Annotated in this window: 44 protein-coding genes (2 of these 44 cut by a window edge); 17 read left to right on the top strand and 27 right to left on the bottom strand. The window is 49.0% G+C overall.

Annotated features, from left to right (window positions below; genetic code table 11):
• Positions 1 to 91 carry the 5' portion of a ribosome biogenesis GTP-binding protein YihA/YsxC gene (yihA, locus tag B5D23_RS07160; protein WP_078684737.1) on the bottom strand. The gene continues 509 nt to the left of window position 1, outside the view, so only the first 91 of its 600 coding nucleotides appear in the window; it begins with the start codon at positions 89 to 91; its stop codon lies beyond the left edge, outside the window.
• 180 nt (positions 92 to 271) lie between these two features.
• On the opposite strand from yihA, the gene B5D23_RS07155 reads away from it, so the two are divergent.
• The 3 genes from B5D23_RS07155 (at position 272) to B5D23_RS07145 (ending at position 4,409) form a co-directional block, all read left to right on the top strand.
• On the top strand, positions 272 to 733 hold the full coding sequence (locus tag B5D23_RS07155; protein WP_078684736.1) for a type II 3-dehydroquinate dehydratase: 462 nt from the start codon (positions 272 to 274) through the stop codon (positions 731 to 733).
• Positions 734 to 764: 31 nt separating this feature from the next.
• On the top strand, positions 765 to 1,325 hold the full coding sequence (gene efp / locus B5D23_RS07150) for an elongation factor P (RefSeq protein ID WP_078684735.1): 561 nt from the start codon (positions 765 to 767) through the stop codon (positions 1,323 to 1,325).
• Between the two features lie 66 nt (positions 1,326 to 1,391).
• Entirely contained in the window at positions 1,392 to 4,409 is a 3,018-nt protein-coding gene (locus tag B5D23_RS07145; RefSeq protein WP_159445947.1) for a DNA translocase FtsK, read from the top strand.
• Between the two features lie 71 nt (positions 4,410 to 4,480).
• On the opposite strand, the gene B5D23_RS07140 is transcribed toward B5D23_RS07145, so the two are convergent.
• The gene (locus B5D23_RS07140; protein WP_159445946.1) at positions 4,481 to 4,975 is read right to left on the bottom strand and encodes an L-2-amino-thiazoline-4-carboxylic acid hydrolase; all 495 of its coding nucleotides are present in this window, start codon (positions 4,973 to 4,975) and stop codon (positions 4,481 to 4,483) included.
• 165 nt (positions 4,976 to 5,140) lie between these two features.
• Between B5D23_RS07140 and B5D23_RS07135 the strand changes: the two genes are divergently transcribed.
• A complete protein-coding gene (locus B5D23_RS07135; RefSeq protein WP_078684732.1) occupies positions 5,141 to 5,827 on the top strand; it encodes an outer membrane lipoprotein periplasmic chaperone LolA in 687 nt (228 codons plus the stop codon).
• A gap of 55 nt (positions 5,828 to 5,882) precedes the next feature.
• On the opposite strand, the gene B5D23_RS07130 is transcribed toward B5D23_RS07135, so the two are convergent.
• Together B5D23_RS07130 and yedF are read right to left on the bottom strand one after the other, a co-directional pair.
• On the bottom strand, positions 5,883 to 7,022 hold the full coding sequence (locus B5D23_RS07130) for a pseudouridine synthase (protein ID WP_078684731.1): 1,140 nt from the start codon (positions 7,020 to 7,022) through the stop codon (positions 5,883 to 5,885).
• Between the two features lie 9 nt (positions 7,023 to 7,031).
• The gene (yedF, locus tag B5D23_RS07125; protein ID WP_078684730.1) at positions 7,032 to 7,658 is read right to left on the bottom strand and encodes a sulfurtransferase-like selenium metabolism protein YedF; all 627 of its coding nucleotides are present in this window, start codon (positions 7,656 to 7,658) and stop codon (positions 7,032 to 7,034) included.
• Positions 7,659 to 7,950: 292 nt separating this feature from the next.
• Between yedF and B5D23_RS07120 the strand changes: the two genes are divergently transcribed.
• From B5D23_RS07120 to B5D23_RS07105, 4 genes are read left to right on the top strand one after another with little or no spacing between them, the layout of a single operon-like run.
• Positions 7,951 to 9,729, top strand: a complete 1,779-nt coding sequence (locus B5D23_RS07120; protein WP_078684934.1) for an ABC transporter ATP-binding protein — start codon at positions 7,951 to 7,953, stop codon at positions 9,727 to 9,729.
• Positions 9,726 to 10,358 (top strand): lysophospholipid acyltransferase family protein, encoded by a 633-nt coding sequence (locus tag B5D23_RS07115; protein WP_078684729.1) that lies wholly within the window; start codon positions 9,726 to 9,728, stop codon positions 10,356 to 10,358. Before B5D23_RS07120 ends, B5D23_RS07115 begins: the two co-directional genes overlap by 4 nt.
• Positions 10,345 to 11,268, top strand: coding sequence for a polysaccharide deacetylase family protein (locus B5D23_RS07110; protein WP_078684728.1), 924 nt, complete (start codon positions 10,345 to 10,347; stop codon positions 11,266 to 11,268). The genes B5D23_RS07115 and B5D23_RS07110 overlap by 14 nt, the downstream gene beginning before the upstream one ends.
• A gap of 4 nt (positions 11,269 to 11,272) precedes the next feature.
• Positions 11,273 to 12,196 carry a lysophospholipid acyltransferase family protein gene (locus B5D23_RS07105; protein ID WP_078684727.1) on the top strand — a complete coding sequence of 308 codons (924 nt, stop codon included), beginning with the start codon at positions 11,273 to 11,275 and terminating at the stop codon, positions 12,194 to 12,196.
• Between the two features lie 4,513 nt (positions 12,197 to 16,709).
• Here the strand turns inward: B5D23_RS07105 and fsa are convergent.
• From fsa to B5D23_RS07070, 3 genes are all read right to left on the bottom strand, one after another.
• A complete protein-coding gene (gene fsa / locus B5D23_RS07085; protein WP_078684723.1) occupies positions 16,710 to 17,357 on the bottom strand; it encodes a fructose-6-phosphate aldolase in 648 nt (215 codons plus the stop codon).
• Between the two features lie 489 nt (positions 17,358 to 17,846).
• A complete protein-coding gene (gene folK, locus B5D23_RS07075) occupies positions 17,847 to 18,356 on the bottom strand; it encodes a 2-amino-4-hydroxy-6-hydroxymethyldihydropteridine diphosphokinase (protein ID WP_078684721.1) in 510 nt (169 codons plus the stop codon).
• A 7-nt stretch (positions 18,357 to 18,363) separates the two neighbouring features.
• Positions 18,364 to 19,530: an LL-diaminopimelate aminotransferase gene (locus tag B5D23_RS07070; protein ID WP_078684720.1), complete on the bottom strand. Its 1,167-nt coding sequence runs from the start codon at positions 19,528 to 19,530 to the stop codon at positions 18,364 to 18,366.
• 210 nt (positions 19,531 to 19,740) lie between these two features.
• Between B5D23_RS07070 and xerD the strand changes: the two genes are divergently transcribed.
• The 8 genes from xerD to lysA all read left to right on the top strand — a co-directional run bounded on the left by xerD (position 19,741) and on the right by lysA (position 30,309).
• Entirely contained in the window at positions 19,741 to 20,715 is a 975-nt protein-coding gene (gene xerD / locus B5D23_RS07065; protein WP_078684719.1) for a site-specific tyrosine recombinase XerD, read from the top strand.
• Between the two features lie 9 nt (positions 20,716 to 20,724).
• Positions 20,725 to 23,412, top strand: coding sequence for a CBS domain-containing protein (locus B5D23_RS07060; RefSeq protein ID WP_078684718.1), 2,688 nt, complete (start codon positions 20,725 to 20,727; stop codon positions 23,410 to 23,412).
• A gap of 399 nt (positions 23,413 to 23,811) precedes the next feature.
• Positions 23,812 to 24,330, top strand: coding sequence for an HIT family protein (locus B5D23_RS07055; RefSeq protein WP_078684717.1), 519 nt, complete (start codon positions 23,812 to 23,814; stop codon positions 24,328 to 24,330).
• Complete coding sequence (locus B5D23_RS07050; protein ID WP_078684716.1) at positions 24,330 to 24,701, top strand: lipopolysaccharide assembly protein LapA domain-containing protein; 372 nt, start codon at positions 24,330 to 24,332, stop codon at positions 24,699 to 24,701. The genes B5D23_RS07055 and B5D23_RS07050 overlap by 1 nt, the downstream gene beginning before the upstream one ends.
• A gap of 30 nt (positions 24,702 to 24,731) precedes the next feature.
• Entirely contained in the window at positions 24,732 to 25,874 is a 1,143-nt protein-coding gene (locus tag B5D23_RS07045; RefSeq protein WP_078684715.1) for a tetratricopeptide repeat protein, read from the top strand.
• 68 nt (positions 25,875 to 25,942) lie between these two features.
• Positions 25,943 to 28,603: a DNA mismatch repair protein MutS gene (gene mutS, locus B5D23_RS07040; protein WP_078684933.1), complete on the top strand. Its 2,661-nt coding sequence runs from the start codon at positions 25,943 to 25,945 to the stop codon at positions 28,601 to 28,603.
• Positions 28,600 to 29,031 (top strand): hypothetical protein, encoded by a 432-nt coding sequence (locus tag B5D23_RS07035; RefSeq protein WP_078684714.1) that lies wholly within the window; start codon positions 28,600 to 28,602, stop codon positions 29,029 to 29,031. The genes mutS and B5D23_RS07035 overlap by 4 nt, the downstream gene beginning before the upstream one ends.
• A gap of 33 nt (positions 29,032 to 29,064) precedes the next feature.
• On the top strand, positions 29,065 to 30,309 hold the full coding sequence (gene lysA, locus B5D23_RS07030) for a diaminopimelate decarboxylase (RefSeq protein WP_078684713.1): 1,245 nt from the start codon (positions 29,065 to 29,067) through the stop codon (positions 30,307 to 30,309).
• A gap of 468 nt (positions 30,310 to 30,777) precedes the next feature.
• Here the strand turns inward: lysA and B5D23_RS07020 are convergent, their stop codons facing one another.
• The 3 genes from B5D23_RS07020 to B5D23_RS07005 form a co-directional block, all read right to left on the bottom strand.
• Positions 30,778 to 32,154, bottom strand: a complete 1,377-nt coding sequence (locus tag B5D23_RS07020; protein WP_078684711.1) for an aminopeptidase P family protein — start codon at positions 32,152 to 32,154, stop codon at positions 30,778 to 30,780.
• A gap of 553 nt (positions 32,155 to 32,707) precedes the next feature.
• Positions 32,708 to 33,175, bottom strand: a complete 468-nt coding sequence (ybaK, locus tag B5D23_RS07010) for a Cys-tRNA(Pro) deacylase (protein ID WP_078684709.1) — start codon at positions 33,173 to 33,175, stop codon at positions 32,708 to 32,710.
• A 172-nt stretch (positions 33,176 to 33,347) separates the two neighbouring features.
• Entirely contained in the window at positions 33,348 to 33,968 is a 621-nt protein-coding gene (locus tag B5D23_RS07005; protein ID WP_078684708.1) for a LysE/ArgO family amino acid transporter, read from the bottom strand.
• A 114-nt stretch (positions 33,969 to 34,082) separates the two neighbouring features.
• On the opposite strand from B5D23_RS07005, the gene B5D23_RS07000 reads away from it, so the two are divergent.
• Positions 34,083 to 34,976, top strand: a complete 894-nt coding sequence (locus B5D23_RS07000; protein WP_078684707.1) for a LysR family transcriptional regulator ArgP — start codon at positions 34,083 to 34,085, stop codon at positions 34,974 to 34,976.
• A gap of 1,330 nt (positions 34,977 to 36,306) precedes the next feature.
• Here B5D23_RS07000 and B5D23_RS06995 read toward each other — a convergent pair.
• The 17 genes from B5D23_RS06995 to B5D23_RS06915 all read right to left on the bottom strand — a co-directional run.
• Positions 36,307 to 36,579, bottom strand: a complete 273-nt coding sequence (locus B5D23_RS06995) for an RNA-binding regulator (protein WP_078684706.1) — start codon at positions 36,577 to 36,579, stop codon at positions 36,307 to 36,309.
• 361 nt (positions 36,580 to 36,940) lie between these two features.
• Positions 36,941 to 41,509 carry a glutamate synthase-related protein gene (locus B5D23_RS06990; protein WP_078684705.1) on the bottom strand — a complete coding sequence of 1,523 codons (4,569 nt, stop codon included), beginning with the start codon at positions 41,507 to 41,509 and terminating at the stop codon, positions 36,941 to 36,943.
• Between the two features lie 270 nt (positions 41,510 to 41,779).
• Positions 41,780 to 42,526, bottom strand: a complete 747-nt coding sequence (locus B5D23_RS06985) for a thermonuclease family protein (RefSeq protein ID WP_078684704.1) — start codon at positions 42,524 to 42,526, stop codon at positions 41,780 to 41,782.
• A 125-nt stretch (positions 42,527 to 42,651) separates the two neighbouring features.
• The gene (gene rpoD, locus B5D23_RS06980; protein ID WP_078684703.1) at positions 42,652 to 44,421 is read right to left on the bottom strand and encodes an RNA polymerase sigma factor RpoD; all 1,770 of its coding nucleotides are present in this window, start codon (positions 44,419 to 44,421) and stop codon (positions 42,652 to 42,654) included.
• The gene (gene dnaG / locus B5D23_RS06975; RefSeq protein WP_078684702.1) at positions 44,408 to 46,153 is read right to left on the bottom strand and encodes a DNA primase; all 1,746 of its coding nucleotides are present in this window, start codon (positions 46,151 to 46,153) and stop codon (positions 44,408 to 44,410) included. The genes rpoD and dnaG overlap by 14 nt, the downstream gene beginning before the upstream one ends.
• Before the next feature lie 16 nt (positions 46,154 to 46,169).
• Positions 46,170 to 48,485, bottom strand: a complete 2,316-nt coding sequence (locus B5D23_RS06970) for an endonuclease MutS2 (protein ID WP_078684701.1) — start codon at positions 48,483 to 48,485, stop codon at positions 46,170 to 46,172.
• A 25-nt stretch (positions 48,486 to 48,510) separates the two neighbouring features.
• Positions 48,511 to 48,957, bottom strand: coding sequence for a GatB/YqeY domain-containing protein (locus B5D23_RS06965; RefSeq protein WP_078684700.1), 447 nt, complete (start codon positions 48,955 to 48,957; stop codon positions 48,511 to 48,513).
• 162 nt (positions 48,958 to 49,119) lie between these two features.
• Positions 49,120 to 49,320 (bottom strand): 30S ribosomal protein S21, encoded by a 201-nt coding sequence (rpsU, locus tag B5D23_RS06960; RefSeq protein ID WP_078684699.1) that lies wholly within the window; start codon positions 49,318 to 49,320, stop codon positions 49,120 to 49,122.
• Positions 49,321 to 49,509: 189 nt separating this feature from the next.
• Entirely contained in the window at positions 49,510 to 49,692 is a 183-nt protein-coding gene (locus tag B5D23_RS06955) for a hypothetical protein (protein ID WP_078684698.1), read from the bottom strand.
• A gap of 28 nt (positions 49,693 to 49,720) precedes the next feature.
• Positions 49,721 to 49,993 (bottom strand): HU family DNA-binding protein, encoded by a 273-nt coding sequence (locus B5D23_RS06950; protein ID WP_078684697.1) that lies wholly within the window; start codon positions 49,991 to 49,993, stop codon positions 49,721 to 49,723.
• Between the two features lie 300 nt (positions 49,994 to 50,293).
• On the bottom strand, positions 50,294 to 51,106 hold the full coding sequence (gene rsmA / locus B5D23_RS06945) for a 16S rRNA (adenine(1518)-N(6)/adenine(1519)-N(6))-dimethyltransferase RsmA (RefSeq protein ID WP_234985072.1): 813 nt from the start codon (positions 51,104 to 51,106) through the stop codon (positions 50,294 to 50,296).
• Between the two features lie 104 nt (positions 51,107 to 51,210).
• Positions 51,211 to 52,680, bottom strand: coding sequence for an alpha,alpha-trehalose-phosphate synthase (UDP-forming) (locus tag B5D23_RS06940; RefSeq protein WP_078684695.1), 1,470 nt, complete (start codon positions 52,678 to 52,680; stop codon positions 51,211 to 51,213).
• A 9-nt stretch (positions 52,681 to 52,689) separates the two neighbouring features.
• Positions 52,690 to 53,469 (bottom strand): trehalose-phosphatase, encoded by a 780-nt coding sequence (gene otsB / locus B5D23_RS06935; RefSeq protein ID WP_159445945.1) that lies wholly within the window; start codon positions 53,467 to 53,469, stop codon positions 52,690 to 52,692.
• Positions 53,470 to 53,646: 177 nt separating this feature from the next.
• The gene (locus B5D23_RS06930) at positions 53,647 to 54,153 is read right to left on the bottom strand and encodes a DUF2062 domain-containing protein (RefSeq protein WP_078684693.1); all 507 of its coding nucleotides are present in this window, start codon (positions 54,151 to 54,153) and stop codon (positions 53,647 to 53,649) included.
• Between the two features lie 33 nt (positions 54,154 to 54,186).
• Complete coding sequence (gene fusA / locus B5D23_RS06925) at positions 54,187 to 56,232, bottom strand: elongation factor G (RefSeq protein ID WP_078684692.1); 2,046 nt, start codon at positions 56,230 to 56,232, stop codon at positions 54,187 to 54,189.
• 68 nt (positions 56,233 to 56,300) lie between these two features.
• Entirely contained in the window at positions 56,301 to 57,131 is an 831-nt protein-coding gene (locus B5D23_RS06920) for a hypothetical protein (protein ID WP_078684691.1), read from the bottom strand.
• A 105-nt stretch (positions 57,132 to 57,236) separates the two neighbouring features.
• Positions 57,237 to 57,671: the 3' portion of an outer membrane protein assembly factor BamD gene (locus B5D23_RS06915; protein WP_078684932.1), read on the bottom strand. The gene runs 294 nt beyond the window's last position; the window shows 435 of its 729 coding nt (coding positions 295-729); its start codon lies off the right edge, out of view; the stop codon is at positions 57,237 to 57,239.

The following is a 57,671-nucleotide window of genomic DNA, read 5'->3' as shown; positions in this document are numbered from 1 at the left end:
AGCGCCCGGCCATAGCAACCTGTGGCAGAGGCATGTCCTCCAGCTGGTTCATGAGATAAATCGTTTTTTCGAGTTCAAGAATTGGATTCATATTTTTGTCCTGCCCGAGTACGGGGTGGAAGTTTTTTCTTGTGTGCCAGCGCCGGGAGTATGCCCGGATTCTCTGGGTTTGCCAACTAACGGGGAAAAATATAATAGATGTGTCCGCGAATCTGGTATGCCTGCGTGTTTTGCGTGTGGTATCCCACTTTTCACTTAAAAGGATAAGCGTATGGCGAAACTGACAATTCTTGTGCTCAACGGGCCTAATCTTGGGCATCTTGGCGAGCGGCAGCCAGAAATTTATGGATCGCAGGGCATGAACTGTGTTCCAGATCAGGTTAACGCACTTCTTGGCGAAGACGCAAAAGACGTTGAACTGGTTTTTGATCAAAAGAATGGTGAAGGCGAGCTGATTGATCGTCTGGAGCAGGCACGGGAAGAGGGTGTTGACGGCGTTGTGTTCAACGCTGGAGCGTACACCCATACCAGTCTTGCTCTTGGTGACTGCCTTGCCTGGGTCAAGATTCCCTATGTGGAAATTCACATTTCCAATGTTTGGGCACGACCAGAAAAAATTCGACATACAAGCTTTATTGCCCTGCATGCAGAGGGCGTTATTGCTGGTTTTGGTATTGAATCCTATGCCCTTGGCGTTGCGGCCCTCGTTCGCAAGCTTATGGCAGGGGCTTAATTTTATTACATTAGTTTTATTCGGAGGATGAATGATCTCTACAGCTGATTTTAAGAATGGAATGAAGATTGAACTTGATGGCACTCCTTTTGAAATTCTGGAGCACCAGCACCATAAGCCCGGCAAGGGCGCCGCTGTTATGCGTACTCGTCTGCGTAACCTGCTGACAGGCCGTGTCATCGACAAGACCTTCCGTTCCGGTGAAAAGGTCGAAAAGCCTGATCTGGAAACCCGTGGTATGCAGTTCCTGTATCATCAGGGCGAAACTACTCTGGTCTTCATGGACATGAGCTCTTATGAGCAGATGGAAGTTGAGATCGACCAGTTTGGTCCTAATGCCAAGTTCCTCGTGGACGGACAGGAAGTAAAGATCATGGTCTACAAAGGCCGCGCAATTGATCTTGATATGCCTGCATCTGTTGTTATGGAGATTGCAGAGACTGAGCCGGGCGTCCGTGGTGACACTGTGAGTGGCGCAACCAAGCCTGCTACTCTGAGCTCTGGCGTTGTTGTGAACGTGCCGCTTTTTGTGAACACAGGCGACATGATTAAGGTCGACACCCGCACCGGTGCATACATCGGTCGCGAATAAGAAAGACCATATCGCAGATTTATGCGCAAAAGGGGGGTGCATTCCACCCCCCGGCCGCGTATACTCATGCCTATGGAGGAACAAAAAACAAACGGCGCTAAACTGTTGAAAGAGATTATGGCCCTCGCCCTTGGGTTTTGGGCTGTTTTGCTTTTGATCTCGCTAATCAGCTATAGCCCGCTTGATCCGAGCTTTAATCAGGCCGTCAGCCCCGGCCTTCCGGTGCATAATGCGGCTGGCCTTATTGGGGCCTATCAGTCGGATCTGCTGGTGATGCTTTTTGGTATTTCAAGCTTTATCTTTCCCGTTGCGCTCGCAGCATTGGCCAGTGGTAATTTCGTTCGAAAACTCTTTCCAGCCTGGTGGCGCTGGCTGGGATTCTATCTTTTCTTTATCTGCCTCACGACCTTTGGTGCAGCAGAGTTTGCGCGTGAACATGTGCATCTCTGGGGTATCTCTGGTGGTGGTATCCTTGGCTCCATTCTTTACGTCCAGACGCAGTACTATCTGCGTCCCGTGGGAGCCTCTCTTGTCTGGCTCTTTACACTGATTGTCTCGATTCAGTTAATGTTTGCCGTCACCTGGGCAGGCTGCTGCAAGCGGCTCCGCGCACGGTGTATTGATCTGTCGGCAAAGTTTACTGAACGCATTGCTCGTTCGCGCCGGGTCCGTGCTGGCAAAAAGAGCAGTGAAGAAGCTGCGCAGGGGCAAAGTCCTGTTCCTGCTGATTCTGAGGCAGCGCCCTCCCAGTCTGTCGAGGCTGGTTCTGACGCCCCATTGAAAAAGAAAATGATGCTTTCTGAGCGTCTCCGTCTTCCTGCGTTTTTGCAGCGGAAAAAACAGGCTTCTGAGGCTCCGGCCCTGGAGGATGATCTTCCTGTTTCGCTTCAGCCTGTGGCTGAGGCACAAGCTGAAGCGCGTGCCGGTTTTGTATCCGAAGACGCATCTCCTGATCTTGCAGATGCTGTTGAGGCCCCTCATCATGAGCAGACGGCAGTCGATGACGAATATACGTTTTCGACTGATGCTGTTGATGTGAGTGGGGAAGATGTCCCTCTGGACATGCCGCTTGAGCAGCTTATGCAGACAGAGCAGGGCGACGCAGGTGGCGATGATGTCTTTGATTCTCTTGAGCGCATGGAGCAGTCTGAGCAAAATGCTTTGGACCAGTCTTTTGCGCAGCTTGAGGATGAGGAATCGTCGACATTAGAAGCGGAAAATCAGGCGTATTTTGCTGAACAAGAGCATGAAGAAGCTCCTGAGATTACAGCAGGTCAAGAAACAATCGAGTCCGGTTTTGACTCGTATAGCGAGCCAGAAATTGAAGAGGCTCATTCTGCCTATGCTGATGAATCTGAGCATCATTCTGATTTTGTGCCTGCATCAGAGCCTGAACCTCAGCATCATGAAGAGACGGAGCGTCTCGAAGCTCCTGCGGATGATCCGTATGTTATGGATGTGCTTGCGTCGCATCCTCAGGATATTCCCGCGGGTGGGGCAGAGCAGCCTGATGCTGACGCTATTGCAGCTCAGGAGCATTTGGAAAAGGTTGCGGCCCATGTCCAGACAACTCCTCCAGCAGAAACACAGACGCAGGTTGCCGCAGAACCTCAGCGGATTGTTCCTAAAGTTCAGGATTTTTCTGGACCTCCCTCTATTGATTTCCTGAATTTGCCTCCAGAAGGTGCTTTGGGCATTCCGCAGGAAGAGCTTCTGCAAAAATCCGCAGACCTTGAGCAGTGCCTGCTTGATTTCGGCATTCATGGCGAAGTGAAGAGTGCTGTTCCTGGACCTGTTGTCACGATGTTTGAATACAAGCCTGCCCCGGGCGTAAAGGTAAGCCGCATTTCGAATTTGACGGATGATCTTGCCCTTGCGCTTAAAGCGGGTGCGGTTCGCATTGAGGCTCCTCTTGTGGGACGAGATACCGTTGGTATTGAAATCCCGAATCCAAACAGGCAGGTTGTGTACATTCGAGACATTATTGATTCGGATGTCTTCGCAGACTCCAAGTCAATGCTGACGCTTGCCCTTGGTGAGGATATTTATGGCCGACCGCATGTTGCGGACCTCGCCAAGATGCCTCACCTGCTTGTTGCTGGTGCAACGGGTCAGGGTAAAAGTGTGTGTCTTAACTGCCTGTTGATGAGTTTCCTGTACAAGGCGTCACCAGATGATCTGAAACTTCTTCTGGTTGACCCTAAGCGTATTGAGCTGTCTGTGTATGCAGACCTGCCTCATCTCGTGCACCCGGTTGTGACGGATATGTCTCTGGCCAAGAATGCTCTTGAATGGGCTGTGTATGAGATGGAAAAGCGCTATGACGCGATGGCAAAGCTTGGTGTCAGGAATATTGAAGGCTTTAACCGCAAACTGAAAAAGCTTGGCGATGAGCTGCCCGAAGGCTGTGAAGAGATGGAGCGTATGCCCTATCTTGTCATCGTTATTGATGAGCTTGCGGACCTGATGCTGACAGCACGAAAAGAGGTCGAAACGTCTATTGTTCGGCTTGCTCAGCTTGCACGTGCTGCTGGTATTCATATGATTCTGGCAACGCAGCGTCCTTCTGTTGACGTTGTGACTGGCCTGATTAAGGCAAATTTCCCGAGCCGTATCGCGTTTACCGTGACCTCGCCTCAGGACTCCCGCACTATTCTTGATGCGGTTGGTGCAAACCATTTGCTGGGTAAGGGCGACATGCTCTTTAAGCCTGGTGGTGGCAAGCACATCCGTGTTCATGGTGCGTTGGTAACTGATGAGGAAATCGAAGACGTGACGGATTTCTGGAAGGCCAAGGGCAAGCCAGATTATCAGCTTGATTTTGGCGAATGGGGCAAAAGCTCTGATGAAGGTGGCGCAGCTGGTGGCTCCGCAGAGGACAGGGACGACCCTGTGTATACGGAAGCCGTGCAGTTTGTCATGGAGCAGGGCAAGGCCTCTATCTCCCTGATTCAGCGTCGATTCAGAATTGGCTTTAACCGAGCTGCCCGCTATGTGGAACAGATGGAGCAGGACGGCATTGTCGGTCCTGCAGAAGGCAGCAAGCCACGTCGAGTTCTCGTGGGTGGTGATTTGCCGGTATAGCTGGAAAAGACTACAAAAAGGCGGTGCGTTTCTCATGAGGAGCGCACCGCCTTTTTTTTATGATGTGATTTTTAGGCTGGATGTCTGCTTTCGGTCCAGACATAGCGGAACGGGCAGACCTGAGCGGCATTTTCGACAAGAGTCGATGAGCGAGCGAGTTGAAGGTGAGGCGAATACCCTTTTGCAAAGGCCAAATCCCGGTGGCATCCCAGAGTCTGGGCAAGGCTCGGAGAGAGCCCAAGCTCATCCAGATACATTCTGGCATACGCACAGGAACTGACATCAAGAATAAAGGTTGAACCGGAGAGCTCCCGTCGGCTAAATTTCAGCGCGCCATTTTCTCCCCATGTGTCCGCAATCTGGCTAAAGTGCTCAAGAGAGGGCTTCCCGTCCGGGGCTGTGAGCGCAAAGGCCTGTCCCTCCTCTAAAGCAGCTTTTTCGACAATGATACGAACGAGGTCCAGTGCTCGTGTTTCGTCAGATCGGCTTTTGAGAACCTCATAGACGTTTCGGAGCATTTTGGCCTCAACCCTGCGTTGCTCAATGTAGGGGATATGGTGCAGCATGTCCTGACCTCCATTAGCGTGGCACTGGCTGAAAAGTGATTTTGTCAGCGTGTGATGTTTGTGAAAGGTCTTTATGACCATTCTCTTTTCTTATAACCTAAGCTGATCTTTACAGCTTTTATATATGAGTGCAACCAGAATCCCGGAGTGGGGTGAGGAGAACCTATGTCTCTGACTTTTTTGAAAAGATGTGCATGTATTGCCATCATTGCAAGCCTGTTTGTCTGTCTGCTGGGTGTTCCGCAGGCAGCGCTTGCGGCTTCGAAAACTCAGGACGTGCTTGTCGCGGTCCAAAAAAAATATGAGAGCGTGAAGGGGCTGAGTGCAGACATTACGCAGGTCCTGACAAATGCTTCAAGTGGAAAGGTCGAGAATCGAACTGGAACCCTGAAGTTTCAGCAGCCTGCGCTCATTCGCTGGAAGACGCTGACGCCAGAACCAGAGCTGCTGGTTGTTGGCAAGGAGAAGGTCTGGGAGTACTTCCCGGAAGAAGAAACCGCATATGTCTATGAAAGAAAGCAGGTGATAGGTTCCAAGACGATGCTCCGCTTTCTCTCTGGACAGGCCCGGCTGGATGAAGATTTTGCGGTGAGTCTTGTTGATGAGAAAGGCGCAAGCGTGAAGCTGGAGCTGGTTCCCAATGAGCCAGAGCCGAATCTGGTTCAGGCCTTTGTGTGGGTTGATACCCAGAACTGGCTTCTTGAGCGGGTTCAGCTGATAGATTTTTTTGGAAATGTGAACGATGTGACCATGAGCAAGGTTCAGGAGAATCCCAGCTTTGTGCAGGATGACTTTCGCTTTACGCCCCCCAAGGGGACTGAGCTGGTGACAAATCCTGCTCAGCCTCAGTAAAAGAGATGAAAAAAGGCGAGATACGAATATCTCGCCTTCGTTTTTGAAAACGTGTTTATTTGTTCCAGCCCTTGTTGCGGCCCGAACGGGAGCGCTGTGGCCTTGAATCGTTATCGCGGCGTCCCCAGCTGTTTCGGTTGGAATTCCTGTCGCGCTGCGGGCGCTGTTCCTGATCCCGGCTTCGTGGAGCTGAGTCTCCAGAACGTCTTGGGCGCTGGTCTCTGTCTTCTCTTTTTCCTGAACGGTGTTCGGAACGAGAGTCGGTAGGGCGACCACGCCGTTTGTCCTGCCTGTGCGGGGTATCATACTGTGCCCTGTTGTCCCGTGCTGGACGTTCCCTTTTTTGTGGAGTTGCAGCTTTTTGGGGCTTTTCGGGCGGCGCAGGTTTCGCCTCCATGCCAACGGCCTGCTTGAGGCGGGAGACTTCTTCAGCTGTAAGCTCACGAGCTTTGCCACGTTCCAGCGTATCAAGACCGATTGGTCCCTGCTGGATGCGGCGCAGACCCAGAACTGTCAGATTCAGGTCTCGGCACATGCGGCGAATCTGTCGGTTAATGCCCTGAATCAGGGTCATAAGGATAACCGTGCCGCGGCCCGGATCATCAGGAAGGATGCGGACTTCAATAGGAGCCAGTTCTTCGCCTTCACGCAGACGCATGCCGTTACGCATGATTTCAAGCTTGCTTCGGGTGACGTCACCGCGCACACGAACAAGGTAGAGCTTAGGCAGATGCCAGCGGGGATGAGTCAGCCTGTTTGCCAGCTCTCCGTCCGTGGTCATCAGCAAAAGCCCTTCGGAAAAATAGTCAAGGCGACCAATAGGGAAAACTCGGCGCTGGCGCTGTTCTGGCGTCAGGATGTCGAGGATTGTTCGCCGGCCCTGTGGATCGCTCAGGGTTGTCATGACCTCGATGGGCTTGTTCATCATGAGGTAGACATGTTCTTCTGAACCTTGGTGGGGGATGGTGACGGGCTTTCCATCAAAAGCAATTTCGTCTTTGGCAGGGTCGATTTTGGTCCCTGCTTCGGCAATGAGTGAGCCATTTACCGTGATGCGGCCAGCCGCGACCAATTCGTCAGCGGCTCGTCGGGAGCAGACGCCAGCGAGGGCAAGCGCCTTGTTTATGCGTAAAAGAGCAGGGGCTTTCGTTTCCGAAGCCCCTGCTTGTGTTGTTTTATTTGTATGATTGGGCATAGCCCTGTTTTAGACGCTTATGACCTTGGAAGCAAGCTGAAGACTGGTCACAACGTCGAGCATATTTGTGGTTTCACCGACGGCTTTCTGTTTCAGGAGACCAAAATGGTCAAGACAGGTGCCACAAACTAGAATGCCTGCACCCATTTTTTCAAGCTCTTTGAGCTTTTCGCAGCAGGGATTCTCTTCGGTTGTGAGCTTGACGCCGCCGTTGACAAGAACAACACGCCAGAGTTCGTCACCGAATTCGGGCAGAGTGGAAAGAAAATTCAGCATAAGCTTGGAACCCAGCTCATCGTCACCAGAACCCAGTGTGTCCCGCTGAATAAAGACAGTGACTTTCTGGTCGATGGCTTCCAGAGCCTGTGAGGTCATGACTTCGCACTCAGCGCAGCCCTCGGTGTCTGAGGAGCTGTCGTTACGGTGGGCTGTCAGGGTCCAAATTTTTTCGCCGGTTTCTTTAGCGTCAACCGTATATCCTTTGGAGGAAACGAATCGGCTGACATTCTGGACGGCAGCTTCGTTGTCGACCAAAATGCGCAGTGTTTCCGGGTGCTCAGTTTCAATAGCTTTTTTTGCATTCAGAACGGGCTGAGGACAGGCAAGTCCTTTGCAGTCCATGATTTTCTCTGCCATAATATTATCTCCTTCAAGAAAAACATGGAATCCTTTCTGCCTGTTTGGGTCAAATAGATATTTTGAATCATTTCTCGTGCTGTGGATAGAAAAACACGGTACAAGATAAAAAAGCAGGGCTAGCCGTTTGGTTTTTCTGCAAAAATTTTCACTGGATTTACGGCCTGGTTTTTTTTATCAGAATCGCTTGTCATAAGACATATTGGACCTGTCCTGACTGAGGGCAGGCCATTCCATATATCCCAAGGGGAGTAATTACGTGGGAAAAGAAAAGACGCAGTCCCCCAAGAGTATGGCGCTTCTGAAGCGCTGTCTTGGGTATTTTCTGCCGTATAAGTTTCGAATTTTGCTTGCCATTGTTTCTATGGCAATTGTGGCCGCCTGTTCTGGCGCAGCTGCGTATCTGGTTAAGCCAGCGTTTGATGATATTTTTGGTAACAGAAATGCTCAAGCGCTTGTTGTCATTCCCCTTGCGTATGTCGTTGTTTTTTTGTTGAAAGGTATTTTTAGATACCTTCAGAATTATGAAATGCGAATGTGCGGTCTCAAGGTTCTCGAAACTTTGCGGAATGAGCTGCATGGAAAGATGATGCACCTGCCTGTTGGGTTCTTTGAGGAACAGCAGGTCGGTAATTTGATGTCTCGAATCACTATGGACGTTGCCATGATTCGAAACAGCTTGCCTTCTATTGTCATGCTCATTCGGCAGGGACTTGAAATGCTTGGCCTGATCGCGGTTGCCTTTTATCAGCAGCCATTTTTGGCGAGTATTGCGCTGATTGGGTTTCCTGTTGCTGTCTATCCCATCATTTATTTTGGTAAAAAGTTGAGGAAAATTGGCCGGAAGAATCAGAGCAAGCTTGCAGACATCAATATTATCCTTCAGGAAATCTTTAGTGGCATTCGGGTCGTCAAAGCCTTTGCCAATGAAGACAGGGAAACACAGCATTTTGCAGAAGAGAATAACCGGCTTGTGCGCATTGCACAGAAAGAGGTTATTTTTAGTGAGCTGTCGTCGCCCGTGATGGATCTGGTTGGAGCTGTCGGAACCGCGTTTGTTATGTGGTACGGCGGAACGCAGGTTATTTCTGGTGGAACGACACCTGGCGCGTTTTTTTCTTTTCTTGTTGCGGTTGGTCTGATGTATGCGCCTGTGAAAAAGCTGAATAGTGCAAACATGGACATCCAGCGCGCTCTTGCTGGTGCTGAACGAGTTTTTGATATTTTGGATTCACCGAATTATACGGTTGAGAAAGAGGGTGACAAGGAACTGACCGAAGATTTTCGAGCCTTGGATATGCAGGGAGTCACTCTGTATTATCCTGGAAGTGATGTTCCTGCGCTGAAAGATATTACGCTGAGAGTCAATGCCGGAGAAAAGGTCGCGCTTGTTGGTCCCAGTGGCGCAGGTAAGACGACTTTGGTCAATTTGATTCCCCGTTTCTATACCCCGGCCAAAGGCCAGATCTTTTTTAATGGAGATGCTGTCGAAGAGTATACGCTTTCGTCACTGCGAAAAAGTATCGGCATTGTCAGTCAGGATACCTTCCTGTTTAATGCTGATGTGCGGATGAATATTGCGTATGGGCAGGATGAAATTGATGACGCGCGCATCGCAACCTGTGTTGAAATGGCCTACGCAAGTGACTTTATCCAAAGTCTGCCGGAAGGCTATGATACGGTTTTGGGTGAGCGTGGGGCAAAGATTTCTGGCGGCCAGAAGCAGCGTCTGACAATTGCGAGAGCATTGTACAAAAATCCATCACTTTTGATTCTGGATGAAGCCACCAGTGCGCTGGACACTCAGGCAGAGCGAAAGGTACAGGCTGCACTTGAAAATCTGATGGAAAACAGAACGAGCATTGTGATTGCTCATAGGCTGTCGACCATTTTGAATGCAGATAAGATTGTGGTTATGGATAAAGGCCAGATTATAGCGCAGGGACCACATGCGGAACTTTTGGAAAGCTGCGAACTCTACGCCCGTCTGTACAGGATTCAGTTTGAAGATGCCTTGAATCATTCTGCAACCCCTACTAGTCATGCTCATTCTGAGGAGGAACGCGCGTGAAGCTCAAAGTCAATCCTGTTCTCCTGTCTTATCCTATGTCATGGGTTTATCGCCTGTGGTGTTTGACTATTCGCTTTACGTTAGAAAACGTTGCGCCTTTGGAGAGAGAATGGGCACAAGGGAATCTTTTGACGGTTGGCTGCTGGCATAACGAGCTTTTTGCTTTTCCTGCGAACCAGATGGGCAAGAAGTGGGCTGGCATAGCGAGCTTGAGCGAAGATGGAGCAATAGCTGCGGGCCTTGTAAATCGGGTTGGAATTGCAACTGCCAGAGGTTCGAGTTCCCGTGGTGGCGTTCGTGCTCTTATGGGAGCCTGCCGTCTGATGAAAAAAGAGCATCGCAATGGTTTTGTGACTGTCGATGGCCCGCGAGGGCCTCGTCACAAAGTCAAGGAAGGTGTTATCTTTTTGGCGCAAAAGTCGCGGACCAAGCTTGTTCCAGTGCGTATTTTCCCGTCGCGGTCCTATGTTTTTGAAAAAGCGTGGGACAAGTTTATTTTGCCGCACCCGTTTTCGAGTTGTCGTATTGTTTTTGGTGAACCATACGAGGTGACAACGGAAAAGTTGCGCGGTGAAGTTCTGGCTGCAGAAATTCAGAAATTTGAGGATAAGATGAATGCTCTGGGCTAAGCTACTTGGTAAAAGTTCTGTCCCTGTACTGTGTTATCATAACATAGACGGGAATGGGATGCCGTGGAAGAAGTTTACGGCACAAATGGAGTGGCTCAAAAGTGCAGGGGTTCAAACGCTGACGCTTGGCGAGCTAAAAGCCTTTTTGGAGGGGAAGCCTCTGGAGGCTCCCTCTGTGTGCATTACCTTTGATGATGGCTTCCGTGATATCTATACCCGTGTGAGTCCCTACTTTGAGTCTTTGGGATTCCACGGGGTTTCTTTTGTCATTAACAATCGCATTCGCCCAGAGGATGAACCGGGGCAAGACACTGAGATAATCGCTCACGAGGCTCATAGAGGCTTTTTGCAATCAGGGGATAGGTCAGCGTGGATGTCTCTCTCTGAAATTCGTTCTATCGTCGAAAATGGGACGTTTGAGATCGGTTCACATTCCATGACACATATGATGATCCCCGGAGATCCTCAAGTAGAGGCTCGGCATCCAGATCATTGGGCGCATGAAGGACGCAGCAGTGAAAAAACGCTTAGTGAAATTTACCCTGAGTTTTCAATACAGGCGTATTTACCAGATAAGCATGAATTTGAATCGAAAAGTAGCTTCAAAAAACGAGTAAGAGAAAATATAAGTCAGAGCGTTACCGGTTTAAGCAAAAAAATAGATATAAGCGTTAAATCGTTAGGCTGGCCGTGGGGAGCTGTAGCTCCGGAAGCGTTGGAAGCAGTCAAGCAAACCTCGGTTGAAGTTGCTTTTTCGCTTAAAAATGGCCCCGTGACCCCTGCTTCAAACAAATATTTGATTAATCGCTTGGAAGTTCGACGGAAGAAAGAGCTTTTGTGGTTCCAAAGCCGTATTTTTTTATACAGTCACGCAATCTTAGGCGCATGTTACGCGGGAATGAGGATATAAGGCCATGAAAGAAGTTGCGCTTGAAGCGATAGCCCGGATGGGGCAACGTTTGAGTTTTGAATCTGTTGAGCGGCTTGGCGCTGGGCTAGGCAAGCTCTTGTGGGCTGTGCTGAAGAGTCGCCGAGAGCTTGCGACTGAGGCCGTTGAGCATCAGCTTCAGGTGTCTCGTGGTGAGGCTGAGAGAATTGCTCGAGAGAGCTTTATGCACAGTGGGCGTTCTTTTGTTGAAATATTTAAATCTCGGGATGTTGATTGGGGTTTTGCCCATCAAAAGATTAAAATTGCGGATCCGGAGGCTTTTGAACGGGTGCGCACCGCAGATGCACCTGTTGTTGTGGCGACAGCGCATATGGGAGCCTGGGAACTGCTGACCGGGATGCTTGAGCTGTATGCGTCCAATGATGTTCCAAAGGCCGTTGTTGTTCGTCGTCCCCGGGGCGATGCCTTGGCAAATGTGATGAAGAGCCTGAGGACGCAGCCAAATGTTGAGATTTTCCATCATCGTAACGTCGCGCTCAAAGTTTTGCGTGTTTTGCGTAAGAAGGGCATGGTTGGTTTTTTAGTTGACCACAATTGCAGCACTTCTGAAGCTGTTTTTCTTCCCTTTTTGCGCGACTTTGCGGCTGTAAATATGGGGCCAGCTTTGCTTGCCTTGCGATCTAAGGCGTATGTTTGTCCCGTATTTCTTTTGCGAGATGGCAATGGCGCTTTTGAGGTGCATTGCGAAGAGATGCTCGACACCAGAGAACTGACGGGAAGCCGGGAAGAGCGGATTCAGAAGGTCTGTGAATTCTATACGGGAGCGGTTCAGCGCATTGTTCAGCGGTATCCTGAACAGTGGTTCTGGATGCATAAGCGCTGGAAGACGCAGCCGGCCAAAGATTGGGAATTTCCTGGGTTATTTTTGGAAGAGCGGGGCCTAAAGTAAAAACGTCGCCAGAATTGCTTTGATGTGATTCTGGCTTTTTTATCAGAGGGTTCTGTATTTGAGGTTAAGCCAAGCCATCCAAGCGCTATTTGGGTGGCTTTTTTGTGGGGATGTGCTTGGAGGGGTACAGGCTCCAAAGTCTGTCAATTATTTGAAAATAAGAATCATTTAAATGTTTTTGGACTATAACAGCAGCAACGAAAGCATTTGAGATGCAAAGAGAAGCTTCTCAAATTTCTACGTAAATCACTTGTCGTTCTCGTATATTGCCGTGCAGTTTTCTCTAATAAAGAGTGGGGGAGGAATGAGAAAAATATAGCCATGTTACACATGGCTTGCCTGTGAAATTGTGGGGTGGGCAATTGATGTCACTTTATGTCTGTTCGTGTTTGAGCGTTCTTTTTGAAGAGATATTTTTTGATCTTTATGCGGCAATCTAAAAGGGAAAACGTGGCAGGCATATGAAGAGATATGTTTGGTTTTGTATTTTTGGATTTAGGGCGGTCTTTGGTGTGGGGGCGTTGTGTTCGCAATACGGATTTATCAATAAATAAGAAGAATAGAGCACTCGTGATGCGTAAGCGTCTAGCACGATATTTATTTAAAAGAGGAACCCAAAAGCAGAGATGGAAGGACTTGGAGGCTCCTTCGATACGGATCGGTGAGGCTGGCTTGGCTAAGTACGTTCTTTGGATGTATATTTGACGACCCCAAAAGGGGGCCGAGGTATTATTTTGAATTCGCTGGGTATTTCAAGAGAGCTGCCCATTGAAGATGTCTCAAGGAGTCGTGTTTAAAGTTGGAGGAAAGAGGGGAATGTCATGGGATCAAAAGGGGTGTCTGTTTGTACGTTTAGCCGTGGATAATTCGATGTGCAGATTTTATGAAGTTTTTGAAAGTGATGTGGTTGTTGTCCGGAGAGCATGTTTTAGCTCTGGTTAGAGAAGTATGTTTGAATTTTGGGATTAACTGTGTGAACAAGCAGCAATACTAGTTAATATATTTGGTAAAAATGAAAGAACAAAAGATGCAAAGGTGACATAATTCAGGAGGGAGAGGGGGAGAGACAAAGAAAGAGAGGAAAGATATTTTTAAAAAGTTTACATAATCAAAATAAGAGGAAGATTGCATAAAGTTTTGAAGGGGAGGAGGGGACACTTTTATTGAAATAAAAAATAATGAAATTTGTCTGTTCTCTTTGTTCTTGAATATGCGTTTTTAGTCCATCAATTGGCGCAATTGAGATGAAAGAAAGAAGCTGTAGGCTGGTAATCACCGTTGTATAGCGTATATTGAGCCATAATAAAAAATTATACGTCTGAAAATGTAATATCTTATTATGTGGAAAAGTAAGGGGAGAGAAGCTTTTTCTGGGGAAGTGTAGAAAAGAATGATATGAGAAAAAATGTGGAATTTGAAGTTTACATAATTAAAATAAGAAAGATAAAATTAGAGAAAAGGGTAGAGGATTTTTAAAAAAAGTTTTGAAAAAACAGAGTGCTAATTTTATTTCGCGATTAATAACTATTATAATATTAGAGATTCATTGAGGTTTCGATCCGAATCGTAGTGGCGCGACTAGAATATACTTTGCCAGTGTATTCAGCGAGTACACACGCAGCATTCTGCGAGGCCAATTCATGCTACGTTAGTAGGCTCAGATATAAATATGGGGGAAAAAGAATTCATAAAAAGTAATATTATCAGGATATTGCCTAATATTTAATTTTTTAGAATAATTTAATGTTAACATAATTATGTAAGGATAAAATAACAGCATCCACATAAAAGCTTACGCCAAACATAAAAACCAACAAGTCAAAAAAAAAGCCATCCAATAGTACAGAAGGGCGCTTCATCGTTTTTTTTTGTAAAAGCACAAAATGAATTTAATTCATTTTTGACAAACGATTAGAAAATGGAAGCCCTGACAAAACTAAAGTTAATAAACTAAAAAATTCAAAAGTAGGGTGGGAGCTCATTCAATCCTTTACGCCGCGCACTTAAAAAGTGCCCATTGCGTTTATTAGGCAGCTATGACTTCTTACTCTTACACTCAACACATAAGTCAAAATAAACAGAGCTGCCTTTTACAATTCCTTTCCAAGGAGCAAGCAGAGGATCCCCAGATTTTATGAATGACGACACGCATACGAGATCCTATCAACGTACAGAATATACGACGGACGGGCGCCCCGGGGCAGATATTAGAAGTTTTAATTACTGAATTTCTCCCTGCCACGACGAGGCGAGGGGAATACTTGTGACTTAAATCAAATTGCCGCTTAGCGTGTTGTGGCAGGCTGCGTCGAGAAAATTACAAAAGTGGTCCCGGATGGGCTAAAAAGCATGGTGTCGAGCTAAAATTCAACCAAACAAGCCAATGCAGAGTCATATATTCTTTTCGCTAACAAAGTTAAAAAGAAAATGAAAAATGCTTCCATAGAAAAATATAACACTCTAAGCACCTTAGTTTTCCAAAAAAACGGCTATCATCTTTGTTGTTAAAAATAACCGCATCAGGAATAGCCACGAGGGTATAGCGCGCATGACTCCTAAAAAATCCGGATGACCGCCCTGAATAGACGCCTCATGAGTCCCAATACAAGCCCATATCTTCACCGCGTTTGAGCTGCTCTTGGTCTTGTCCATAACTAAATCCAAACAGAACTCGCTGTGTGGCGCTAGTGGCTGCGCCTCCAAGCCCCCATGTTGCGAGGTCTTCTAGATTTATTGTCTCTTCCTCAAGGAGAATCTGACCTGCTCATAATGGCAGAATGCCTTAGAGCCAATTCTGTTTTTCATCCCTCAGAAGATACCTTTTTCCAATATGCGACACAAAGCGCAGCATAAGCCCCTAAGAAAGCTTTTAAGACAAAAAAGGGTGGGGCACTGATGATTCTTTAAATATCTATACGAATTTGCTGCAGAAGATTGCCAAGTAAACTCAAGGGGGAAAAGAGTTACTTTTTTACCTATTGAAACCCCGCACATTTGATTAAAGGTCAGAGATTGGTGGGTAGTTCCCAGGAGCTTGGGCGTTATCTTTTTGGCGCAGGAGCACTCACAGCATCAACAACATGGTTTCTTTCGTTAAGTTAGGAATAATAATCCTCAAGCTGCCTTTCTTACGAAAAGAGATCCGAAACAAAAAATCAAATCTTAATTCATGGATTGGCTTAAAAGCTCTAAGGAATAAAATATAAGCCGGCTGGAGGCACAGATAAAAACATCCGAGCAAATGACAAAACACAAGATGCAATTTCTTGCCAAATACAAGAAAAATATTTAGGACGGCCATCAGGTTGATGGGGGAGCTTTGCAAAAGCTAAAGAACTCTCTCAGAGACTTGTTTCACAAAAATTAATTTGGACTTAACGCCTTGAAATAAAAGGGAGTCCATATTATTTTTCTATATAAAAGTTAACATAATTTACATTATGAGACTTATATAAATATAAAAAAAACCACCAAAAACAACAAATCCCGCCCAATTCACTCGCAAGCCCTAACAATATCAACTCTGTGCTCGTGGTGCCCCAGACAGGATAAGATTAAAGCTCAAAATGTGCTTTCCCCACATATTCTCTGAACCTCTTATTTGTTCCCGTAAATATTCTTCAATCATATCCTGGCTAAAACCTCTTAATTCCATTTTCTTCCCATCGCCGTACACACAATTTTTAGAAAGCGTCACGCCAAGGATCCACCTTTGCCTTGTCCTAATTTCCTCAGCATTCTTAACTAACGCACTGAGAAAATACGCAGCTAGAGAGACAAGCGCCCCCTTCATCATCCTGCTTTTTTGCTCAAATCCACACGGCGTTATTACTCTATTTCTTAGCTTTGCTTGTGCCCCCTCAACAAGACGGCAACAACCACAATAAACGGAGTTTTCTTTTCGTAGCCCCTTCCTGTGGAATTTATCCTTTTTGAATATTACGCCTTTAAACAAAAAAATATTCGCTTAACCAGAACTAGCAACTCTATTTATTAAAAAACTTGCGCCCCAAAAGGCTATTACTCGCCGATACCGTCTACTCAGAAATACGCTTATAAAAGTTTCTGCTTGAGGCGCCTCAAAAAAAAAGCTCAAGCCTTAGATATTTTTTTAGGCACCCTAGCCAACCCCAAAATGTACTCGCTTAAGTGGCTTTCTCATATATTAAAATCTGCACACTTTTTTCTAATTAGGGCATTAATCTATAGCAACCGCATAACTGATCACAACAAATCGAGAGTTTTCTACTATCAAAAAACTCATATCTAGCAGTTTTACGAAAGACTTCGAGCAAAAACGTCGGCCGGTACTCTGCTTGGCGCTTTGCTTAAGTCGTTGGTATACTTACGCTTTTAGTTCTATTCTTTAACAACTACTTTAAGAACAACTCGAAAAAACAAGCCTTCTTCATTACTCTTTTCGCTAGAAGCACGTTTCTGCAGATCAATAAAAAAGCCCCCTTAAGAATAAGGAGGCCTCTATGCGTACTTTTATTGGATAGCAAACTGCTCGTTATTTTTTAGGAGCATTTTCCCAGTCAGCAAGAAATTTTTCTAGTCCTATATCCGTTAACGGGTGTTTAGCGAGTTTTCCGAATACGCCAAAGGGGACTGTCGCGACATCTGCACCAAGCAAAGCCGCTTGCAAAATGTGTACGGGATTTCGAATGCTCGCGACGAGGACTTGCGTAGCGAAATTATAATTCCCATAAATAGTCATAATCTGCTCGACGAGTTCCATTCCTTCCGATGACATGTCATCGAGCCTACCCACAAAAGGACTAATATACGACGCGCCAGCTTTCGCCGCCATCAATGCCTGAAGCGGAGAAAAACACAACGTCACATTCGTTTCGATTCCTTCTTCCTTCAATATCTTGACGGCCTTCATTCCTTCCAGCAGCATCGGAATCTTTACAACAACATTGGGACCGATCTTAACCAGCTCTCGTGCTTCCTGAACCATATCCTTTGCCGTCGTCCCAACAACTTCCAGGCTCACTGGCCCTTCTATCTCTTGACAAATTTTCTCAGCAAGAGTGCGCCAGTTCTCACTCTCCTTCGCAAACAGCGAAGGATTCGTTGTTACGCCATCAACAAGCCCAAATTCTTTGGCTTCTCTGATTTCAGCAAGGTTTGCAGTATCTATAAAAAATTTCATTCTTGTCTCCTCGTAAAATTCAAAGAAAGAGATTCGAATTTATCACAGGAGACTATAAGCAACAAGAAAATGCGCAAAAACAAACGACTTTTTCTACAAAAAAAAGACGCCGCATCGCGCAACGCCCTCTTCCTGATCATGAATTCTTTTCTTCAATTTGTTTCAAATATTTGTCTCGACATTCATAGCTGCAAAAGCAATGGACACCCTCTTCATCTTTGACTCGAATTGCAGAATCTTTTGAGACATATGCACCACACACAGGGTCCTTCACTGTCTCCCCAGAACGCGCCATTCGTTCACTTTCTTTATGTTCCTTTACGACCTTCTTTTTCTGGTCACCCTTTATCAGCTTGAACAGTAAAAACACACAAACGAGCAAAATGACAAGCTTGAGCATATTGTCTCCTTGGTATTGAAAAACAGGTGCGGAACTTTGTGGAACCGCACCTGTCTCATATTCGCATTTCATAAAAAGGGCAAAGCGCCCTATTCGTCTTGCCAGATCTTTTGTCCGTCCACCCGATACGAAAGCGCATTAAGAGCTTCCCGTACCAAGATTTTTTTCCCGGGCAAGGCCATGTCACTAGCTATTTCTGCCAAAGGCACCAGCACAAAAGCCCGTTCTGTCATTCTGGGATGAGGTAAAGTCAAAAGCTCACTCGTCACCACATCCTGACCAAAAAACAAAATATCCAAATCAATCATGCGAGGACCAAAACGGACCGCGGCACCGCTTCGGTCTCTTCCAAGCTCTATTTCAATCCGTAAAAGGATTTTCAAAAGCTCTGTGGCGGAAAGGTGCTCATCACATTCCAGACACGCCACGCGGTTTGCAAACCACGGCTGCTCTTTCACGTTCTGAGGTTCTGTAAAGTACACCGAAGACAGTGTCTTTATTCGAATCCCTTCCTCATTTTCAATCCGTTCCAAAGCATCAGTAAGATTCTGCTCTGGGTTGCCAAGGTTGGAACCAAGGCAAATAAACGCTTCTGTCATAGCTTTTTTACAGGCTGGCAATACGCTCAGCTGCTTCCTCAAGGCGCTCAGAAGGTACAGTCAGAGAAATACGGAAATATCCCTCTCCAGGTTCGCCAAAACCGCTACCAGGAGTAAGGACAACACCCTTTTCTTCCATAACCTTCGTAACAAAATCTGCGGAAGTGTATCCAGCTGGAACCTTTGCCCACAGATAAATAGTTGCATCAGGCACACGGCACTCAATCCCAGCCTTTTTCAAGGCAGCGATCATGATGTCGCGACGTTCACGGTACACTTTCCGATTCTCCTCAACATAAGGCTCACCCTTATCAAGAGCAATAATCGCAGCTTCCTGAACAGCCTGGAAACAGCCAGAGTCAACATTTGTCTTGATCTTGCCAAGACCAGCAATGAGCTGGGAGTTACCCACTGCCATACCCACACGCCAGCCAGTCATATTATATGTCTTGGACAGGGAGTGGAATTCGATAGCGACATCTTTTGCGCCGGGAGTCTCAAGAATAGACATCGGCTTCTTGTTCGCATCGTAGTAAATCTCGGTGTACGCAGCATCGTGAACAATAATGGTATTGGTCTCACGAGCACGGTCTACCAGCTTCTGGAAAAACTCAGGTGTAGCCATTGCTGCTGTAGGGTTATTCGGGAAGTTCACATAGATGGACTTTGCGCGTTCCCAATCTTCCGCAGAAATCTCATCGAGATTTGGCAGGAAGTCATTTTCCTCTACCTGAGCCAAGAACTTGGTTTCACCGCCACAAAAACTCGTTGCAATGGGATAAACTGGGTAATGGGGAGTGCACACCAGATTTAAATCACCGGGGTTCGTGAATGCCATTGCAAAATGGGCAATGCCCTCTTTGGAACCAATCAGGTTCACAATTTCATTGGTGGAATCCAGCTCGACGCCAAAACGGCCATTATACCATCTGGCAACTGCTTCGCGGAATTCGTCAAGACCCTCGTAATCAGGATACTGATGATTGACAGGCTTTTTAGCGGAAGCGTGCAGGGCATCGATGATAAAATCGGGAGTTGGGAGATCGGGATCACCAATGCCAAGGCTAATGATGTCAACTCCACGGGCCGCGACTTCCTTTTTGACCTTATCAATCTGGGCAAAAAGGTACGGTGGAAGCTGTGCAATCCTGTCTGCAAACTTAAAATTCGACACGAGATGTCTCTCCTTAATGTTTCTTACGGTTCAAGCGGTCATTCCACAATCCTTGCGAAGGTATCAAAATTAACTGGCACCATAAGCCCATGTCAACTGGATACTCTTTAAGAAGTGTCAGCTAGAAAACTTGAGAAGTCCCTGTGCACCGTGTACCGTCACAGAAAGCAAAAACAGAAATACAACCCCGTTTACTTTTTTAGGAAACTCATGAGCACTCAGCAGCAGGACACCATCGCTCCCGGAGCAAGAAAACACGTAACGCACCCTTTTCTTGATACCTACCTCGAATACCTCCTTGTTGTTCGCGGCCTTTCTGAGAACTCGCTCAAAGCATACGAAAGCGATCTTTCCGGCTTTGTTGCATTTCTAAAGGAAAAACGAGCACAACTCGAAAATATTACCCAGGAAGATCTCTCCCTATATCTGTATTACCTGCGAAGCAAAGGACTCCAAAACAGGAGTCTGGCCCGTAACATGTCTGCCCTTCGCGGTTTTTTTTCATGGCTTGATGAGCAGGGAAAACTTCCGGGAAATCCCGCAGAGTACCTTGAGAACCCCAAACTTCCGCAAAAGCTGCCAGAAGTTTTGAGCAAAGAAGAAATGGCCGCTGTCCTTGAGCAGCCCCGAACAGAAGAAAAACTTGGCTTTAGAGACAGAACGATGCTTGAACTCCTCTATGCCGCAGGTCTTCGTGTCTCGGAACTTATCCAGCTCAAACCTTTTGACTTTGATCCTCAGGTCGGCGTCCTCAAGGTCTTTGGTAAAGGGGCAAAAGAACGCCTTGTCCCCATCCACTTCGCAGCACAGGAGTTTCTGGAAACATACATTAACCACTGGCGTTCCAGCTTCTCCCCTGTTGAAGATAAACTTTTCCTCAACCGTTCAGGCAAAGGACTTACCCGTCAGGCCGTATGGAAGTGCGTTAAACGGTACGCAGCGCAGGCCGGGATAACGCGGGAAATATCCCCGCATACCTTTCGCCACTCCTTTGCAACCCATCTCTTGGAAGGCGGTGCAGACCTCCGCACAGTTCAGGTCCTTCTCGGGCACGCAGACATTTCTGCGACAGAGATTTATACTCATGTCCAAAGTGGCCGGCTGCGACGCATGCACAACGACTTCCATCCGCGTTCCAGCATTAAGACAGAAAACGAGCACCCTGCTTCAAACTTAAAGGATTAGTTGAAGATTATGTCTCAAGCTCAGTCAAAAATTGCGGCGCCAACAGTGATTACCTGCCATATGAATGCAGACTTTGATGCCCTGTCTGCAATGGTTGCCGCCCGCCATCTTTACCCTGACGCCGTGTTGGTTTTCCCCGGGAGTCAGGAAAAAAATCTGCGAAATTTCTACATCGAAAGCCTTGTTTATGCCTACAATTTTAAAAATGTGAAGGAGATAGACTTAAGCACAGTCAAAAAGCTTGTCATGGTGGATACACGGCAAAAAACACGTGTATCCCACCTTGCTGAAGTCTTTGACAACTCCGACCTCACCATTGATGCCTATGACCACCACCCTAATACCGAAGATGATGTCACTCAGGATGGCGGACTTGTTCTCGACTGGGGATCAACAGCAACAATTCTCTGCCACGAACTCGAAAAACGTGAAATACACATCACTCCTGACGAAGCCAACGTCATCGGTCTTGGTATCTATGAAGACACAGGCTCTTTCACGTTTAATTCTACAACCCCATACGACTATCACGCCGCATCGTGGCTCTTGCAGCAGGGCATGGACGTCACGTTTATTGCTGATCTCATCACCCGAGACATAAGTGCAGATCAAATTGCCCTACTCAATGCCATGCTTGAATCTGCCCACACGCATGACATTAATAATATTTCCATCACGGTCGCAGAGGTATCCACAGATGAATATGTCAGCGACTTTGCACTGCTTGTACGCAAAATGATGGACATAGAGCAGACCAACGTCCTCTTTGCCCTTGGACGCATGAATGACCGCGTCCACCTTGTCGCCCGTTCCAGAATCCCCGAAGTCAACGTTGGGCAAATCTGTGCGTCTTTTGGCGGCGGTGGACACGCTGCAGCAGCCTCAGCCAGCATCAAGGACAAAACACCTGTTCAGGTCAAAGACGAACTCTTTGCCCTGCTCTATTCCTCAATAAAACCCCACGGTAGCGTGCGACAGCTCATGTCTCATCCTCCTATTCTTATTGAGGATACCCAAAGCACCGCAGATGCCTGCGACATCATGACCCGTTTTGGTCTCAAAGCCGCACCCGTTGTGAATTCCCAAACAGGCCAGTGCAAAGGCGTCCTGGAGCATCAGATTGCTGATAGAGCTGTTTCCCACGGCCTTGGAGACGCCCCTGCAACCGACTACCTTATGCGCTCCAATGCAACTGTTGCCCCCAATGCAAATCTCTATGACGTTATGGAAATCGTTTTGGGGCAGGGACAGCGTCTCGTCCCCGTTATTGAACGGGACGAAGTCATCGGTGTCCTGACCAGAACAGACCTGATTAATATCCTCATAGAGGAACCAGCCCGCATGCCTGAGTCTGTTTTGCCTCACCGCAAAAAAGAACGAAGCATCAAGAACATGCTCAAAGACCGGCTCCCGGAAGACCTGTTTCACATCTTACAGGAAGCAGGTGAACTGGGCCGCAGCCTTGGGACTCAGGTTTATGCTGTAGGGGGATTTGTTCGGGATATTCTTATGAATACGCCCAACACAGACCTTGACCTTGTTGTGGAAGGTGACGGTATTGTCTTTGCCCGTAAGCTTGCGACAGTCATCGGCGGGCGCGTCCGGGCACACCACAAGTTCCAGACTGCCGTTTTAATTTTAGAAAACGGCCTGCATATTGACGTCGCCACAGCACGACTCGAATATTATGAATACCCAGCCGCCCTCCCCACGGTCGAGCTTTCATCTATTAAAATGGACCTTTACCGAAGGGACTTCACAATCAATGCCCTTGCAGTCAAACTTAATCCGGGGCAACTCGGCCAGCTCGTTGACTTCTTTGGTTCGCAAAAAGACCTTAAAAGCGGCGTCATCCGAGTCCTGCATTCCCTGTCTTTCGTTGAAGACCCAACACGCATCCTGCGTGCTATCCGCTTTGCCCAGCGCTACCAGTTCCGCATTGGTGGCCAGACTGATCGCCTTATCCGAAACGCCATGCAGCTTGATATGATCTCCAAGCTGTCAGGAAGCCGCATTTTCCACGAACTCAGCTCTATCTTTGAAGAAGAGCACGTTCTGGATTGCCTGCGGAGTCTTCGGGACTACAAAGTCCTTGAGTCTATACACCCGCTTTTGACTCTCACGCCTGTTCAGGAAGAGCTTCTGGAAGAACTTGAAGTCGTTCTGGACTGGTACAAGCTCCTATATCTTAAAGAAGAACCACGCAGGGCTATTGTCTATCTGCTTGCACTTCTGAACGGTGTTGCCGAAAACAAAATCTTGCCTATCTGCGAACGACTGAACCTGACCAACAGGCAGGCAAACGAGCTACTGACACTTCGCCATCACACCAACAAGACGATCTATTCCTTTAAAAAATGGCGTAACCGTCGCGGCCCGTTAAGTGACCTGTACTTCCTGCTGGAAGAACTTCCTCTTGAGGGCCTGCTGTTCTTTATGGCCAAATTCAATAAAGAAGATACCCGCAAATACCTCTCGCAGTACCTGACACAACTCCGGGGCATTGAACTGGACATTAGCGGTACAGATCTCCAGCACCTTGGACTGGAACCCGGTCCCCGTTATGGCGAAATTCTGCGCAAAATCCTTGCTTCAGTTATTGACGGCGAGGCCGCCTGTCGGGACGACCAGCTCTTTCTTGCGAAAAAACTTGTCACTGACCCCGACTTCATGGGAATCGAAAAAAATATGCAGTAATCATGGGCCGCAACAGGCTGTGAGCGCTTGCTCTCCATGCCATTGCCGTGTAACTGTGTCCTTCCTGTCATAAGAAGCACTCAAGGGGTGCCCTGCTCTTTTGAAGTAAATTTCCAACATATTGAAAAGACACCATAAAATGCTCTTTTCCGGTATGGTGGAGACCAGAAAACAGGAGCACTCCTTATTGCAAAGGATACAAGACTCCACGTTGTGACAGCGTGTAAGGTATGATATTTCTAACCGTGCGCATTGAAATGAAATTGGCCCTTGATGACCCCGCACGTATGATTCACCCGTCTTTTTGAGGAAGAAAGGGCATACGCCGTCGCGAAAAGCGAACGTCGTTATTTGAGGCACCGGGAATTTTCTCGGGGAAGACGAAAAAGAGGTCGTAATATGGAAGTACTATGGGCTCCGTGGAGACTGGACTACATCCTTGGCCCGAAACCGGATTCCTGCCCGTTCTGTCTGCCGGAACATACCGACGAAGATGAACAGCGCAAGATCCTCTTTAGAGGGCAGCACGCGTTTGTTATCATGAACATTTATCCGTATACTAACGGACATTTGATGGTAACGCCCTATCGACATGTCATGAATCTTGTTGACCTTCGGACAGAAGAGCATCACGAAATCATGGATCTCATCCACGCGTGTACACGTATTCTACAAACGCATTTTCATCCTCAGGGCATCAATATCGGAGTGAACATCGGCGAGGCCGCCGGTGCTGGAATCAAGGAACACCTTCATTTTCACCTAGTACCCCGCTGGGTTGGGGATTCATCATTTATGGCAGTGATGTCTGAAGCACGTATAGTCCCAGAGCATCTGGAAAAGACATATGCCAAGCTTAGACCATATTTTGATGAACTCAGGCGCACCAAACAATCCGCCAAGGAGGATGGAAAATAATGCGTTATCTGAAAGCATTAGTGCTGCTGGCCCTTTTCTTTCTGACCATGGTTCTGTTTGCCCAGAACATCGAAGCTCTTGCTCACCCGGTTGAACTCGGACTGAACATGTTTGGTCAGGACCTGTTCCATATTGTTCAGCCTGTCTACTTCCTTCTTCTTTTTTCCTTTATCATCGGTGGCGTCATCTGTACCCTGTATTTTCTGTTCGAAAAATGCCGCATGGGCACAGAACTGCGCCGTTGCCGCAAGCAGATCAAGACTCTCGAAAAAGAAGTGAACTCCCTGCGCAATCTGCCGCTGGAAGATGCAAACTTCCCTGTCGAGCAGCCTGCTGCTGAGGCTTCTCAGGACGCTCAGGACAATAAATAACGCCAACGACTCAACCGGTACGGGGGTTCCATGAACTGGCTCACTTCCCTTTTCCGCAGCAAACGCGGACAAAGGTTTTTTGCAGACATTGAAGCAGAGTTGCACGAAGACACGGGCTATGCCCCGGTCTCCCGTGACACTCAGACAGCTATTGCAGAGCTGAGTCAGGTCGCCAAGGATAACCCCGACGCCGTTGAAATTTATTTGGCGCTTGGGAATCTGTACCGCTCACATGGAGAAATCGAGCGGGCGGTACAGATTCGCCAGAACCTTATCGTTCGCCCCGGCATTGATGAAGGTATCAAAGCCAAAGCCTGGTATGAGCTGGGCGTTGACTACAAGCGAAGCGGCTTTGTTGACCGCGCCCTTGGTGCCTTTGAACAAGCCAGAAAGCTTGAAGGCGACGAACCTGCGATAATTCGCGAACTTGCCCTGCTTACGGCAGATGCTGGCGACTATGAACGTGCGGCCCGCAACTATGCCAAGCTGGACAATCCTATTGCACAGGCGCACTACACGATGCGCATTGCTCAAGAAAAATTTCCAGAGGATGCGACTCTTGCCCTCAAATGGCTGAAAAAAGCCCTCAAGACCTATCCTGGGTCGATTGAAGCATGGCGAGAGCGTCTCCTCTACGATATGCGCGAAAAGGACTGGACTGCTCTTTCCAAGCACCTCGACAAGGCGCTTGTTCAGGTGGAGCCTGCTCTTGCTTTTATCCTTTTTGAAGGCATCATTGCTGCGGACCTCGCCGAACACAGTGACGACTCGTTCAAAAGCGATCTTCCCTTCCAGTATCATCCGCAGGAAGCCCTTTCTCAGGCAGTGCTCAAAGTCTTGGAAAAGGCCGAGCCAGACCTTTTGACGCAGTTCTATGCTGCATGGATGGCATGGGGACAAAACAAGGAAGAGTCCCGCAAGTGGCTCGAAAGGACCCTTGTTCTCAATCAGGATTTCTGGCCTGCCCGTCTGGAGCTTTTGGCTATCAGTATGGACGACCAGCCCCTTTCTCCTGCATTCCGCCAGCAACTGGAATTCTTTATTCAGCGCGCTAGAAAACTGAAACGCTTTGTCTGCCGCAAGTGTGGACTCAAGCGCGAACAGATTTTCTTTGAATGCCCCCGCTGCCATAGCTGGCATTCGATCTCCTACCGCGCTGTTATCAACAAATAACACAACCCTTTCCCGGCACTAAGCCGGCCTTATAGACCAAGCACGTGAGCAAGACGAAACTGACTCCCATGCTTGAACAGTATTTGCGCATCAAGGAAGAAAATCCGGGTGCGCTTCTGTTCTATCGTATGGGCGATTTTTACGAGCTGTTTTTTGAAGACGCAGAGGTCGCGGCCCGCGACCTCCAAATTGCTTTAACCACCCGCAATCCCAAGGCAGAAAACCCTGTCCCGATGTGCGGAATCCCTCATCACGCCCGCGACAACTATCTTCCGAAGCTTTTGGAGATGGGACACAGCGTGGCCATCTGCGATCAGGTGGAAGACCCCAAACAGGCCAAAGGGCTTGTAAAGCGTGAAGTCACCCGCATCCTGACCCCCGGAACAGTCGTTGAAGACTCCAGCCTCACTGCAAAAGATCACAACTATCTTGCCGCCCTCTTCTATGATTCCAAAAAGAACGCTGGCGGTCTTGCGTGGGTTGATTTCTCTACGGGTGAATGGACAGGTATTCAGGCAAAACGTGAGGAAGAACTGTGGCAGTGGATGCAGAAGGTCAATCCCAGTGAAATCCTGCTGCCTCGCGAGCACTCCGTTCCCAAGCGCTTTGCAGACATGGAACCCAAAGTTCACTACCAGCCTATTCCGTCATTTTTCGATCTGTCGGGTTCTGTGCGCCGCCTTTGCGAAGCTCAGGACGTTGCCGATCTGAAAGCCCTTGAGCTGGCTGACAAGCCACAGCTCACGCAGGCATGCGGCGCACTGCTTTCATACCTGCGGCTAACTCAAAAACGCGACCTCAAACACCTGAGTCCCTTCAAGCCGCTTCACCTTGGCAAGCATCTTATTCTTGATGAAGTCACAGAGCGCAACCTTGAAATTTTCCGTCGTCTTGATGGCGGCAGGGGCCGCGGCACTCTGTGGTCTGTATTAGATAGAACTCTGACGCCTATGGGAGGCCGTCTGCTTGCGGAACGCCTCCAGCGCCCATGGAAGGACCTCGCCCCTATTCGCAAGTCTCAGGAAGCAGTCAGCTTTTTCGTTAAGCATGAAGATATGCGTGAAGAGCTTCGGGACGAGCTTGATAAGGTCTATGACCTTGAGCGTCTTTCCACCCGTATTTTCTTGAATCGAGCGACTCCAAAAGACTTTTTGGCCCTGCGCAACTCTCTTGAAGTCTTGCCGGATATTGCGGCCTGTCTGGACCGCAGCATTCAGGAAACAGATGAAGCACCAAGAGCGCTCGAACAGCTTTTTAAAGGATGGGATAGTCTTGCAGACTGGGCTCAACTCCTTATCAAAGCCCTTGCGGACAATCCGCCCCATCAGATCACAGAGGGCGGTCTCTTTCGGTATGGCTACAACCCAGACCTTGATGAGCTGCTCGAGCTGACAGAGCACGGCGAAGCTCGACTTCAGGATTTGCTTGAAGCCGAGAAGAAAGAATCTGGTATTGAAAAAATCAAGCTCGGATTCAACAAGGTTTTTGGTTATTTCCTGGAAGTTCCCAAGAGCCTTGCAGAGAAAGTCCCCTACCACTTTACGCGTAAGCAAACGCTCGTAAACAGCGAGCGCTACATCACACCGGATCTCAAGGAGCTTGAGGGAAAGCTTCTCTCTGCCTCGGACAAGCGCAAAGAGTTGGAATACACCCTCTTTAATGAGCTTCGTCAGCGCATAGCAGAATCCCGCCACCGTTTTATTGACATGGCCGGACGTCTTGCTGCTCTTGATTTTTGGCAAGGACTTGCAGAAGCCGCGGTCCAGAGTGACTGGACCTGCCCTGAGCTTCATGATGGCCTTGAGCTGGACATTGTTGCCGGACGCCACCCCGTCGTGGAAGCCGTACAGGGAAGTGCGAACTATATTCCTAATGACGTGCACCTTGATGAGCACAAGCGTCTTCTTTTGATTACAGGCCCGAACATGGCCGGTAAATCGACAGTCCTACGTCAGGCCGCCATTATCACCATTATGGCGCAGATTGGGTCATTTGTTCCGGCTAGAAAAGCAAAAATTGGCCTTGCTGACCGTATTTTCTCCCGGGTTGGTGCCTCCGACAATCTTGCTCAGGGGCAGTCGACATTTATGGTAGAAATGATGGAAACAGCCCGTATTTTGCGGCAAGCCAACAGCCGAAGCCTTGTCATCCTTGATGAAATTGGCCGAGGGACATCGACCTTTGATGGTCTGGCTCTGGCCTGGGCTGTTGTCGAGGAACTGTGTGCACGAGGAAAAGGCGGCGTACGCACCCTGTTTGCCACGCACTATCACGAGCTGACTGTGCTGGAAACAACTCTGCCGCAGGTCTCAAACTACAATATCGCGGTAAAGGAATACAAAGGCGACATTGTCTTTTTACGCCGCCTTGTTCCCGGTCCCTCGGACCGCAGCTATGGTATTGAGGTTGCTAAACTCGCAGGCGTGCCGCGGCCCGTTGTTTCCCGTGCAAAGGAAATTTTGAAAGACCTTGAACAGCGTGCTAAAAAGAATGGAAAGAATCAGCCCGTCTCAGCTCCTGCGACGCAGTCGGTTCTTTTGCCCGGCTTTATGAACAAAGCCGATGAGCCTATACTGACCGAAGAACAGCCTCCTGCGCTCTCTCCAGAAATGGAGCAGCTGGTAGGTGAGCTGGATGCTTTGGACATTAACAGACTTTCCCCTATTGAAGCCCTGAATATCCTTCATAAATGGAAATCTATGGATCTCAAAAAGGACACACTTTCATGATGAGCACACGACGTAACGCCCTTTTCGTTCTCTTTGCCCTTCTCTTCAGCACGCTTTGTCTTGCTGGCTGTGGCAAAAAAGTTTGGCCAGAAGCTGTGATTCAGGAAGACACCTTTGCTTTTAGCAATGTCAAAGGCACTCTCGTTAACGGGCAGCTTACTGTTACCGCAGACATTACAGGCAGCACCTCAAACGTGAAGCGTGTCTGGCTGGAACTGACAAACGACGCAGACTGCCCCGGTTGTCCCTTTAAGGTCTCCAAACGTTTTGAATTCATTCCAGGCACATCAGGGATTACCTTGAACAAAGGCGCCTTGACGATTGTTCAGGGCGACCTGGGTGACGGCCCGTTTATGTGGCGTCTCTACGGTGACAACGCACAGCAGAGCATTGAAGGAGTCGCCTCAGACGCGCTTGTTGCGCCGTAAGCATAAATACAAACATCCGCCGGGAGGCGAGCCATGCATTTTTTCGAGTACAGGGAAAATCAACTGTTTGCAGAGCAGGTGCCCGTCACAACGCTCGCAAAAGAATATGGCACCCCACTCTATGTGTACTCAGCCAAGACGCTCAAGCGGCATTTCAATGCCTATGATTCTGCATTTTCTGAGCTGAACCACATGACGTGTTATTCCGTCAAAGCAAATTCGAACATTCATGTTTTGAAACTGCTTGGGAGCATGGGTGCTGGTATGGACATCGTCTCCGGCGGAGAACTTTACCGCGCCCTCAAGGCCGGTATATCTCCTCAGAAAATAGTCTATTCCGGTGTTGGAAAACGCCCGGAAGAGATTGCACAAGCCCTCGAAGCCGACATTCTTATGTTCAATGTCGAGTCTGTACAGGAGCTTGAACGCATTAACGACATGGCCCTGCGCATGGGCAAAGTCGCCCGCATCTCCCTTCGTATTAATCCAGACGTCGATCCCAAGACTCATCCTTACATCTCTACGGGGATGGAGAAAAACAAGTTTGGCATTGATATGAAGACTTCTTTTTCTCTCTACAAGAAAGCCAAGGATTTTTCTGGAATTCAGCCTATTGGCATTGACTGCCACATCGGTTCTCAGCTCACGACTGTTGAGCCGTTTTTAGAAGCGCTCGACAAGATACTCGAATTTTACAACGAGTTATGTTCCTGGGGACTATGCATTGAATATTTAGATCTTGGAGGCGGTCTTGGGATTACCTATGAAGAAGAGAAACCGCCCCACCCCAAGGAATTTGGAGAACTTTTGACCTCACGGCTCAAGGGCATTCCTCTCAAGCTTATTCTTGAGCCAGGACGCAGCATTGCCGGGAATGCCGGTATTCTTGTCACGGAAGTCATTTACACCAAGGACACGCCAAGCAAGCATTTTCTTATTGTAGATGCAGCAATGAACGACCTTGTTAGGCCTTCCCTTTATGGCTCCTATCATCGTATTGCTGAGGTTTTGCCCCAAGGGCGCCCTCTTCAATCATATGATATTGTTGGGCCTATTTGTGAGTCAGGTGACTTTCTCGCCCGAGATCGTGAGTTAGCTCAGTGTGAATCAGGAGAGCTTTTAGCGTGTTTTTCTGCAGGAGCCTACGGCTTTACCATGAGTTCCAACTACAACTCTCGTCCACGCGCCTGTGAGCTTTTAGTCGACGGGGCCAATGTTCATTGTATTCGCAGGCGTGAGTCATATCAGGACTTGATCGCGCTTGAGGAAAAAGAATAGTTTAAAGGGATTGTTATGGTTGGGACTGTCTCTCCTTAGGTTACGAGACTCCGTCTCGTGCTCTGCAAGGGGCGCCGCCCCTTGACCCTGCCCAAGGACGAGGCCCTTGGGAATCCCGATTTCGCCCGAAAAAAAGGGGCCGGATGAGTGAAAGCCTTTGGCTTTCCCCTTCATCCGGCCCCTTTTTTTCGGCCTAATTAACTGGGTGTGTGTTCTTTTTCTTTGCGCTCCAGTCCTTTCTTTCTGAACGCTTGCGTTCAGAAAGAAACTCTCGACGTTATTTTCATCAAGTTTGAATTTCATTCACGCGAAGCGTGGATGGAATTCAAACTCGTTGAGGATACGTAAGGGAATCATTCCCTTACGCGGGGGGTTGGGGGCTGGCCCCCAACCTTCTTTATAGAGCGCAGAATTCAAGCAAATTATCGCTAACGATAATTTGCTTGAATTACTTTTCCACAAAAGAACCTACTTAAATGACTCAATATCGTGAATACTCTTTGGAATAATTTCACCAAGAATTCTTGAGCTATTTTTCGTTATAAGGACATCGTCTTCAACGCGCATCCCACCAAAGTCCTTAAAATCACCTAGCTGATTATAATCGATATACTGCTCAAATTTTCGCTCATCATACCAACGAGAAATCAACTCAGGAATAAAATATAACCCAGGCTCAACCGTAACAACATGCCCCGGCTGGAGCTTTCGAGCCATCCGTAAAGCTGATAAGCCAAAAATCGTTGACCGTTTTCTTTCATCGCCATAGCCAACAAGATCCTCTCCGTAATTTTCCATGTCATGAACATCAAGACCAAGCATATGCCCAAGCCCATGAGGCATAAACAGCGCAAAAGCCCCCTTCTGAACCGCTTCTTGAACGTCGCCTTTCATTAAGCCAAGCTCTTTAAGTCCCTCGGCCATTCGGGTGCATGTTTGCAGATGCAAATCCCAATAGCTCACGCCGGGGGCACAGCTTTCACAGGCAAATGTCTGAGCATCATACAAGATGGAATATAACGCCTTCTGACGCTCATCAAAGCGACGATTCACCGGATACGTCCGAGTAATATCAGAAGCGTAATGCTCTTGAGATTCTGCCCCTGAATCAATCAGCAGCATATCCCCCTTCCTAAGGATATTCGCATGGCCGTGGTTATGGAGCGTTTCTCCGTGAACGGAAAGAATCGGCCGAAAAGAAGGAAGACTTCCGTGCCGTGCAAGAATACCAGTGATAGCCCCTACGATTTCTTGTTCGGGTACATTTTCATTACACAAGCGTAAAATTTCCGAATACATTTCAAGCGAAATTTTATTAGCGTATTCAATTTCCAGTACTTCTTCGCTTGATTTAACTGAGCGGTGCTTAATTATTTCTTTTTTAATACATGTCGAGCATTTTTCTGATTGATTCTTATAATTCAGTATCTGCTTAACTCGCAAATTATTTTCTTCTCTATACGAATCAACCCAATGAATCTCACGCCCTGCGCGTTGCTGTTTTTCAATATATGTTTTTAGCTCAGAATGACTTCCAGAAAAATCTCCTAAAATTGCCTCCTGCCGCTCTTTTAGAGAAGGAACTGGACCTGTCCATATGATTTCATCTAAAGTCGCGTCATGCCCCCAAAGAGCGCTTTCCCCAGTGTCCAAATCTATCGTGCCACACAAATCAGGCAGGCTATGCCCAAAGTAATATAAAAACGTGCTGTCCTGACGAAATGGATAACAATTGTCTCGGTAATTCATCGGTGCTTCAGAGTTCCCCACAAACAACGCAACACCTCGAATATCACCTTTCGCCAGCACCTCCCGGCGCTTTGCATAAATTTCAGGAGCAAACATTTTACCCTTCCTTAACTGTATTTATTGGAAACCCAACACTTCGACCTTCACCTTATAAAGTCAAGAGGCGTGTGTTTTATTGGGGGTGGGTGGAGGTACGAGACTCCTTCTCGTGCTCTGCAAGGGGCGCTGCCCCTTGACCCCGCCCAAGGACAAGGCCCTTGGGAATCCCGATTTCGTCCAAAATTAAAGGGCCAGATGTGTGAAAGCCGTTGGCTTTCCCTTACATCCGGCCCTTTAATTTTGGCCTAGTGGGCGTTTCCATAACGCGTGTTCTTTTGCCTTTTTCTGCCGCACTTATTTTCTTTCTGAACGCGAGCGTTCAGAAAGAAAATGGTGGCAACTCGCAGAAGAGAAAGAGCTTCTTTACGCCATTCTCACCAAAGTTTGAATTTCATTCACGCGAAGCGTGGATGGAATTCAAACTCGTTGAGGATACGTAAGGGAATCATTCCCTTACGCGGGGGTTTGGGGGCAGGCCCCCAATTTTCCCCTACCCGCCCATCCAGCGCTACCGTGCTGGGGCTGGCCCCGGTTCTCTCTCCCTCTGGCCCTACGCAATAATATTTTCGAAACGGGCACGGACGAGCTGCGCGAGATCAGCTGGAGCCAGTTCCATCTGAAGTCCTCTGCGGCCTGCGCTGACATAAATAGCGTCAAACTGCTGCGCAGAGCTGTCGATTAACGTCGGGAGCAACTTCTTCTGCCCCACAGGGCTTACCCCACCAAGCACATAACCCGTTGTTTTCTGAACATGATTTTTTTCAGCCATAGCGGCTTTCTTTGCTTTGAAGGCTTTCGCAACAGCCTTCAGGCTTAACATGTGAGAGACGGGAAGAATTGCAACGGCAAGTTTTTTGCCATCTAAGGCAACGACAAGAGTTTTAAAAACCTGATCTGCGGGAAGTCCAAGTTTGCTAGCGGCCTCGTCGCCAAAAGATTCCGCACTGGCATCGTGCTCATATTCATGAAGAACGTATGGAATTTTTGCTCTTTTCAAAGCTTTGATAGCAGGAGTCATATCTTCGTCCAATTCATAAAATTAAGTGAATACAAAAAGGCTTCGTAAAAAAAGAAGCGGCTAGCGTCATACGCAATTATCATCCACGAATCAATTTGGACACAATTGGAACAAAAAAGCCCCTGAATATTCAGAGGCAAAAAAAGAGGAAAACGAAAACTTCTTGTAACAACTAAAAAAGGGCAACCTGCTTGTACACAAGCGAACCGCCAATAGACCACATTATGGCACAGGTGGTCAGATCAAGCACCTTCCATGAACGAGCACTCTGGAAAAAAGGGCGTAAAAGACGAGCACCAAAACTTAACGAAAGAAACCATACTGTTGATGCTGTGAGTGCTCCTGCGCCAAAAAGATAACGCCCATCCCCTGGGAACTGCCCACCAATTGAACCAAGCAAAACAACCGTATCGAGATACGCCTGAGGATTCAAAAAGGTTACAGCCGAAGCCGTTAGAAGAACGACTTTGAGTGATTGCCGTGAGTCCTCAGTTGCAACAAGTGTTTTGTCCGAAAAAGCAGCGCGAAACGAACCAAGCCCATACCAAAAAAGAAAAAGCGCCCCACCCCATGCGGCGAAACTCGCAAGCCCCTGATGCTGGGTGATAAGCGTTCCAAGCCCTGAAATTCCAAGACTGATTAAAAGCGCATCTGCTAAAATACAAAAAGTTGCAATCTGCAGCGGATAGTTCTTCTGAAGCCCCTGAGAAAGAACAAAGGCATTCTGCGCACCAATGGCAATAATGAGACCGGCACCAGTTCCGATTCCCTGAATAAATGGAGAAATAAGCATGACACACCTTGATATGACGTATTTTTCTTGACTGGGTAAAAATTACGCGAGAATGTATCATTAGTAAAAATCATTTATTTTATGATCTATAAATTTGAATTATAGGAGAAGAGGATGCTTGATTATCGCTTGCTGGAAGCGCTGGCAGTCGTTGTAAAAGAACAAGGTTTTGAAAAGGCAGCTCGAGTTTTGCACGTGAGCCAGCCAGCAGTTTCCCAACGAATCAAGCTTCTTGAAGAAAACATGGGGCAGGCGCTGCTTATTCGTGGAAACCCAGTATCGCCAACCTTGGCAGGGCAAAAGCTCCTCTGCCATTATGAACAGGTCAGACTCCTTGAAGAAGAAACAATAAAAGGGATTACCCCTGATCTCTCAGAAGGACCCGCAAAAATATCGTTGGGTGTTCACGCGGATAGCCTCGCAACATGGCTTTTGGAGGCACTGGCGCCAATAGCCAACACACAGCGAGTTCTGTTTGATTTAGTCATGGACGACCAAGAGCAGACACATGTTCTGCTCAAACGCGGTGAAGTTGTGGCCTGTATTGGGACTCATGAAACGCCTATTCAGGGCGGTCGCTCAGACTTTTTGGGAGTCATGCGCTATATCCTCGTGGCTACTCCTGATTTTGCACAGCGCTGGTTTCCTCACGGCGTGACAAAAACGGCCCTTCGCGTTGCACCGGCTGTTATTTTTAATAACAAAGATGAACTCCATAGCCGTTTTTTGGAAAAATTCTTCGACCTTGGCCCCGGTGATTTTCCATTCCATGTCATGCCCTCCTCTGAGGCCTTTGTCGAAGCGGCCCACCGAGGCATGGCATATACGCTTGTGCCAGAACTCCAGGTAAAAAAACAGCTCGCAGACGGCACTTTGATCCAGATTGCATCCCCATATTGTCTGGAACTTCGTTTATACTGGCTGACTTGGGGCCTTCAGGTTCAAATTGTTCAAAACATTTCTCAAGAAATTTTGCGCTATGCTCATCAAATCTTGCCACAAGAGTGATTAAATTGGTCTGATCATAAACAAAATTGAAACTTCAACGGGTAAACCAAGAAGCACTTTCTGTAATTTTATGAAGCAAATGGGACGAATCTTGGTAAAAGACTCTACCTCGTCTGTAAGACTAAAAAAATTAGTATATCGCTTTGCCTAAAAAAGATTTTTCCTAACAGCTAAGCCTTCCGCTTATTTCTCTTTTGTCTCCCCCTTTTGTTTATAACGAAGCAGGAGAGTATGCCTGCTCCAGAGTTTTTTGTATTTTTGGTAATGTTGGGTGGGTTTTAGCTATTTTGAGTGAGGATATTGGTATTTGCTATATATAATTATGTAAACTTTATAAAAAGAACAAAAAATTAAGCCATTACTCTGCCTTGCCAATCCCATTTTTTTCCTTTGCAAACACGTTTGCATGCCGACTCTTTCCCTTCTAGAGTTAAAAACAGCATCGAGCCTGCATCTCCTGACGTAACATAGCAAACTTCCCCTCTTCATTTCTTTGCGTATTCTCTTGAATTTTCATCTTTTCAGAAAGACTTTGCTTCTCTACTTCGCCCTAACTGAAACGTTTATTATCCCTCGTATTCCTAAAAAAATTCTCCTCTCCCCTCTTTTTTAGTTTTTAAAGCCTCTTTATTTGATTATGTAAACTTCAAAATATATTTAACTCTTTCTTCCCTGTCTAAATCTTGCCCTACTTCGTGATTATGTAAACTTTAAATTTCAAAAAATTTTTGCTTTTTCGTGGATCTTCCACAAAATCTACAAGACTCTTCTCTTCTTAAAAAATTCTGGCACTTACACGCCCCCCCCTACTCTCCTAAACTTCTTCAATGCCCTGTACAACGCCCCTCACGTATATGTCTTCCACCGTAGAAGGACCATCACCGTTCAAGCAGACAAAATCGTCTCGAAGGCTTCACTTTTTTCTTCATAAAATTTCGCCGTAGAACTTCTCTTGATCTTCTGTCAGCCCCCAACGCACAACCAGCTACCGGAAAAGAATCTCAAACAGACCTCCTACGCCTAAAAAAACACCGCTCACATCCCTCAAGCCTATGCATTGCCTTGTTGATTCCCCTTCGGAGACACATGCTCTCAAATGGCACTGTGAAAGACGAGGTCGTGTCGAAATGCGCCGTTGTGAGACACAATATGGTCAGCTTAGGGTTAAGGCCTAATTTATCTTGCGCTATGTCAGACGGCTCTTGTTTTCGAATTTTTTTTTTAGTGGCTTCGCGCCTTCAACGAACTCACATCCACAAAAAAATCCCGCCAAAGTGGCGGGATAAAAAAACGCCCTCCAAAAGGAGGGCGTCAATTGTGCACGTAAAATTTAGAAGCGTCGAGTGCGAGGACGGCTCGGGCGAGGCTGTGCTTCGTTCACACGAAGAGTACGGCCCATGAAGCTGCTGCCATTGAGAGCTTCGATAGCCTGATCAGCACCCTGCTCTTCCATCTCGACGAAACCGAAACCACGGCTGCGGCCAGTCTCACGATCCATGATTACACGAGCGGACTCAACTTCACCGTAGTCTGCGAAGAGGTCGTTAAGATCTTCGTCAGTTGCACCCCAAGCCAGATTGCCAACATAGATGTTCTTGGACAAAGGAAAACTCCAAAAAAAAGAAAAAAAGTCAAAACTTGCTCATACAGGATGTCTCACATGACAAACCAAGAGCACTGGGCAGAACTTTATCCAAACACATCTTTGGATGCAGGAAGAAGACCGCCTTACGCAAATGCAATTTGCACTTCACCCCAAAATAGCGGTTCGGTCAATGCTTTTTTTAATTTAATTTTAATTATTTTTTTGCCCTGAACATGACTCTCTGCTTTTTTCGAACAAAATATTCTTTGCGGTCGCAAAATTAGTCATAACAGCTGCTTTATTTTTTTCTTTTTAATTCAGAAAAAAGGACCCACAGCACAGCGCATAGTGCTGTATCTGTGAGTCCAGTACGTTCTGTTTACTCTGCTTTAGTCTGCCTAGTGTATGCAGGAACAAGCATTACAAATCGTTTTGCAGCATTCTGGAGCAGCTCCTCTACTGCACACGCCTCTTCATCCTGAAAAGAAGCCCGAAGTTCTTGAATATAACGCTTGAGCAGCTCTTCAATGTCGTTCAGGCCTTCGTCTTCCAGCGGACAAACTGCAACATCTGCACCGGATGCCAGACGAACTTTTATGGACTCTTCTGTAAATCCAAGCTCAGGATACAGACACTGATAGATCACGCCGCCAGTCATACCAGAGCACATCCACGGCCCAGGGTCGCCCAGAACAACAGCCCTGCCGCCTGTCATATACTCAAAGGCAAACCCCTTGAGGTGCGCTCGCGAAGCAAGATTGCCCAGTTCATCATGAATGGGTTCCGTGATGCGGGCACCGAAAATCACATCTGCACCCGAAAAACGGACACAGGCTCGCGAATCCGCGTAATTCTGTACCATCAAGGTGCCACCAATGGCGCCATAGCCAAAACTCTTGCCTGTAGAACCATCAAGGCGAATCCCCTGCCAGTTCGCATCCTTGAAGACGCCGACCTCGCCGCCAAAGCTTGCCTTCGCAGTTCCGTCCTGCGTTCCACCGGTCACAATGCAATCAATGCCAGGGACATTGAATGCGCACAGACCATTACCCGGCACAGAGGAGTCCAGCCGCAGGTCCACGTGCTTGTTTCCGTCATAACTCAAGGCACGGCTCATTGCGCCAGCGAGATAGGTTCCTACAGCCCGGTCAACGCTTCGAACGCCTTGGTCTGTAAACTGGACCTTTTCAACGCCCTCTCCATGAAATGCATTCATGGCAATATCTGAAATCATCTTGGTCAGCGTGTTGAGCGGCTTGCGTGCGGTGCGCAGTTCCTTCCGCTCCTTTGCTGCAAACAGCGGCTCAGGAACAGCGAGGACCTGTCCCAAATCAACGCTCTCAGACAGCGCCAGCTGCTCCAAAAGATCTGTCCGTCCAACGGCATCTGTAACCTTTTTCAGACCAAGCTCAGCCAAAATTGAGCGCATTTCCTCGCCGATGCGTTCAAAAAGTCGGACAAGATTGCCCGTCTCATTGGCAACATCCACAGGAGTAAAGCCCTTAACGCCTCGAGCCTTGGCGTCCTCGACGGTCCGCAGCTGAGTTGAAATGCCTCTTGGGCAACGGTCAAGGTGACAACGCTGGCAGCTAATGCAACCAAGCCCCATGAGAGCCACGGTTCCCATACCAACACGGTTTGCGCCGAGGCAAATCATCTTGAGGACGTCTGCACCTGAGCGCATGCCACCATCGCACCACAGCTCAACGCTCTCGCGCAGGCCAGACTCAACAAGAGCCTGATGCGCCTGAGACACACCAATTTCAGCGGGAAGTCCAACGTACTTCTTGGCGTGCTCACGTGCAGCACCTGTGCCACCGTCAAAGCCGGAAACCGTCACAATGTCTGCACCAGCCTTGGCAACACCCACTGCGATAGTTCCAACGCCACTGGTGACAGGAATCTTTACACTGATTCTTGCCTTTGGGTTGGCGACCTTGAGTTCAGCAATAATCTGCGCAAGGTCCTCAATGGAATAAATGTCGTGGTGGTTGGAGGGAGAAATAAGCGCGATGCCGGGCTTGCAGTGACGGGCACGACCAACCATCTCGGAAACTTTCTGTCCGGGCAGATGGCCGCCCTCACCAGGCTTTGCACCCTGTCCAATTTTGATCTCAAGGAAATCCGCAGAATTCAGGAAATCCATAAAGACACCAAAACGACCAGAGGCAATCTGCTGTCCACGGTTATGACGGTATTTGCCGAGCATATCCGGAATCTCGCCACCCTCACCGTTCATGCTGATGATATTCAGCTCTCTGGCAGCATTGGCATAGGCACGGAAAGAATTTTCTCCCTGTGAGCCAAAGGACATTGCAGAAATCAAAAGCGGCATATCATGATCGCCACATGACAGGTCAACATCGCTCATGGCCAGCGGCGAATGCTCAAGCCCCTTGCGGAAGCCCAAGAGATGACGCAGCGCAACAGGATTCTCCTGCTCTATGTCATGGAGCTTGCCTGCCATTTCCAAATAGCCAGAACGACCCTGTGCGGCAGCACGCAGGACTCGACCAACCTTGATGTTTCTTTTGGGATCTTTCCAAAGTGGAGCCTTGTCATCACCCATAGCGCGTTCAAGCCGGGCCGCAGCCTGTTCTTCGAGACGGGCAAAAGACAAGCCAGACGTCTCAGACGCGCAGAAATTGGGGCACGCAAAGATCTGGGCAAGTTCCTGAGACAGACCCACAGACGAGAAAATACGACCGTAGCCACACAGCTCATGAATGCCCATTGTGGACATAACTTTTTCCATGCCCTTCTGGATGACATCCATGCTCACGCGCACAACGTCCTCAGGAGTTCTCTCCTCAAGGGCATACTCACACGACATGGCCCAGACCATATATGGATTCAGAGCATCGGCTCCAAGCCCCATGAGGAACATCACGTCATGAAGATTACGAATCGCAGCGGAGCGAATAATCACAGAGCAGTTTCGGCGAAGCCCGGCTTCATCCAGCGCCGCAACCAGCGCAGGAAGGACCAGCCCCGGATCAATAAAGACTCTCTCTTCTCGAAAGCTTCGGGAGTCATCAACGAGCAGAAGGACCGCCCCGTTCTCTACGGCTACACATGCTTCCCTGCACAGGGCATCAACACAATCCCTGAGCGTATCCTTTCCTGAGGCAAAGCTGGCATCAAGGACGTGAAGACGTGCAGTGTCTCTATTCTGCGCTGTAAAGAAAGATAAAACATCCTCAAGCGTCTGCGTTCCAAACTCATGCGCAATACGGCGAGAGGTCTCCAGGGGCATCTCCTGCCCCAGATTACCGCCCAGCAAAATAGGCGTCCGCAGCTCCAGACCAATAGCAGAAGGAGCCTTTTCTCCCCAAGCATCAGGACGGTCGCCAAGCGTCACCCGCGTCGTAAAGTGGTCAGCTTCGCGCTCTCGGTCAATTGCCGGGTTGGTCACAACCGCAACATTCTCTTTGAAATACTCGCTAATAACAGGCAAAGACTTTTCATTCAGGCAGGCCAACGGCCCCATATGGCCCATAGAGCCAATCACGGCCCGACCTGTCTTTGCGATCTGCTCCCGCATCTCAATGTCATAGCTCTGCCAGCCAAAGCTCCCCAGCACAGAATTTTTCAAGAAGTCTGCATCTGAATAAGACGCATGCTCTGCACTTAGAAAGTCTTTCAGCTCCAGCTCTCCATTCTGCTGCTGAGGAATATCAGCATACAGGCCATTCAAGGCTGCAAGTGCCTTTTTCCGACCTCGCATCAGCTTTGCCAGACGGCGCTGATAGGCAGTGTACTCAAGCACGACGCCATTGCGGCCGCTTCCTGTAATAATGGCAATCTTTTCACCCGGAGCCAAAGGCTTTGGGTCAGCCGCATTGAATTCGATATCGACCACACCCTTTTCCGAAGACAGGAAGTAGTCATAGTCAGACTCACCGAACCACAGCGGACGAAGTCCAAGGGCATCAACACTGCCCATAACCACATGCCCGTGGCGGGCAATAACAGCGGCCGGACCCTGTGCAGACGGTGGGAAGAACCAGCGGTAGAACGAATACACGTCCTGCAGGTCCTTGCCGTAAGACTCAACCTCGGAATGCACGGAGGGGAAAACCATGGCAAAGGCTTCCATTGCCTCAAAGCCATAAATATTAATCAGACCTTCCAGAATACGGTTCAGGTCCTGAGAATCACTTCCTCCGGGAACAGGTTCAATGCCCAGAGTACGGCCTGTGCTTCGCAGGCGCTCAATTGTATTGATCTCGCCATTATGGCCCAGAAGAGAAAAAGGCTGAGAGCGCTCCACTGTCGGGAGTGTATTTGTAGAATAGCGGCTGTGTCCCAGAGTAATCATAGAACGGGTCAGCGGATTTTGCAGCTCTGGATACACGCGAGGCAGCAGATCCGGCACACCACGCACCTTGTAGACCACGCTGTCACGAGACAGAGAGGCAATGTGCATATCCGGAATAGCGGCTTCGATGTCCATCTGCAGGCGGAAGAGAACGCTGTTAGCATCGCTCAGCAAAGTTTCAGGGACAATACCCGCAACCTGCCAAAAAAGAGGGGCCTCTTGCTGGGCCATGGGACCGAGTTCTCCATCACGGGTCGCGCCAAGCTCTTCATACATCAGCTCAAGGCCAGCTCCGGCAAACAGGGCACGCACAGTGGCAAGATGGGCATCAGCGTCCTGACGAATGGAATGCGGCAACAGCATATGTCCCACAAAAAAACCACGGCTCTCCGCAAGGTGTCGGGACAGGCCAGCTTTTTCAAGTCGGTCGGCCCACAGCTCACGAGGAATATCTGTCATAACGCCGCAGCCATCACCCTCATTATTAATGTCACCAGAACGGTGAGCCATTTTTTTTAGGGCTTCGATTGTTTTAACAATATTGGCGTGGCTTGTTCGCCCTCTTTTATCAATGAAGGCAATAATTGCGCAGGCGTCTTTTTCTTGAGCAATTGGTGCATGTTGCATGCTATGGTACCTCGTGAATGTGGCCACTTTCCATGGTCACTCTCTATTTCAAAAAAAGCGTCAATAATCAAAAACAAGCCACGACACTGGCTCGTTGTGGTTTCGGCAAGTCCCCAAGACATCATGTAATGGGAAAAACAGACTACTTTTTTCAAAACTCAGCGTCAAATAAAAAACAATATTTTTGCCAATTATGGAATTTTTCAATTCACATAATTGTAAAATTACTATATGTGCACAATGTTACACATGAAACAATTCTTCATATTCTCAGAGCTTATATCGACTTTTCATGGCTCTATACAAGACTTTCCGGAGATTCTTCTGTGCTTTTTCCCGCCATGGAGAATACTGCCGCGAAGGACTATACCCTTTAAGCAACGCCTCTCTCAAATTCAAAAAAAGCACCTGATTCCGAGGACTCAGTCGTTTCGCGTGATAACTCCCTTTTGGAAAAGCACGGCGGCTCCGCCTGTTGCCTACCCACGGAGCCTGACTCAGTGGCTTGTCTAAAATATGCGGCCAAAACCCCGCCCCGCCCAAAATCGCCTGATTTTGCGCGTTCCGATATCGAGATTTAATCTGTTGCGGCAAGCCCTTAAACCAATAATAGTAGGCATGCCCCTCCCGCAAAAGCAGCTCATTCACCAGCGTTCCATTTGGCAAGAAAACCTCACCCAGTATTCTATCATACTTGTCGCGGTGTGGTTTGACTGACCGAATCGTCAGCTGCTGCCCCTTGACCAGGTGGCGAAGGCGTTTCTTGGCGGCTTTGGCTCCATACTGCGCAGGCTTTCCATCTTTCCCTGTTTCTGGAGTATCAATTCCGACAAGACGGACCTTCTCACCACTCCGCAGATGGACAGTATCACCATCAGGGATCCATTCCGCCTGAACATTTTTCAGGGTCACCGCCCGCACATAGCGAGCAGCATGCGCAGAAGTGCCCTGCAAAAGAAAACAAACGCAACACAGGGCACAGGCACCGAGCAGTAGCCGAATACTTTTCTTTCTCATCTCACCAGAATTCCTTTAAATATCGTCATAAAAACACACTGAGTGTACTGCGTGCCACGCCACAGGACAACAAAAAGGCCCACCCGGAATACCGGATGGGCCTCATTTTTTGCATCAGGAGACGCCTAGTTCTCGTAGTAAGAACGAAGCTGTGCGCTTCGAACTGGATGGCGCAGCTTACGCAGAGCCTTGGCTTCAATCTGACGAATACGTTCACGAGTAACGTTGAAGAGTTTACCAACTTCCTCAAGGGTGTGATCGCTCTTTTCGCCAATACCAAAACGCTTGCGCAGAACCTGCTCCTCACGAGGCGTCAGGTCAGAAAGCACACCAGCAATCTGCTCGCCGAGCTTGGTGTTCACCACCTCTTCGGCAGGTGCGGCAGCCTTCTTGTCTTCAATAAAATCGCCGAGGCTGGAATCTTCCTCGTCACCGATTGGTGTCTCGAGGGAAATAGGCTCCTTGGCAATCTTGAGGACCTTTTTGACCTTATCAAGAGGATAATCCATACGCTCTGCAATCTCTTCCGGAGACGGATCGCGTCCAAGCTCCTGAACGAGATAACGGGAGGTACGAATCAGCTTGTTAATGGTCTCTATCATATGCACAGGGATACGAATTGTGCGAGCCTGGTCCGCAATGGCGCGGGTAATGGCCTGCCGAATCCACCATGTTGCATATGTGGAGAACTTGTATCCACGCTGGTACTCGAACTTGTCGACAGCCTTCATCAAGCCGATGTTTCCTTCCTGAATCAAATCAAGGAACTGGAGACCACGGTTGGTGTACTTCTTGGCAATAGACACAACGAGTCGCAGGTTGGCTCGAATCAGCTCCTGCTTTGCGCGGGCAGCAGTCCTGTTACCGTGCTTGATGCGCCACAGCACATCCTCAAGGTCATGGACCTGATGGCAGCACTTGGTTTCAAGACGCTTCAGGATTTCGATCTTACCAGAAATGATTTCCTTAAAGGAGAACATCTCTTCAACGGAAAGGCCGAGTTCCTTGGCAACGTCCACAGGGTTAATCTCACGGGCATCCAGAGCCTCAAAGAGGTCACGAATTTCCTGCGTGGGCTTGCCTGTGGACAGCAAATATGCAGAAAGGTCACGCTGGCAGTTGTGCATCTGGCGCACATAGTCACCAACGGTCTCAATCACTTCATCAATAAGAGTCTTTTCGAGCTTGATGTCACGCAGGCGGGAAACAATCTGCTCTTTGTAGTCCATGATCTCATTCTGGAGATCAAAAACCTTGCGATCAGTTGTGGCGCACTCGTCAAGACGTCGATACAGCTCATGCTTCTCCGTGTAGATATTTCCAATTTCTTCCAAAAGGAAAATAACACGCTGGCGCTGGTTCATTTCGTCTTCGCTGGGGTCGTCTTCCTCAATGGTCTTAACGACGTCCTTCAGCTTGACTCGACCGTCTTCGAGGCTTTCGCCTACGGAAACAAGCTCTTCAATAGCAACGGGGACCTCTACCAATGCGTAGAGGACATCCAGCTCGCCTTCTTCAATCTCCTTAGCAATAACAACTTCGCCCTCTCTGTCGAGCAAAGAAACAGAACCCATTTCGCGCAGATACATGCGTACCGGGTCAGTGCTCCGGGATGCGTAATCTGTCGAGTCCTCTTCCTCTGTAAGATTCAGATTGGAATCTTCAGAGCTTTCGCTTTCGGAGACAGCATTCATGCGCAGCTCGTCAGCTTCTTTTTCGTTGTCGACGATCATGATGTCCATCGACTCGAAAATAGCAATAACTTCTTCAATCTGCTCAGGCTTGTTAATTTCTGAAGGCAGAGCTTTACTGACCTCGTCAAACGTCAGAAAACCCTTTTTCTTCCCCTCGGCAATCAACGCCTTGATTTGCTGGATCTCTTTAATGTTGCTCATCTAGCCTCCCTAAAATCTCCTGCTGCAGCTGTAATAACCGAGCGACTTCTGCCTGATCTCCATTCATCTGCGCCATGCGCAACGCGTCAATGGAGAATTTCTGCTGATGCTTCAGACGGACACGTTCAAGGTGCTCACACATTTCGCACCATTCACGCTGTACCTCTTCTTCGCTATCTGTACCTTTAACGCGGCATTCAACCCAGTACCGTTTTTCCAGGTCTGAAAGCTCAGGAAAAACATCAGAATCCGGGTTGGCAGCCATTTTATCCCACAGCCCCAATGCAAACTGAGTCGAAAGAGCTTCCCCCATGCCTCGTGATTCTAAATCCCTCACATACTGGGGATTCCGTACGGCAAACCGCATGAGCTGGCGGTCAAGCTTTTCTCCTCTGGTGGACGACCTTACGCGGCGTTTCGCACCAGCACAGTTTTCAGGCATATTTTCTCGAGTTCCAGAAACCTTGCCCGAAACTCGTAGTCGGCTTCGTAATTCATGTTCATTCAGGCCGATATTCAGTGCGACCTCAGAGACTATAGCCGATTTCCACTCAGGATTGGGTAAACTTTCCAAAAATTTATGGACCCACTCCACAATTTCCCGAGTCGAGTTTTGGCCAACGGTCTTGAGGCAATATTTCAGACCATCCTCAGCCGAATCGAGGAGGAGCTGAAACGCTTCGGCTCCCTGCGTTTGCAGCAGGCTATCGACGTCTTCCCCATCAGGAAGAAGAACGACCTTACACTTGAGTCCTTGCGAGAGGACCATCTCGCTCGAACGAAGTGCGGCTTTTCGCCCGGCTCCATCGCCATCAAAAACCAGCGTGAATTCAGAACAGAATCCACCAAGACGCTTAACCTGATGCGGCGTCAGCGCTGTCCCCAACACACCACAGGCATTGGTAAAACCAAACTGGTGCAGAGACAGGACGTCCGTGTACCCTTCGGTCAACAGCGCATATTTCTTATGGGCAATGGTCCGTCGGGCCTGAAACAGGCCATACAGATGATCCCCTTTCACATACACAGGGGACTCGCCACTGTTCAGATACTTGGGATCATCACCAGTCAGGGTACGAGCGCCAAAGGCAATCACCTGACCAGAAAGATTATGAATAGGGAACATCAAACGACCACGGAAGCGGTCATAAATGTTTCCTCTTTCGTTTTTCATAAGCAGCCCTGCGGCCGCCGCCATCTCTGGCGAATACCGGCAGGAGCGCAGTTTTTTTTCCAGTGCGTGCCAGTCGTCAGGGCTGTATCCCAGTCCAAAAGACTGCACTGTTTCTGGAGAAAGACCTCGGGTCTCTATGTAGTTTCGGGCAATTTCTCCAGCAGGAGCCTGGAGACTGGACTGGTAGAACTCCGCAGCAATGCCATGCATCTTGAGGCTATCGCGCCTCAGACGACGCCGGGCATCTGCCACAGGATCAGCCTTTGCAGTACTGATCTCAATTCCCAGCTCATCCGCGAGCTGGAGCACCCCATCCCGAAAATCAAGACCGTTGATCTGGCAATAAAAATCAATAGCATCGCCAGACGCCCGGCATCCAAAACAGTAATAATAGCCGTCAGGATGAACCGTGAACGATGGCTTTGTTTCCTGATGAAACGGGCACGGAGCCATCCACCGGCCCCCCGCCCTTTTCAGATCAACATAGCGCCGCACCAGCTCGACAATATCGACTCGAGCCTTGATAGCGGCAATGACACCCGAATCAAATTTCGCCATACACCTACCGCCAGTTTTAGTTCAATTCGACGATAGTCATCCCATCACCACCCATGTCCTCTGGTGCAAGGCTGTACGACTGTACCGGTGGGAAAGTTCTCAGGAACTCATGCACTTCACGACGCAGGGCACCAGTGCCGCGCCCGTGTATGACTTCCACGCGTGTGTATCCGGAGAGCACAGCGCCATCGATATACTTCATAAGTTCTGCGATGGCGGCATCAGCCCTCTTTCCCCGCAGGTCGAGAGAAAGCGATGCCGGACGGTCAACCTTGGCAGAGCTTGAAGCCCCAGAGTGCATGCTCTGCGACTTGGCCTTTGCCTGTGCAAGGGAAAGCTCCTTGAGCTTCACCCAGACGGCAACGCCACCCATGTCAATCTTGACAAGCTTCTTGCGCTCATCCAGTTCCTGAACTTTGCCTGTCTTGCCCCATCCGGCATAAACAAGCACCATTCCGGGCGTGATGTCTGCCCATTCCAGCACATCAGATTTTTTCGCAGGCTGTGCCGCAGTCTTTGCAGAACTGCTTTCGGCCAGCTCCTGACGCATCTGGGCCAATTTTTTTCGGGCTTCCTTGTGGCTCATCTTGCTGGCCTGCCAGTCACGCAGAATCTGCTGTGACTGCTTTTGCAGTCCATCAATAAGCGCCTTTTTCTCACGCTCAAAGCGTTCCGAGAACCGGCTCCGCTTCTCCTGAAGCTTGCGGCGCTCTTTATTCAGGGCGGTCAGCTCTTCCGAGCGTTCCACCGCCAGCGCGTTCAGGCGTTCAAGAGTCTTGGAGGTGTCAGAGCCATCCAGCAACAGATACTGCTGTGCCCTGTCTAAAATTTCTTCCGGGAGGCCATGCTCACGAGCAACGTCCAAGGCCTGACTTGCACCAACCTGATCGTAGGCAAGCTGATACAGCGGCTTTTTACTGTTGGGATCAAAGAGCACGGATGCAGCACGCACACCCTGCTTGCTCAATGCATAGGCTTTGAGTGCCGGGAAATGTGTTGCAACGCCAAGCCAGGCGTCCCGATCAAGGATGCTGTCAACAACGGCCTGAGCAAGAGCGGCACCCTGACTGGGGTCTGTTCCTGCTCCAAACTCATCCATAATCACAAGTGTGCGTTCGTCAATAGCTGAAAACGCTTTTGATATATGATTTATCTGAGCCGTAAAGGTTGAAAGCGAGCTTTCAATGCTCTGCTCATCGCCCAAAATGACAACGATCTTGCTCCATGCGGGCACAGAGCTGCCCTCAGCAGCACTCACAGGCAGGCCGCACAAGGCCATCAGCGCCGCAAGTCCCAAAGTCTTGAGGCAAACGGTTTTACCGCCAGCATTGCCACCACTCACGACAAGGGCACGCTGCCCTTCGCGCAAGGCGAGATCAATGGGAACAGCATCGCCAGTGCTCATCAACAAGGGATGGCGAACCTGCATCAGGTTCATTGGGGCGTTGTTTTCAATCTCAACAGGACGAGCATCATATTCTGCGGCAAAATCGGCCTTTGCCGTAAGCACGTCGCAGGTCAGCAAAAATTCATACATGTCGTCAAGGCCAGTGAACTCCTGACGAACAAGGCCCGTCAGAAAAGCCAAAACCTGACGCTCTGCTTCGCGCTCTTCCTGCTTCAAATCCTGAAGCTGATTGTTCAGCTCAACCAGAAAAAGCGGTTCACAATAACACGTTTCCCCTGTTTGGGAATAGTCATGAATTATGCCGCGAATCCGACCTTTTGCGTTCGATTTCAGTGGAACGACATAACGGTCAGAAGAAATCGTGACGTAGTCATCCTGCAAAAAGTGCGACAGCCCCTCATCTTCGAGGTAGGTGCGCACTTTTTTGTAGCATCGGTTATGAATGGAGCGAATTTCTTGACGAACAGAAAAAAGTTCTGGAGAAGCCTCGTCGCGGATGTTTCCATCACGACCAAGGCAGCGCTTGAGTGCGGCCCATGTTTTCTGCGGCCACACAAAAGACGACAGCTCCAGCAAACGTGGGAAACGCTCTTCGTCTGCATCCTGCATCTGCTCCTGTGCCTCTTTTGCTGTGCCAAGCACATCATAAAGCGCCCAGAGAGCGTCGAGATCAAGAACGCCAGACGGGCGTTCCAAAAACAGAAACAGCCCGTCCAGTGACAAAAAGTTACCAACTCTAAAGCGATTTTCCCCTCTCCAGGCCAACCACTGCCGCAGCAGTTCCAGTTCGCTCAGGAGATCTTTGTGTTCGGCAAACGGACGAATAGCCCGTACCCGTTCGGCACCAGGTTCAGAAACGCAGTATTTTGCAAAAAGATTCAGAACCTTGGAAAACTCAAGAAGCTGATATGTACGTGATTCCATATAAATATTTTCCGAGTGAGGAAAATTAGGCGTTCAGTTTTGCGCGGACCAAAGAAGACGCGACCTTACCGTCAATGCGTCCCTTGTATGCAGCAGTGATCTGCCCCATAACGCGGCCCATATCTTTCATACCTTCTGCACCAAGCTCAGCAATGGTGTCGTCAATGGCCTTTTCGAGTTCTTCCTGAGTCAGAGCCTCAGGGAGATACTCTTTCAGCAGAGCCATCTCAGCAGCTTCCTGTTCTGCCAGCTCCTCACGGCCAGCATTGCTGTACTGCTCAATGGACTCCTTGCGCTGCTTCACCTGCTTGGTGATAAGGTCAAGGACCTCAGCGTCAGAAGGTTCGTTGCCAGTTTCGACCTGCTTGTTCTTCAGCTCGCTTTTGAGCATGCGAAGAACAGACACACGGTCCTTATCTTTGGCTTTGTATGCAGCAATGTAATCTGATCCGATTTTTTTGAGGAGACTCATAGGGTAATACTCCACGCCCAGGAACCCGCAGGCACGGGCAGGTAAAAGAGAAAGGATAAATAAAGGGAATGCGGGATGACGTTGCCGCCACCCCGCAAACTTAAAACGGAATCTGTATGGTTCCTTCGCAGGAACAAAAAACTGTGATTCCCAAGGGAATCATTAGTTCATGTTCATTTTGCGCATCTTCTTGAGAAGTCTTTTGCGAGCAGCAGCTTCTTTCTTCTTGCGCTGCACGCTGGGCTTCTCGAAATGCTGACGCTTCTTCAGCTCAGACAGGATACCAGCTTTTTCGACCTGCTTCTTAAAACGACGCAGTGCGATTTCAAAATTCTCGTTGTCCTCGAGGAGAACTCCAGGCATGTATAATCACCTCCTCCGGGGGTGCACGGGGGAATGCCCCGCGCAAAAGTAAGGCATATTTTTATACGCTCTTTTCAGAAAGATCAAGAAGTTTATCATAAAAAAGCGCTTGCCTCACGGGCATAAAACACAAAACAGCCCGGCTGCATACGCAGGCCGGGCTGTTGAAGTCGTCTCAAGGCCAAAAAACTATTGTTCGTTTGGCTTCGGGTCGGCAACAGTGTCGATATAAGCTTTAACAGCGGCATAACCAACGGCGAGGCCGAGGATGCCAATCACAAGGTACAGCGCCCCGAAGAATACAACATGATCTGGGGCCCAAAGGGGCAGATCCCAAGGCAATGCGCTGTGCAGCGTTTCTCCATGAATCATACTGTCCTCCCTGCAGACTTCAGTTTAATTATTTTACAGCGTCTTTCAGGAGCTTGCCAGGACGGAATTTCACGACCTTGGAAGCAGGAATTTCGATGGTCTCGCCAGTGCGAGGGTTGCGGCCAGAGCGAGCTTTGCGCTCTTCAACAACAAAGGTACCGAAGCCGGTGAGGGTAAGCTTACCGTCTTTTACCAGAGTGGATTCAACGGTGTCCAAGAAAGCGTTCAGGGAACGCTCAGCGTTGGCTTTTGTAATGTTTGCCTTCTCAGCAATCTTTACAATCAGGTCAGCCTTCGTCATTAGTCCATTCCTCCTCATAGAAGTTAGTCTCTATCTCCCCAAAAAAACAATTTCCGTTTACTTCATTCTCCGGCTCTGCAAACCCGCAGCGTCCAGGCATGCGTGGAAGCACAGAGGCCAGAGTACAGTGCAGTCGTCAGAATTCGGCGAGGCACAATTAATGCCCCTAAAGCAATCGGAATACCCTGTCTAGGGCTTTGGAGAATTTTTTCCAATAAAACCGCCTGAGAATCATCCTGTCACAGCAGTGGCGTAGAGACTCGGGGCCGCAACGACATTGGCAACAGATTCTCAAACATGTCAAGCCATAAAATCAGTTTTTATCAAGCCTGACAAGGCTTGGAACTGCTTTGGAGTCAAATCTTCGGGTCGAACCCGCGAATCCAGCCCCTCGTTTTCGAGCCAGAGGGGAATATGCTGATTCCAGCAAGATTTCAATATCTTACCGAGCTGTTTTCGCCGATTTTGGAAACATTTTTTCAAAAGTCCCGAAAGTGCCGCTGGTTCGAAGTCAATTTTTTCATTCTGTGGCGTAAACCGAAGCACCGCAGAATGCACTTTTGGCCGAGGCACAAAAACGTTGGGACTCACGGTAAACAGGTACTCAGGCTGAGCAAAGCTCTGAAGCCATACACTCAGTGCGCCATATGTACGCGACCCTGGTTCCGCGATAATCCGCTGCCCGACTTCCTTCTGAATCATAAACACCGCATGACTCACGGCAGTCGCCCTGCTCAGGATCTCCCACATCAGGGGGGAAGCGACATTGTATGGCAAGTTGCCAATGAGCTTCCAGTTCCCAGAACCCGCCCGAAGCTTTTCCCACTGGATTGTCAGTGCATCCGCAGCGAGCGGTTGAATGCTTGGACATTTATCCCGAAGTTCCAGCGCAAGGTCAATATCAAATTCAACAGCAGCATAAAGCGCGGGGCTGTATTCAGCAATTTTTTTTGAAAGTGCTCCATGACCCGGGCCTATCTCTATCACTTTATCGTCAGGCTCAATCTCCAGTGCTTCCACTATCTTACGGATAATATTTGCATCCTGAAGAAAGTTCTGGCCAAACCTGCGCTTGGCATAACGACCGTATTTGGGACTATCTATTTTTTTCACGCTATATACTTTTTCGCGGCACATACGCGCCACATTTCTCTCAATACTCGGACAAGCCCAAGGTCTTCCGAAGCCTCGTGACTGCCCGGCTGTTGCTGGATAAATCACTCCTTGAGGCCATAGTCAACACTTTCCTGTGCCGGGAAGTCTTCAAGTTTCTTCCCAAAAGCAGCTCCCAGAAAGGAGTCGACCCACCAGTAAATATCATATTTGCGCACGGTGGTCTTGAGTTTTTGCATTCTCCGCCGCCGTTCTGCAGGAGGCATCTGACAGGCAGCATAAAGCGCATCTGCAACACCTTCAACATCATAGGGGTTTACCAGTAGCGCGCCTCGCTGAAACTGGGCCGCAGCCCCGGCAAACTCAGAAAGGATAACCACACCATTCCCATCGACATTGCAGGCACAGAACTCTTTGGCCACCAAGTTCATACCATCCCGCAAAGGCGTTACAAAAGCAATGCTTGCGGCCCGATAATAGCCAATAAGCTCATCCCGGCTCAAACTCCGATAGAGATAGTACACGGGCACCCAGCCCGGTTCTGAATATTCACCGTTGATTTCGCTGACGAGTCCCTCAATGCGGTGCTTCATGGCCTGATACTCTGGGACACGCTCCCGGCTTGGCACAACAATCTGCACAAGAGAAATTTTCGTCCGCAACTGTGGATATTTTTTCAAAAGCGCTCGAAACGCAAGCAGGCGCTGAGGAATGCCCTTGGTATAATCCAGCCTGTCTGCTCCCAGCACAAGGGTCCTGCGCCGAAATGCGGAAGCGACCCGCTCGGCAAGCTCCGCCGACTCTCTGGTCCGCGCCAAGGTAGAGAACTCCCGAAAATCAATGCTAATCGGAAAGTACCCAACCTTAATCGTCCTGATGCCATTCGACAGGTGAACAACAGGACCCCGTCCATACTGACGCCAGTCCTTAAACAGGACACTCATACAACGTATAAAATTCCGGCGATCACGAAAGGTCTGAAATCCTATCAGGTCATACTCCAGCAAAGCCTCAAGCATCTGCCGACGCCACGGGAGTTTCAAAAATATATCCTGCGAAGGAAACGGAATATGCAAAAAAAAGCCTGTCTTCCGCTCTCCTCCAAGCTTTCGTATCTTTTGGGCAAGATGCATCAGGTGATAGTCATGCACCCAGACATAATCATCTTCCTCTGAGCGCCCGACAACAACCTGCGCAAACTTCCTGTTCACAGCAAGATACGCATCAAAGTACGCCTGCTGAAAATTGCAGGCCGAGGGGAAATCATGAAAAAGTGGCCAAATGATCTCGTTGGAAAAGCCATGATAAAAATCATGCACTTCCTCTTCAGTCAGATTCACACCGTGGAGCGAATAGCCTTCCTGCCTAGAATAGGCTTTTAGCTGCGCCCTCAGGTCGACGTCTGCACCCGCGCCTGTCCACCCTATCCAGTCCCCGCCTCTATTGCGCAAAACAGGCGCCAGAGCCGTAATAAGCCCCCCTTTGCCTGTTTCTACATGCCAGCACTCTCCTTCCTTACACAGGGAAACTGGCAATCGATTAGATACAACAATCAGACGAACAGGATGTGACATGCGATTTCCTTAGGACTCAAGTATGCGCTCCAAAAGCCCAGCCAGTTCTCTTGGGGGACGAAGCCAGTACTGCGCCTGCGTTTCCCGAAAGCGTGGCCGGATGAGGAAACTCAGCCCCTGACGTCCCAAGGCTTCAAACGCATCCTCGTCTGTCAAATCATCACCAAAATATAAAATTTCGCACTGCTCCGACAGCTCACGCCGGACTGTTTCTACAGCGCGCCCCTTGCTGATACCCGGCACCCGAAGCTCCAGCCCTCCATCAAAGCCATGTAGCTCAAGCTCCATCTGTTCGGCCAGCCTGCCCCAATGCGCCAGTGCCCACTGCTCTGCGTCACGTCGTTCCTCCTCCGGAAGCGAACGCAAATGAAAGGCAACACAGGCAGGCTTACGCTCCACATTGAGGACAAAACCAGCCTCTCCCGCCAGACGGACCGCAGCGTCAAACGCAGGGAAATACTGAACTCGGTCATAAAATGGTGTCACTTCTCCTGACGGCAAAAGCCGCTCAGCTCCGTGACTGCCCCAGATTTCTGGCTGCACGGGGAGCCGCAGGAGTCGCAGCAGTTCATGACTTGCCCGCCCAGTGATAAACGACACATGAAAACGAGGCTGCTGCATAAGCTGGAGAAGAAGCGGAGGGAATTCCGCATAGGGAAAGGCCTTGCTCGGCGTAGACACAAAGGGTGCAAGCGTTCCATCGTAATCAAAAAGGAATGCGCACTGCGGCGCAGCAGAAAGTCTTTTCCAAAATGATGTGTCCTGCTGAATCATCGACCAGGTTTTCATATTTTTACCTGCTGCATTCACCTCTTGCCCACAATCTCTATATTTCTTTCTCTTTTTCCATAACATAGAGGACGCAATTGTGAAACTCCTTCTCCGGATTTCACTGTATAAATTTCAAAGAAATCCAGCCACAACGCAGACACAAACAAAAAGCCCCTGCAATTGCAGGGGCTTTTCTTATCGAGCATACGTGGAGCGCCGTTTAAGCATCCGAAGCGCTCGTCGCTTTCGATATACTACAACGAGCTTTTTCGTCACAAAATACGTTAATATTGCAGCGGGGATACCAAGTACGATACCACCGGTCACCATCATTGCAAACAGCTCCCACCCAGCCTCAATGAGGTGGGTCATCTCCAGATTACTCGGGTCAAAAGCTGGCCCATCAAAAGGCAAAAGCGCTTTTCCTACGAGGTACAGCCCGTAATAGAAAAACGGCAAATCAACAGGATTTGAAATCCACGTTCCCGCCATTGCAGCAATTTTGTTCCCTTTGAACAGAAAAGCCAGGGCAAGAACCACGACAGTCTGAAACGGGACAATTGGCATAAAGCCAACAAAAATACCAAGGGCACACCCCATTGCTATGGAGTGCGGTGTCGCGGCGAGGCGCATAATGCGCAGAAAATGATAGCGGGACCAGCGTTGGAACCGGCCCCACTGTGAAAAGCGGTCCTTTTTCATTCAGTACTGTCAACCGTTGCAAAATGTTGGGTGCTAGCCAAGGACATCAAAACGATCGAACTGCATCAGCATCCCTGCCCGGCCCTGCGTCGCAGAGCGCAACTCTGTGGAAAATCCAAAGAGCTGGCGAAGTGCCGCAAAAGCCTGAACGAGCTTCTGCCCATGCTTGTCGAACATATTTTCAATTTTGGCTCCCTTCGCACCAAGAAGGCTGATAACCTCACCAACAAACTCGTCCGGAACAGAGACTTCCACTTTCATGATAGGCTCCAACAAACAGGGGGACGCATTTGTCAGCGCAAGCTTCAAAGCCTCAGCCGCTGCCATGTGATACCCTACCGTGCTGGACTTTCCATCCATACGGCCAAGTTCATCAATACGTATCCGCACATCTCGCACAGGGTAGCCACGAACAACACCGCTTTGCAGAGCGTCCTCAATTCCCTCTGTTGCGGCGTCAATCCATGCTTCTGGCCAGCCCACAGGCTCAAATCCAAGCCGTATATGCTGCCCGGCACCCCGTTCAAGCGGTTCCACAGTCAGGGTCACTGCGCCGTAATGCTCTGTGTCACCAAGCTCGCGATCAAACGTCGCTTCTCCCTGCGCCGTCTTTGTGACGGACTCCTGATACACAACCTGAGGATTACCGACGCGCGGATCAATTTTGAACTCCCGACGGATTCTGTCCAAAACAACGTCTAAATGCAACTCCCCCATGCCAGAAAGTACAAGCTGCTCGGTTTCTTCATCGATTTTTGCCGCAAGCGTTGGGTCTTCAAGCAGCAAACTTTCCAAAACTTCTTCCAGCTTATTCCGCTCTTCTGTGTTCCGAGGCTCAAGGGCCAAAGAGATCACAGGACGATAGCTTTCAATATTTTCAAGCTGAACAGGAGCGTCCTTTGCACTCAGCGTATCCCCTGTCTTCGCAAACTTCAGCCCCGCCACCGCGACAATCTCGCCTGCAACGGCCTGCTCAATCTTGGTCTTGCGGTCAGCATGCAGTGTATACAGATGCGCGGCACGCTCGTCTTTTTTCTGACTGGCGTTGTACACCATCTGCCCGGCCTCAAGTGTCCCGGAGTACACACGGAGCAGAACAAGCTTGTGCCCAGTTTCCAGACTCACTTTAAAGACTAGCGCTTCCAGTGGTTCTTTGGGATCACACACTGTTTCGATCTTCACGCCATGAACATTCCGTCCCTTTTGCCCTGGAACATCCTGAGGACCCGGCAAATAGGCACACACAGCATCCAGCACAGGCTGGATACCGGTATTCTTGAGAGCTGATCCTGCCAAGACAGGAACAAGCGTTCGTTCAAGCGTTGCCTTGCGAATTGTTACATCCAGCAGCTCACGGGGAATATCTTCCCCGTTCATGTACAGCTCCAAAATTTCGTCACTCTGCTCCGAGAGCACATCAAAAAGCGCCTCGCGCCACTGACTGGCCAGCTCTTCCTGCTCAGGACTCAGAGCACGCGCCTCAAAGTCCTCGCCTCGGCTTGCGGCATCAAAGACCAAAAAGCGCATCCCAATGACGTCTATGACACCCTCAAACTCATCCCCGGCCCCAACAGGGACCTGCAGGACCAACGGCGTAATGCGCAGGCGCTCTTTCATGGATTCGAGCACAGCCTCAAAGTCTGCACCGATTCGGTCCATCTTGTTGATAAACACAATCTTTGGGACATCATACTTCTCAGACTGACGCCATACCGTCTCAGACTGCGGCTCTACACCGCCAACCGCACAAAAAACGCCCACAGCGCCATCAAGCACGCGCAGGCTTCGTTCAACCTCAATGGTAAAATCAACGTGACCGGGAGTATCAATCAGATTGATCGTATGGCCGTCCCACTCACAGGTTGTGCAGGCGGAGCCAATGGTAATCCCCCGCTCCTGTTCTTCGGGCATAAAATCCATTGTTGCGGTGCCTTCATGCACCTCACCCATGCGGTGAATTCTTCCAGAATAATACAGAATGCGTTCAGTAAGCGTTGTTTTTCCTGCGTCAATGTGGGCAATAATGCCAATATTCCGAATCTTGGATAATGCGTCTTTGGGTCGAGCAGCTTTCGACATGAATACCTTCCTGAATGAACATGTCTGAAATTGAATACAAAAAGAGTCTTACAGGGTCTTGTACCGAATTAGCCACGCAATGCAAAGTCAGCAGCCCAAAACAGCTCTGGGCGAATGCCGGGCCAAATCCATGTTCCTTCCTGCCGCTCTCCCAAAACAAGGGGCTGGCAGGCTCTGGCAGCCTTTTCCATCTCTTCAGGGACGTACACAGCGTCAAAAGACTCTGTGAGAAAATCCTCAGCGGAGCCATCGCCCTCTTTCCAGACTTCAATCTGTGCAGCGGGGTGTGCCCATTTCAGGCTCTCAAAATCCCAGGAGCTTCCATTGCCAGAAAAAACGCCCAGCCGGAAAGCACTTAGCTGATTCCAGACCTGCATTTTTCCGCCTTTCAGCGCAGAAACGCACAAGTCTTCTGCCCCAAGGAAAACACCAGCGCCACGCCCAAGGCCCTGCATGTGCTCCAGCATGTCCTGCGCCTGTTCTTCACTCAGGCTCAAAACCAGTTCCATGCCGCACAGTTCCATGCCGGCCAAAATCGCGTCTTCGGCATCAGCACCATCACCAACGCGGAGCGCAGCACAGTGCTTCGCGCCAGACATCAGCACAGGCATAGCCGCCGCAACAGCTTCTGGTCCGGAGCAGCACTCAGGACCAAAGACAGCAACAGCGTATTCCAGTGGGCGCGTCTGCTGAACAGAATGAAAGCCCTGCCGCCATGACGTACTCAACGCACGCTCCTGCACCCGCCGACTTCCAAACAATTCATAAATCTGCGCTGTAGTCTTTTTCATCCACGCACGCTCAGCGCCACTTTGCCCGTCATACGCTGCGCCAAATGCATCATCAGACAAGGCACAGGCCTCAGCCCATTCAGGGAGAAATTTCTGTGTTGGTTCCATGCACAACTCCTAAAAAAAAGCCCGTCCACCTCAAGGGTTGGTCGGGCCTTATGAAAAAAAACGGCCCCAGGGGACCGTTTTACTGTATCATTGAGTATTCAATCCTTACAGCCATTCAAACCAGTTTTTCCAGCTTCCCTGCTCTTTTTCCCGAACAGCCTCAGAGCTGCCCTTTTGGAAACGCATGTATGAAAGCTTGGAACGTTTCAGCGAATAGGTTCTGACCTCTGGAAGGTCTTTAAACTCGTCTGCAATGGCCTGATAGCGGAGCCATGCGGCACGGTATTCCTTGGTTCTCCAATAGAAATCCGCGACATACAGCTCATGGTCTGCCATGTACTGACGACATCCTGCAATGTAGGCGTCGGCTTCCTTGGCATAGCGGGTATCAGGATAATTTTCCTTTACCCGATTAAAATATTCCATTGCCTCGTTCACGTGACGAAGCGGTTTATCAATGGAAGAGAACGACTTGTAGCGGCTCACGCCGATCTGGTACAAGACGTAGGGGATTTCCTCGTGGCGAGGGTGCAGAGCTTC

This window comes from Desulfobaculum bizertense DSM 18034, assembly GCF_900167065.1.
Classification (GTDB): Bacteria; Desulfobacterota; Desulfovibrionia; order Desulfovibrionales; family Desulfovibrionaceae; genus Desulfobaculum; species Desulfobaculum bizertense.
This window is presented reverse-complemented; position numbering and strand designations above follow the sequence as displayed.

Excerpts from the sequence above, each read along its gene's own strand:
- B5D23_RS07155 (WP_078684736.1), top strand. The coding sequence starts at position 272 with ATGGCGAAACTGACAATTCTTGTGCTCAACGGGCCTAATCTTGGGCAT.
- efp (WP_078684735.1), top strand. The coding sequence starts at position 765 with ATGATCTCTACAGCTGATTTTAAGAATGGAATGAAGATTGAACTTGAT.
- B5D23_RS07145 (WP_159445947.1), top strand. The coding sequence starts at position 1,392 with ATGCCTATGGAGGAACAAAAAACAAACGGCGCTAAACTGTTGAAAGAG.
- B5D23_RS07140 (WP_159445946.1), bottom strand. The coding sequence starts at position 4,975 with ATGCTGCACCATATCCCCTACATTGAGCAACGCAGGGTTGAGGCCAAA.
- B5D23_RS07135 (WP_078684732.1), top strand. The coding sequence starts at position 5,141 with ATGTCTCTGACTTTTTTGAAAAGATGTGCATGTATTGCCATCATTGCA.
- B5D23_RS07130 (WP_078684731.1), bottom strand. The coding sequence starts at position 7,022 with ATGCCCAATCATACAAATAAAACAACACAAGCAGGGGCTTCGGAAACG.
- yedF (WP_078684730.1), bottom strand. The coding sequence starts at position 7,658 with ATGGCAGAGAAAATCATGGACTGCAAAGGACTTGCCTGTCCTCAGCCC.
- B5D23_RS07120 (WP_078684934.1), top strand. The coding sequence starts at position 7,951 with ATGGCGCTTCTGAAGCGCTGTCTTGGGTATTTTCTGCCGTATAAGTTT.
- B5D23_RS07110 (WP_078684728.1), top strand. The coding sequence starts at position 10,345 with ATGCTCTGGGCTAAGCTACTTGGTAAAAGTTCTGTCCCTGTACTGTGT.
- B5D23_RS07105 (WP_078684727.1), top strand. The coding sequence starts at position 11,273 with ATGAAAGAAGTTGCGCTTGAAGCGATAGCCCGGATGGGGCAACGTTTG.
- fsa (WP_078684723.1), bottom strand. The coding sequence starts at position 17,357 with ATGAAATTTTTTATAGATACTGCAAACCTTGCTGAAATCAGAGAAGCC.
- folK (WP_078684721.1), bottom strand. The coding sequence starts at position 18,356 with ATGACAGAAGCGTTTATTTGCCTTGGTTCCAACCTTGGCAACCCAGAG.
- xerD (WP_078684719.1), top strand. The coding sequence starts at position 19,741 with ATGAGCACTCAGCAGCAGGACACCATCGCTCCCGGAGCAAGAAAACAC.
- B5D23_RS07060 (WP_078684718.1), top strand. The coding sequence starts at position 20,725 with ATGTCTCAAGCTCAGTCAAAAATTGCGGCGCCAACAGTGATTACCTGC.
- B5D23_RS07055 (WP_078684717.1), top strand. The coding sequence starts at position 23,812 with ATGGAAGTACTATGGGCTCCGTGGAGACTGGACTACATCCTTGGCCCG.
- B5D23_RS07050 (WP_078684716.1), top strand. The coding sequence starts at position 24,330 with ATGCGTTATCTGAAAGCATTAGTGCTGCTGGCCCTTTTCTTTCTGACC.
- B5D23_RS07045 (WP_078684715.1), top strand. The coding sequence starts at position 24,732 with ATGAACTGGCTCACTTCCCTTTTCCGCAGCAAACGCGGACAAAGGTTT.
- mutS (WP_078684933.1), top strand. The coding sequence starts at position 25,943 with ATGCTTGAACAGTATTTGCGCATCAAGGAAGAAAATCCGGGTGCGCTT.
- B5D23_RS07035 (WP_078684714.1), top strand. The coding sequence starts at position 28,600 with ATGATGAGCACACGACGTAACGCCCTTTTCGTTCTCTTTGCCCTTCTC.
- lysA (WP_078684713.1), top strand. The coding sequence starts at position 29,065 with ATGCATTTTTTCGAGTACAGGGAAAATCAACTGTTTGCAGAGCAGGTG.
- B5D23_RS07020 (WP_078684711.1), bottom strand. The coding sequence starts at position 32,154 with ATGTTTGCTCCTGAAATTTATGCAAAGCGCCGGGAGGTGCTGGCGAAA.
- ybaK (WP_078684709.1), bottom strand. The coding sequence starts at position 33,175 with ATGACTCCTGCTATCAAAGCTTTGAAAAGAGCAAAAATTCCATACGTT.
- B5D23_RS07005 (WP_078684708.1), bottom strand. The coding sequence starts at position 33,968 with ATGCTTATTTCTCCATTTATTCAGGGAATCGGAACTGGTGCCGGTCTC.
- B5D23_RS07000 (WP_078684707.1), top strand. The coding sequence starts at position 34,083 with ATGCTTGATTATCGCTTGCTGGAAGCGCTGGCAGTCGTTGTAAAAGAA.
- B5D23_RS06990 (WP_078684705.1), bottom strand. The coding sequence starts at position 41,509 with ATGCAACATGCACCAATTGCTCAAGAAAAAGACGCCTGCGCAATTATT.
- B5D23_RS06985 (WP_078684704.1), bottom strand. The coding sequence starts at position 42,526 with ATGAGAAAGAAAAGTATTCGGCTACTGCTCGGTGCCTGTGCCCTGTGT.
- rpoD (WP_078684703.1), bottom strand. The coding sequence starts at position 44,421 with ATGAGCAACATTAAAGAGATCCAGCAAATCAAGGCGTTGATTGCCGAG.
- dnaG (WP_078684702.1), bottom strand. The coding sequence starts at position 46,153 with ATGGCGAAATTTGATTCGGGTGTCATTGCCGCTATCAAGGCTCGAGTC.
- B5D23_RS06970 (WP_078684701.1), bottom strand. The coding sequence starts at position 48,485 with ATGGAATCACGTACATATCAGCTTCTTGAGTTTTCCAAGGTTCTGAAT.
- B5D23_RS06965 (WP_078684700.1), bottom strand. The coding sequence starts at position 48,957 with ATGAGTCTCCTCAAAAAAATCGGATCAGATTACATTGCTGCATACAAA.
- rpsU (WP_078684699.1), bottom strand. The coding sequence starts at position 49,320 with ATGCCTGGAGTTCTCCTCGAGGACAACGAGAATTTTGAAATCGCACTG.
- B5D23_RS06955 (WP_078684698.1), bottom strand. The coding sequence starts at position 49,692 with ATGATTCATGGAGAAACGCTGCACAGCGCATTGCCTTGGGATCTGCCC.
- B5D23_RS06950 (WP_078684697.1), bottom strand. The coding sequence starts at position 49,993 with ATGACGAAGGCTGACCTGATTGTAAAGATTGCTGAGAAGGCAAACATT.
- B5D23_RS06940 (WP_078684695.1), bottom strand. The coding sequence starts at position 52,680 with ATGTCACATCCTGTTCGTCTGATTGTTGTATCTAATCGATTGCCAGTT.
- otsB (WP_159445945.1), bottom strand. The coding sequence starts at position 53,469 with ATGAAAACCTGGTCGATGATTCAGCAGGACACATCATTTTGGAAAAGA.
- B5D23_RS06930 (WP_078684693.1), bottom strand. The coding sequence starts at position 54,153 with ATGAAAAAGGACCGCTTTTCACAGTGGGGCCGGTTCCAACGCTGGTCC.
- fusA (WP_078684692.1), bottom strand. The coding sequence starts at position 56,232 with ATGTCGAAAGCTGCTCGACCCAAAGACGCATTATCCAAGATTCGGAAT.
- B5D23_RS06920 (WP_078684691.1), bottom strand. The coding sequence starts at position 57,131 with ATGGAACCAACACAGAAATTTCTCCCTGAATGGGCTGAGGCCTGTGCC.